The organism is Collinsella sp. HCP3S3_E5 (genome assembly GCF_052067635.1).
Taxonomy (GTDB): domain Bacteria; phylum Actinomycetota; class Coriobacteriia; order Coriobacteriales; family Coriobacteriaceae; genus Collinsella.
In genome coordinates, this window is sequence record NZ_JBQHQF010000009.1 from 1 (window position 1) to 57,671 (window position 57,671).

Here is a 57,671-nt window from a genome sequence, read left to right on the forward strand (position 1 = left end):
TCAACTGGGAAAATGGCGCCCCCGGGGCCCGAGAGGGGCCGCGGGGGCGTTCGGTTAACTGCGGGAGCGAGCCATCAGCTCAATGTGTTCGGCTGAGATCGGAAATCAACCCCTTGTTTAAACCGATATACTTAATTCTTTTCCGCATCTCGGAAGCAAGGAGCTGAATGAAAGGGACGGCCGAGCGGTTGTCCTATTAAACGCAAAAAGCCACGTCCGAAGACGTGGCTTTAATTGCGTTGGCGGGAAGTACGGGGCTCGAACCCGCGACCTCCGACGTGACAGGCCGGCGCTCTAACCAAACTGAGCTAACTCCCCAGGCAGTCGTTCGCGTTTGTTTCCGCTCGCGTGCGCTGCGGGGATTAGTATACACAGAAGTCTGTTCGCCGCGCAACAACTTTTTTGAAAATATTTTTTGGGTCCCTCCGGGAGGGCCTCCGGGGCCGGCTGGCGCGGGTTAAGTTTGCTGCTCTACAGTCCTGCGCAAGACGGAAAGCACATTAAGTGCTTTCCTTTGCGTGCGGAACTCGCGACAAACGTAACCCGCGCCAGCCGGCCCCGGAGACCCTCCCTGCCGTCACTATGTTCAACCAGTTTTGCGGGCGTGCGCCGCTGCGCGGCTAGCCCGCGTGCTCCTCGGCGGGGTTGGTCTGATTGTTCTTGTTGAAGCTCGGCCTTTGGCTCAAATGGAAACGGGGGATGCATTGTGCATCCCCCGTTTTTGTTGCGGTTAGTCTAAGTCAATAAACTTGACGCTTAAGACCTTGCCGTCTTTGACGAGCATTCTGGCCATGGTGGGGCCCCGGGTGCCCCTGGGGTAGCTGGCGCTGCCTGGGTTGAGGACCAAGCAGCGGCCCACCTGGGCCTCTTTGGTTACGTGAGTGTGACCGTTGATGGCTACGTCCACGGATCCCACCGGGAGGTCTTCGCGGTAGTGGGCTACGGCAAACTTAAGGCCCTCGTAGCTAAAGAGCGCCAGACGGTCCACTTCGGGGCCGTAATCACGGTAGTAGTCGTTATTGCCCAGAACCGCTCGCACGGGGGCGATGGTTCGCAGATGTTCGTAGTCCATCTCCGACGTAAGATCGCCGGCATGGATAATCAGGTCCGCGCCGCTCAACTCATCTAAAAGCGCGGGCGACAGATAACCGTGGGTGTCCGAGATGATGTCGATACGCTTGGCGCTTGCACTGTTCATGGGATCCCTTCCGCAAAACGATTTGGTGCATTCATACAAAAAGCCCCGCGGCTCCGCAGACGATTTTGGTCTACAGGGCTGCGGGGCCGGTGTGCTAGAGGCTCAGGGCCTTCTTGAGCGGTACGACGCGACGGCGCGAAACCGGTACGCGTTCGTCGACGCCCGTAATGCCCAGCTGGATAGCGCCCGAGGGAACCGTCTCGACGTCGGTAACACACGCCAGGTTAACGATATAGCGGCGGTGAACGCGGAAAAAGCCAAAATCACAGAGCTTGGCCTCGAACTGTGCCAGCGAGGTCGTCGACAAAAAACGGTCGTCGACGGTATAGATACAGGAGTAATCGTCCTTGGCCATAATGAAGCGAATGTCGTCCACGGGGATGAGCACCTTGCGGCCGCCCTTCTCCACCGGGATGCGCTCGATGGTCACCTTGCTGTCCGCAACGGGCTTCGTGCGCTGCATGACCTTCTCGATTGCACGATCCAGGCGGGCTTCCTCTACCGGCTTCATCAGATAGTCGACGGCATCCACATCAAACGCCTCAACCGCATGATCGCTGTACGCGGTCACAAACACGATCGCCGGCGGATTCTTAAGCTTATGCAGCGCCTCGGCAAGTTGCAGACCCGAAGCGCCAGGCATCGAAATATCGAGGAACACGACATCAACGCGACTCTCCATAAGCATCTCGATGGCGGAGCGAACGCTCGACGCTTCTGTGATCGTGCCGATCTTGCCCGTCTGCTCGAGCAAGAAGCGAAGTTCCGAACGGGCCGGGGCCTCATCATCCACAATCATCGCACGCAGCATGGGGATAAAACCTTTCGTCAACTAACTACGTCGGGCATACGCCAACCGGCGTTAAGCCCGTGACCAATTATTCTACTCTTGAATGTCGAAGATGCTCTCCGACAAATCGAGATGTAGGAGCACTTTAGCGCCCTTACCCGGCGCCGATTCGACGCGCGTATAGGAGTGCGGCCCATAAAAGCGATGAATGCGCTCCGAAATATTGTGCATGGCAACGCCGGCGCCGCCACCCTGCGGGGAGCTGGCGTCGGGGCGGGCAGAGCGCTCGTCAAACAGTCTGGCAGCGATGCCCTCGTCCATGCCCACACCGTCATCGGCCACCGAAATCAAAATCGCATCGTCACCATCCCTGCGCACCGTCACGTCAATCTTCAGCGCACTGGCATCACCCATGCCGTGACGCACGGCGTTCTCGACAATCGGTTGGATCACAAATGCCGGAACCAGCGTGTCCTCGACGTCCTCGGACACGTCAAAGGTCGCCAGCACGCGATCCTCGCCAAAGCGCGCCTTCTCAAACGTCAGGTAGCGCTTGGTCTGTGCGACCTCGCGCGACACGGGAATGAGCGAGCCCGAATTGTCGAGCGTTGCGCGATAGAACGAGGAGAACTCGCGCAGCAGCTCGCGGGCGCGCAGCGGGTCGGTACGCGTAAACGATGCGATGGTGTTGAGCGTGTTGAACAGGAAGTGCGGGTTAATCTGCGCCTGCAGGGCACGCACCTCGGCACGGGCCGTGAGCTCCTTTTGCACCTCGAGCTCGTGAATGGCGAGCTGCGTGGACAGGATTTCGGCAAAACCCGAGGCGAGCGCATACTGGGTACGGTCAACGGCACGCGGGGTCTTGTAATAGAACTTGAGCGTGCCGACGGTGCGGTCGCCCACCTTGATGGGTGCGATGATGCCAGCGGGGACCTGGTTGTGTGAGCCATCCGAACCCACCACGTCCACCACACGGTTGAACGACTGGACGATACCGTGTTCGATGACGTAGCGCGTGACGAGCGTACGAATGGGAGAATTGGGCAGCAGCTTTTCCTCAAACTCGCCCGCGCAGGCCAGTACGTTGCTCTCGTCGGTAACGGCAACTGTCATGGCGCGTGTCTCGGGCAAAATGCGCTGGCACACCAGACGTGCTGACTCCTGCGTCAGACCGCCTTTAATGTCCTCGAGCATGGCCGAGGCCACCGAGAGCGTCTCCTCGGTGTACTGCGAGCGAACCGAATCGGGATTGAGCGTCAAAAAGAAAAAGATACACAGGAAGATGCATAGCAGCGTACAGGCGACCACGGTCGCGATTGGATCGATTCCAGTCGCCAGGGCAAAAACAAAGTACACCAGCACACAAATGGCGCAGGATACGGCAATGATACGAAAGATTGACATTGAACTATCGCGCTGGGCGCGGCGGTCGATCATTCAGTCCCCTCCAGGATGCTGGTCAGCTGGGCGTCACGCCAGAGCCCATCCATAATCTTGGGCCAGAAGCTCTGGAAACGCAGGTAGCTTGCGGCGTTTTGGCGTGCGTAGGTCCTGGCCTCGTCAATACCGTGGCGCCAAATGCGTAGGTATCCCTCGTGCTCGCGGGTAAAAATGCTGCGGACCATGGCAGTCTTACGCACGCGATCGTCAAGCTCGCGCGAAATCCACGGACCCGGATAGGGCATGAGAGACGCGGCTGTAACGGGAATGAGCTCTTTCTGATGCGCGGCAAACGTTAGCTTGGCACGTTCGTAGTACCAACGGTACACGTCCTGCATAAAGCGCGGCGAGCGTTTCTCGGACTCGGGCGGTAGATGGCGTACGGTCCACTCGTTATCAAACCATACGTCGTAGCCAAATATGCGCATATTAAAGAGGTAGTCCAGGTCCTCGCCACGAGTGATAAACGGGTCAAATGCCACGCGGGTAAAGGCGCGGGCATGGAGGGCCATAAGGCCGCCGCACACATAGTTTGAACGCGAAATACGGGTGCCCGAGAGCGCCTTTTTCATCCAGCGATTGAACTCAATACGCTTGGTCCACCAACGGTGGCAGATGCCCACCTTGTCCGTGGGGGCCAGCGGCGATCCGTCTCGATCGTAAAAGTAGCCGCTCTTAACCAAGATTGGCAGACCCTGACGCGTCTGCTGCCCCAACGCGTAAGTCGCGCGTTTCATAAAGTCGGCATCGATGACAGTCTCGTCGTCATCCAAAAAGATGACGGCATCGTGACCCAGTACGGCGGCACAGGCAAGTCCCATATTGCGGATGGCGCCATAGCCGCGCAGGCTCACGCATTCTCCCGAACCCTTGGGCGCAATCTGCGCTACGCGGTCGGCGATACGCGATGCCTGGGTATTGGTGACTACGGTAACTTTGAGCGTAGGGTGCGCGTCGACGATTTCGCGTACGCGCTTCGACACATCCGCCGTGGCCGAGATGGGACAGACCACCAAAAGGATGATTCGCGGAATATCGCGTACCTGCTCGAGCGAAGCAAGACAGCGATCGAGCTCGGGATTGGTGGCGTTGAGCTTCGTCGAGTGGTCATAGACACCGGGAGCGTTTGCATGGGCATCATCGCCCGCCCAATATGTTGGAATCACAACCGTGGCGTTCATGCCTTCCCTCCCTGCAACACAAAAACGAGGCGTCGCCAAACACAGGCGACGCCCCGCGACCTAGCTGATTCCATCATACCCACTTGGGCAAATCATTGCTCGCAAGTCGCAATGTTTATTGCGGATAACCCCAAAAGAGTACCGCGGACAGGCACAATAGCCGCCCGCTCCTATGCGGCATGCTCTGCCGCTCGAGTCATGCGAGACAGGCGGGCCAGCAGCATAAAGCCAGCGACCAGCAGCACAGCAATGGAAAGAACGCCCAGCGACGGGTTGCCGGTCAGCGAGGTGACGACCGACACCAGAAAGGTGCCCATAACGCTTGCATAGCGCCCAAAGATGTCAAAGAAGCCGTAGTACTCGTTGGACTTTTCCTTGGGGATGATGCGGCCAAAGTAGCTACGGCTGAGTGCCTGCACGCCACCCTGGAACAGGCCGACCATAATGGCAAGCACCCAGAATTCAAAGGCGGTCTTGAGGAAAAACGCGGCGAACAGCACAATGCCCATGTAGGCGGCGACCGCCACCAGGATCATGTTGAGCGTGCCCACGCGTCCGGCGAGCTTGCCGTAGATGATAGCGGACGGAAAGGCCACGAACTGTGTAACGAGCAGGGCCAGTACCAGCTGGGTCGAGTCGATGCCCAGAGCCGAACCGTAGCTGGTTGCCATGGAAATGACCGTGTGCACACCGTCGATGTAGAAGAAGAACGCGATCATGTAGACCAGCACGGTCTTGTTGTGGGCGATCTCGCGCATGGTGTGTACGACCTCGGAGAACACGCCGCCCACGATGTGGCCGATGGTGTCCTCGGGACCGCGCTCGCGACCGTACTTTTGCTTATAGGTGCGAATGAGCGGCAGGGTAAAGATGAGCCACCAGGCACCAGTGATGACAAACGACAGACGCGTTGCCAGCATGGTGGGGACGCCAAGAGCGGGACCACCCATGATAAGCGCCAGGCAGATGATAAACGGCACAGTGGAACCGATGTAGCCCCAGGCATAGCCCGAGCTGGACACGGCGTCCATGCGCTCGTCAGTGGTAATGTCGGGCAGCATGGCGTCATAGAACGTCATAGAAGAGTTAAGGCCGATGGTGCACAGCACGTACACGGCCAAAAATGCCATGGCGGACATTGGGATAGCCTGCGCCAGGCAAAGCACCAAGCCCGTGAGGAAGAAGCCCAAGAAAAACTTGATCTTGTTGCCGGCGTAATCGGCAAGCGCGCCCAGAATGGGCATGAGCATGGCAATGACCAGCGAGGCAATCGTCTGCGCGCTACCCCAAGCGACCACCAGGTCGGCCGAGGAAGCACCGGTATTGATGGCGTTAAAGTAGATGGGCACCACCGAGGTGTTGAGCAACACGAGGGCCGAATTGCCCACATCGTACATAACCCAGTTACGCTCGAGCTTGGTGTATTTCATGGACAGGGACCCTTCGTGTTCGCCCGATATGCAGCTAGTTCATCGTACCCCAATTGCACAGAGGCACCGGTAAGGATTCGGCAAAGGGACACGCACGGGCCCTATTCCTCGCGGTCGAACTCTTCGTCAGCGCCGAGCACGCGACCGCTGTAATTGACGTGGTTGGTCACGGCCTCCATATCGCCGGTCTCGATAAAGCGGGTGACCGTGCACTCGTAATCGACCAGCGCGCGGTCAAAGACCTCGGGGAAGCTCTCGTTCGAGACCTCATCGGTAAAGGGATTCTTCCACGTCAGATGGCCCAGATTGCCGGTGCGCTCGGGCGGCTCGGTCGTCACGCGGTGAGCAAGGCCATCGAGCAGGGAGTAGTCGTGCACCAAGCCCTCAACCAGCGAGATCGCGCGCGTCTTTGCGGAGCCGGCCGGCTCAATCGCGCGGTAAAGTCGCTGCATGTCGGCAACGGCGGCACCGTACTCCCCCGCTGGGATATCGATACCGTACACACGCCCGGCAACATAGCTCATCAGCACGCCGGCCACACGATTGATGCGGTCGGTGGTGACGATCTCGCCCGCCGGCGGATAGTCCTCGACCGTGGCCCCGTCGCGCTTGAGCTGCAGCATCAACACGTCCAGGTCACTTTCGAGCACCGCATGGACCTGGCTGCCCGAATCCCCCAGCTCGGGATCGGACTCGACAATGCCAAACTGCTGCTCGTAGACAAAGGGGTGGGCATTACGGTCGAGCACGTAGTGCGACAGCAGGCCCAGCGCAAAGGCGCGGCCCAAGTTGGCATCGCGCGGGAGCAGATGGGACACGCCGTCGCGCAGGCACGAGAACTGGCGCGACATGCGCGAGCGATGCATGGCCTGCGCCAGCAGCGTGCAGTCGGAAACGCGCGGCGTCAGGATGTGGAAGAAAAACGGGTCGGGACCCTGGTTGCCCAGGATAAAAGCAATGCGTTCCTCGTCGGACGTAATGACGCCCTGCGGCAGACGATCGATGCTTTCCTCGCCAAACAGATGATGCGTAATAAGCGCAGGCATAATGATCCTTTCGATTTCATTCGATGTCACCCATTATGCCCACCGCGCGGCCATGCCAAACCCGCGTCGGCAAACGATGGCATGCGGACCGTCTACACAAGCCCCAGGCGCGCCTTAACCTCGGCAGCGCGACGACGGGACACGGGCACCGTCGAGGTTACGCGATCGAGCCTGAGTTCCATAAGACCCGTAGAACCGATCTCGACATTGTGCACGTCTTCCAAATTGACCAGATAGCTGCGGTGGACACGGATAAAGCCCTCGGAGGCCAGGCGCCGCTCGAGCGATGAAATCGACTCATTGATCAGATATGTTCCCTCGGCGCAGACGGCGTTGCAAAAATCGGCGCGCGCCTCAAAGTAGCAGACATCCGCCACGGGAATGAACACCTTTTTACCCCCACGATCCACCGTCAGGCGCAAAGGCTGGCGCGGAGCATGGACGACACGGCGAGCGCCCAGGGCGGTCTCGATCTTATCGAGCGCCTTTGACAGGCGAGCATCCTCGACCGGCTTTACGATGTAATCGACGGCATCGAGGTTATAGGCATCGGCCGCATACTCGGCAAATGCCGTCACAAACACCACGACCGGCGGTATCTTTAGGTTCTGAAGCGTCTCGGCAAGCTCAATTCCCGAGCGACCAGGCATAGTAATGTCTAAAAACAGCACGTCGGGCTTGTTCGACAGAATCGATTCCACGGCTTCGGTGACATTGCCCGCCTCGGCAATCTGGCCCACACGCGCATCCTTTTCCAACAGATAGCGTAGCTCAGCCCTAATTGGGGGCTCGTCATCAACCACCAAGATATTCCAGCCTTCGGACATATGCGTTTCCCCTCTTTTTTTCTCTCAATCCAACCGCGTGCTACACCGTTAGCGGCGCCGGCTCATGCGGCTCGCCGTTCAACTCAACGATGACCTGCGTTCCCACGCCCTCCTGGGACTTCACGCGCATGCCAGAATCTTCTCCGTAAAAGAAATGGATGCGCTGAAGCACGTTGAAGAGCGCCAGGCCGCAGCCTCGCTTGACGGAGCCGTCGGCGGTAATGCTTTCGGGCTCCTCTCGGCGATGCTGCTCAAACAGATGCGCGCAGACTTCTTCGCTCATACCGATGCCGTCATCTTCGACGATGATCTCCAAGCCGTCATCGGTCTCAAAAGCCCTAACACGAATGGAAAGCGGCTCGGTCTCGCGCTGCGCATGCTTGATGCAGTTTTCGAGCAGCGGCTGCAAGATAAACGGCGGCACCAGGCTGTCGCGCACCTCAAAGTCGATGTCGACCGAAACGCGCAGACGGCCGTCGCCATACCGGGCCTGCATAAGATTGATATAACGGGTGCCCTGTTCCACCTCGTGCTCGAGCGTGGTGAGCGTATCGGAGTCAGAAAGCGTCTGACGATAGTAGTTGGAAAAGTCGATCAGCAGCGATCGCGCCTTGTCGGGCTCGGTTCGAACGAGCGAAACGATCGTGCTAATGGTATTGAATAGAAAATGCGGATCGACCTGCGACTGCAGAGCGCGGAGCTCAACGCGGGCCGTGAGCTCATCCTGGCGCTCGAGCTCAAAGCTGGCGAGCTGCGTGGAAATGAGATCGGCGAAACCCGAGGCAAGCGCCGTCTGGCGCATATCGATGCTGCTCAGGCGGGGGTAATACAGCTCGAGTGTGCCCACGCAATGACCGCGCACGCTAAGCGGCGCGACAATACCGGCACGCAGACGGGGAAAATAGCCGCCCGTCTCATTGGAGGCATCACGCGAAAACACGCTCTGCTCGCCCGTCTCAATCACGTTGAGCGTGGTCTTGAGCACTACCGGGGTTCCGGCAGGGCACTTTGCCGAGTCCTCGCCCCAGCTTGCCAGCACCTGCCTGCCGTCAGTAAAGCAGATGGCAGAAGCGATGGTCTCGGACAGGATGATTTTAGAGGCACCCAGGGCCGCTTCGGGCGTAAGGCCGCGCGACGTGTAGGCAAATATTTTTGATGCGATGGCGAGCGTGCGGTCGGTTGCGCTCGATGTGAGGTCATCAGGGACCACAAAGACATATGAGAAGAAGAAGCACAGCATGACCAGGCCGGCAATAACGACAACGCCTGGAACGGGATTGGGATTATCGGTTAAATCCCAGATAAGCAGCAAGATAAGCGCCGGAACGACAACACCGAGTAGGATGGCCTGAACCACATGCTGGGCCGTACGAAAGACCTTGGTAGAGTTGTAACTCTTGCCCAGATTCAGCCTGTTTAAATCCACCGTCATCCCCTCTTGTCCGTAGTACCGATAGCAATAAAGAGGGCCGCAAGCGACCCTCTCCATTGCATTATGCAATCAAAAACTGTGTTTTACATCCAGCCATCGACAAACGGTAGCTTAGGCGCTGTACTTGTTTGGCTCGCCGAAGGTGCCGGCCTCGACAATCCAGCCGTCCTTCATGATGACGTCCATGTTGTCGGTGTTGAGCACGTGGATGTCGGCGGCGACGTCACCGTTGACGACCAGCAGGTCGGCGCACTTGCCGGCCTCGATGGAACCGGTCTCGTCCTCGATGTGGCACATCTTGGCACCGTTGAGGGTGGCGCAGGTGATGGTCTCGACCGGGGTGAAGCCGATCTTGTCGACGAACTCGTACATCTCCTCGATGGAGCAGGTGCCGTACGGGGTGACGAAGGAGAAGGAGTCGGAGCCGATCGTCATGACGACGCCGCGCTTCTTGGCCTCGCGCAGGCAGTCATAGTTGCGCTGCAGCTCCTTCTCGACCAGGGTACCCTCGTACTTGTCGTGCAGCTCGGGGACATAGACGGGAGGATAGGTGGCGTACCAGGTGGGCAGGAAGGCGATCGTCGGGGTGAAGAAGGTGCCCTGCTCGGCCATGAGGTCCATGGTGCGCTCATCGATATCGAAGCCGTGAATCAGCTGCTCGCAGCCAAAGCGAACGGAATCGTAGGCGGCGGCGTGGTTGTTGTAGCAGTGGCTCCACACGGGGATACCGACCATCTTGGCCTCTTCGACCACGGCCTGGATCTCCTCGGAGCAATAGTGCTGGTCGCGACCGGAGTCCCAGCGCCAGATGCCGCCACCGGTAGCCCAGATCTTGATGGCATCGGGGTTCTCGCGCAGGCGACGACGGACGGCCTTGCGCAGATCCCAAGGACCGTCGACCTGGTCGCCCCAGGGATGGGATTCCTTGTTGAGCTCCTGGGTGCAGTGGTGGGAGTCACCGTGACCGGCAACACGGCAGAAGCCGAGGCCGGTGGCCAGAACGCGCGGACCCTTAAAGACGCCCTTGTCGATGCAGTCGCGAATCTGGATACCAAAGCGGCCGATCTCGCAGACGGTGGTGAGGCCGTGGGTGAGGCAGTCGTAGGCCTGCTTGACGGCGACGGCCTGCTTCTCGAGGAGCGGCTGCATGACCCAATCGGTGTCATCGTCGGTCAGGTTGCCCGAGAAGTGCAGGTGGGTGTCGATCAGGCCGGGAAGGACAGTCTTGCCGGCGGCGTCGATAACCTCAACGCCCTCGGGAAGGTCCTGCATAACACCGGCGTACTCGATCTTGCCGTTATCGTCGACGAGAACGAGGGAGTTCTCGACCGGCTCGGCACCGGTACCGTCGATGAGCTTGCCGCCAACGATTGCATACTTAGTGGACATGGTTCCTCCTTATGGATCCATATAGTGGGTGAGGCCGTGTTGGGTTAAGGCCTCACAAAGCTACCCAAGTGATGCCGGGTTCGGTACGCGGGAGAGAGGGCACCGCGCACCCAATCCGCCCCGGCTCGGCGTTACTTTTTACGGGAATTGGTGAAAGCCATGAGAGCCAGGCCAATAGCCAACCAGCCGATCACGATGCTCCACTCCACCATGTTGAGGGAGGCGGGAGAGAACGGAATCACGAGCAGGCCGATGATGATGGCGCAGGCAGCGATGGCGAGGCTGATGCCAAACTTGCCGCCGGGCACCTCGTAGGGACGAGGTAGGTCGGGCTCGGTGAAGCGCATGCGCAGGCAGGCAAGAGCGACCATGCCGCAAGAGAAGATGAAGGCGAGAGCCGACACATTGGTCAGAGGGATGAGCATGTTCTTGCCCAGGAACGGACCGACGACGGTGATGATGGCCAGAACGACGCAGGCGAGCTTGGGAGCGCCGGAATTGGGATCGACCTCGGCAAACTTCTCGGGCAGCTGGCCCTTGCGGCCCATGGCGAGCATAATGCGGCTCGTGGCGCCGTAGAAGGAGTTCATCGGGCCCATGGGTCCAAGCGTGGCGATGACGAGCATGGCCAGGTACAGGAGCATGTTGATGCCCTTAAGACAGGCAAGCGCGGGAACGGGGCTCTTAACAAACTCATGCCAGTCAAGGATAGTGCCGAACGAGTAAATGCAGACCATGTAGAAGCCGCCGGCGGCCAGCAGGGCCAGGGAGATGATCTTGCCGAACTTGTTCCAGTTAAGGCCCTCGGCTGCTTCCTCAGCCTGCTGAGGAATGGTGTCGAAACCGGCGTAGAAGAACGGGGTCAGAACCAGGACCGACACGATACCGGCGAACAGGCTGGTGCCCTCGGTGGCGGCCTTACCGCCGCCAGCACCGGCGACCTGGGAGAACACAGGCATGGCGTTGTTCGGCGAGCCGGTGAACAGCGAGACGCCCATGGCGAGTAGCATGCCGCAGAGCAGGGCCTTGGTCAGGAAGGCTTGGAGCTTGGCGGCCGAGCTGGCACCGCGGAAATTGAGGAAGATGACGTAGACTGCAAAGCCGAGCGCGATCAGCGTCGGGAACAGGTAAACGTCGGCGCCCAGGATGGTGTAGAGCTTGACGGCGCGCAGCCACTCAAGACCGGGCAGGCTACCGAACATCTCGGACACGAGAGTCGAAATGGCAATGGCCTCCCACGGGCACAGGATGCCGTTGCCCAGGGCCAGGAGCCAACCGGTAATGTAGCTCATTGTACGGCCAAAGCTACGATCGACATACTCGACGATGCCACCCGAGATGGGGATAGCAGCCGTAAGCTCACCGAAAACAGCTCCGACGGGCACGAGGAAGATTGCACCCAAGAGGAATGCGATCATAGCGGGAACGGGACCGCCGCCCACGACCATCCAGTCGCCGACCTGCAGAACCCAACCGGTACCGATGATGGCACCGAAACCGATGGTGAAGAAGTTCCAGAGCGAAAGCGTTTTCTTCATGCCGCCGGTATCCTCGACTGCAACTTCTGCGTTCTTGTCCGCCATTGTTCCCCTCCTTTCCTTTCTGACGCCCCTTGGCGTCACCCCTTGCACGGCCTGTTTTGCCGCGCACTTTTTATTTCATGGCTTTAAGATACGGCCTTGGCACAGCAACGCCACTCGTAGCTCGACCGAAGGCAGAACTGCAAAACGAGCGGCGCCGTTTTTGGGACGAACGGCGAGGGGCGCCACTCGGTGCGGGCGTCCGTTTTGATGACGCGACTCAATCGCTCGCGGAGGGCGTCGCTTTATGACGCCAGGCTCGCTCCCGTCCATGCCGCTTACCGAGGTTTTGGTGTATGTCCTCATTTGCTGCACGTCTTTTTTGTAGGATGGACGGGTTATACATGAGACGAGGCGGTGCAAATGGCATACGAATACAACGGCGGCGAACGACAGCGAAACGTTCGCCTTGCCGGGCGTACCACGCCAGCATCCAGGAGTGTTTCTGACAACGACGGGCCGCAGCGTCCGCAGGATCGCCCCTCGTCGTCTATGCCGCAGAATACCAGCACGCGTCAGGCGGGTCGCCCATGCTCGGGCACCCGTCAACGCCGGGCCGAAGTGCCTCGGCGGCAGAAAATCGATCGGCGAAAGTCTGACAACCACATCAGCCGTTTCTTTTCGAAGCCCCGCGGCGGACGCGGCGCAAAGCAGCCACGGCCGCTGGGACGCGGCCGGGCCGCCAATCCGCAGATTCATCGTCTCTGTCTTGCCCTGTGCTCCATCATGGCATGTCTGGCATTTGTGTATCTGGGGTCGTGTGCCTCGCATGGCTCTGCCGGCCTAGAGCCCACCGCCGAGGAAAAGCTCCTCAAAGCCCCAGTCGCACCCGGCTACTCGTTTGCTTTTTCGACCCCACGTTCGCAGTGGAGTGCCGGCACCATGCCGCATATCTACCAGATCGACCCCGCATGGTCGGAGCTGCCCTACGCCGGCGGAACTATCCGCCAAAACGGCTGCGGACCCACCTGCCTCACCATGATCTACATCTTTACAACGGGGCGCACCGATATGACGCCGGTCGATATGTGCGCCCTTTCCGAGGCGGGCAACTATGCCCCCACCGGTGCCACCGAGTGGTCGTTTATGACGAGCGGCGCCGCGCAGCTGGGGCTTAACGGGACGCAGCTCTACAACAACCGAGACTCGATGGCCCAGGCCTTGCGCTCGGGTGCTCCCGTAATCGCCGTCGTGCGTCCCGGCACGTTTACCAACGTGGGTCATTACATCGTGCTCTACGGCATTGACGACGCCGACCAAATCGGTGTCTACGATCCCAATTCGCCCAGCCGTAGCGCTCGCCGTTGGGGCATCGTAGAAGTCCTCAACGAAATCGAAGCCATGTGGGCCTACTACTAGTCATTGGGGACAGACTTAAATGGCCAGCCATTAAATGACTAGCCACTGGGGACGTCTTTGCAGACGACCGCTCGCGCTGCCGAAAAGGACTGTCCCAAGATGCCGGCAGAAAAGGAACGTCCCCAAGTGCCGGGTTTCCGCGGTCTTCAGCGCTTCTCATGAACAGTCACCTCAATAGCAAAAGCCCCGCAGTCGGAGCGGACTGCGGGGCTCATGAAGAGAGGCTAGTTTGTGGGCGCTTTGCCTGGCGCCCACAAGAGAGGCAACAGAGTAGAGGCTACTCGTGGATGCGGGTACCGGAGAGGCCGGCCATGGTCTCGGCGGCCTTGTCCAGGGCGCCGATGATGCAGGTGCGGCCCTTGCGGGAACGGGCGAACTTGATGGCAGCACGGACCTTGGGCTCCATGGAACCCTTACCGAACTGGCCCTCGTCGGCCAGGCGCTCGGCCTCGTCGGCGGTGAGGTCCTCGAGCTCCTCCTGGTTGGGCTTGCCAAAGTTGATGGCGACATGCTCAACGGCGGTCAGCAGGAACAGAACGTCGGCGTCGCAGTCCTCGGCCAGCAGCTCGCCGCCCAGGTCCTTGTCGATGACGGCGGGAACGCCCTTGTAGCAACCCTTGTTCTCGTAGTCGCGGACGACGGGAATGCCGCCGCCACCGCAGGCGATGACGATGAACTCGTTGTCGAGCAGGTTGAGGATGGAGTCGGCCTCGACGATCTTCTTGGGATCGGGGGAGGCGACGACGCGGCGCCAGCCGCGGCCGGAATCCTCGACGAAGACCTTGGAGGGATCCTCGGCCATGAACTCCTTGGCCTGCTCCTCGGTGTAGAAGGGGCCGATCGGCTTGGTCGGGTTCTTGAACGCGGGATCGTCGGGATCGCACTCGATCTGGGTGACGACGGTGGCGGCGTGCCAACGCTTATAGCGCTTGTGCATCTCGCGGCCGATGCCCTGCTGCAGGTGATAACCAATGTAGCCCTGGGACATGGCGCCGCACTCGGGCAGCGGCATCTCGGGGGTGCCGATGGCGTCGTGGGCGGCGGCGAAGGCATTCTGGATCATGCCGACCTGCGGGCCGTTGCCGTGGGTGATGATGATCTCGTTACCCTGCTCGATGAGACCAAGGAGTGCGTGGGCGGTGTTGCTCACGGCCTCGATCTGCTCGACGGGGTTGTTGCCGAGGGCGTTGCCGCCAAGGGCGACGACAATACGATCGGGCTTGCCAAGAGGCTTAGACATTGCTGGAATCCTTTCTGTAAAAGGCCTACATCCCATTAATAACCCACGTCCGTGCAATACGCGAGTTTATTAAGGTTTATATTCTCTTTATCGCTCATTTTATTCATTTTGAAAACAGTTGAACGGTGAACGGTCGTTTTTACCCGTTCAGCGTAAAGATGCCCAGCTCAAGCATATCTAAGCTATTTACGTGCGATTTTATTTTGATATAGCAGGGATTAGACCAGATTATGCAAACTATATCTTTGCTAAACACAAAACAGACAGCGCAATATCTTACTCGCACTATACGAGATTCTATACATTTTTAAGACGAGTATGCAGCCCTGCAATAACATGGCGTTTTTCATCCAACTTAGGGAATAGACGAGCACCTTTACCGCGCGTCGGCCGGCAGCCGGCGAGCCGTCTCGTCGATTGCCGCTTCCAGAAATTCAAAAACTGATATTGCGCGCGCAATTACGGCATGGTACTTTAGCGAAGAACAGCGCGGGCTGGGGCGACAGAGATCTGTCGTGAAGTTTGGGTTCGGCGACCCCGCTGCTGTCTTCTCCTTATCCGCCAGCGAACCCCTTGAGCGACGGATTGAGGAGGTCCTTACTATGACAAAAATGCTCAAGATCACGCTGAATGGCGAGACGTTTCTCGCCGACATGCTCTGGGACAAGGCTCCCGAGGCGTGCAAGCTGTTCGAATCGTCCTGTCCGGTCGAGTCACGTATCTTTTCGGCCAAGATCTGCGATGCCGAGGTAACCTATCCCGTATCGGGCCCCATCGCCAATTACGAGCACATCGAGAACCCCGTCTTTCACGAGCCGGCGGGCGCCGTGAGCTGGTATGGCGGCTGGTCGTCAATTTGCATCTTCTTTGACGTGTGCGAGCCCTTTGGCACCTGCAACATGTTCGCCCGCATCTGCGAAGCCGACCGCGAGCGCTTTGCCGCCGCCTGCCGCAATGTCTGGGACAACCAGGGCATGTACGTTAAAAACGAAATCGTCGAGATCGAAACGGAGGCCTAAAGATGATGGATATCAACACCCTGCTCGCACTCGACCTTGCCGAGTACACCACTGCACTTGAGGCCCTCGCTGACCAAATGATGCTCGAAGAACCCCGTGACATCGACTACATGCGCCGCCGCAAGCTCGACACCGGCCGCGAATTCGCCGTCTGGAACTTCACCGTCGGCTACTGTATGAACGCCGCCGACGCTCTCTCCCTCCTGCGAGCCCAGGCCAACGAAAACGCCAACGACGGCACCGCCGACCTCGCAACGATCAACAACAGCGCCGCGCGCCTGTGCGACTGGTTCTCGGGCGCCTTTGACGTCACCGGCAAAATGGATGACACTACGGCAATCCTCGCCCACAGCCGCGACCTCTACGCCCAGGTAGAGACTCACGAACAGTTCGCGGCCCTCACCCGTGCCACTGAGCGCTATCTGGTCCAGCTCCAATTTTGGGTCGACCGCCAGATTCCCTGGCCGGCTATTAGCGACCTCGTCCACGGCTACCGCCTACGCACAGAAAGCGGCGAGACAAGGTAAAAACAGCCAGGTAGCACCAACATAGTCCCACCACGGGACCCAAAGTAAGAATCAGAGGGCTGGAGACGCACGCAACAGCGTCCCCAGCCCCTTCGCAAAGTAGAGCGCTGTTTCAGTGGCTTTGAGACCTTATCGGACCTTTGCTATCTTCCAATTTTTGTATATTTACGACGTTATTATCTGCCAATTTTTGTATGATTTTAGGCGATTCTATCTGTCAATTTTTGTCATTTGGGGGTTTAATGCTACGCCGTAAGGTCACTGATAGGCTTTTGAGCTGGAAGAATAACTCCAATAAGGCATTACTTGTTACTGGTGCGCGTCAGATCGGCAAGAGCTATGCGATTCGCGCGTTTGGAAAAAGCAACTACGCTTCGTATTTTGAGGTCAATTTACTACTCGATATCGAAGCAAGGAATGCACTTGTTGGCGCAAAGAACTCCGTTGACTTTATCAACCGCGTAGCCCTTCTTGCGGATGCGCCGCTTGTTGAGGGCGATACGCTTGTCTTTGTCGATGAGATTCAGGAGTATCCGCAGATCGTTACACTCATGAAGGCGTTGGTCGAGGATGGGCGCTTTAGCTATGTCTTCTCGGGGTCTATGCTTGGGACTGAGTTTAAGGGGATCTCTTCTTTTCCGGTGGGGTATGTAGAGCACATTGTTATGCGCCCGATGGATTTTGAAGAGTTTTGTTGGGCAAACAGCGTTAGCGAGAATGTGCTTGCAGGCATTCGCAGCTGCCTTGTCGAGAAACATCCTGTCGAAAACTATATTCATGAGGCGATGCTCAAGAACTATAGAGCTTATATCGTTTGCGGCGGCATGCCGGAGGTCGTTCAGAATTATATTGATTCGGGTTATTCGCTCGTGAGCACACGTGAGCTTCAAACTCAGTTGGTCGATCAGTACAAAAGCGATATCTCAAAATATGCATCGACTCGAGCGTTTAACGTTCGGTCGATTTTTGAGCAAATTCCCGTTCAGCTTGAGGCGGAGTCTCATCGCTTTGTTGTTTCGTCTCTGGGTGAGGGAGCTCGCCTTAAAAAATATGAGCAGGATTTCCTGTGGCTTGTTAACGCAGGTGTTGGATTGATGGTCGCCAGGGTGACGGAACCACGGAGTCCTCTCAAGAGGACGGAGAAAACGACAGCCTTCAAACTATACGAGTCTGATACAGGCATGCTCGCATCGCGATACCCCGGTAGCACTGCACGCGCTGTCTATCTTGATATGAAAACTCCCAACCTTGGTGGTCTCTATGAGAACGTGGTCGCGCAGGAACTCGTTGCCCTCGGGGCGGATGCATGGTACTACCAAACGCGTGAGGTCGGTGAAGTTGACTTTGTAATCGAAGGCGCCCACGGGCATGTTGTCCCAATCGAGGTCAAATCGGGTAAGAAGGTTCGAGCGCACGCGGCCCTCGATCGTCTGATGAGTGTGGGCGAGTACAAAATTCCCGAGGCCGTTGTACTGAGCCACGAGAACCTCAGCAAAGAGGGCAAGGTTCTGTATGTTCCAATCTACATGACGTTTTGTCTTGATGAGTTTATGGAAAAGGATGACCCCAATAATGATTTCTCGTTCGCGCCCATATCTCTCTAGCCATTTGAATCTGCAATCCAGCCACGCCCCCATCCATCCCCAAAGTAGCGCGAGGTTTCGCGGCAAAGCCGCGAAACAGCGAAAGGGGCAAAAGGCCCCCTCAGCCACGTCCTTCATTCAGCCCCACAATCCGAGGACGTAGTCGTAGCAGGATTTGAGGGCTAACCTTCGCGGACATTCCGCAGGACGAAAGAACCCCCGCCGCACGTAGTGCGCAGCAGGGGTTCTTTCATGTCCGAGGACGTCCGCGAAGGTTAGCCCTCAGATCCTGCGGTGGGAGACCTAGGCCTCGTTGTACACCGTCTTGAGCTTCAGCAGGTGAGCGTAGCGGTCCATAGCGGCCTGCTCGTTCTCCTTGAAGAGCTCCTCGGCGCGCTCGGGGAAGGAACGCGTCAGCGAAGCGTAACGGGCCTCGTTCATCAGGAACTCCTGATAGCCGCCCGCGGGCTCCTTGGAATCGAGCGAGAACTTCTTGCCGGCAGCAGCCTCGGGGTTGAAGCGGAAGAGGTTCCAGTAACCGCACTCGACAGCCTTCTTCATCTCGGCCTGGCAGTTCTGCATGCCGCCCTTCTTGATGGAGTGCATCTCGCAGGGGCTGTAGCCGATGATGAGGGACGGGCCGTCATAGGCCTCGGCCTCGTGGATGGCCTTGAGAGTCTGAGCCGGGTTGGCGCCCATGGCGACCTGCGCCACGTAGACGTAACCATAGCTCATAGCGATCTCGGCCAGAGACTTCTTCTTGGTCACCTTGCCGGCAGCGGCGAACTGAGCAACCTGGCCCAGGTTCGAAGCCTTGGAGGCCTGTCCGCCGGTGTTGGAGTAGACCTCGGTGTCGAAGACGAAGACGTTGACGTTGTGGCCAGAAGCCAGGACGTGGTCCAGACCACCGAAGCCGATGTCGTAGGCCCAACCGTCGCCACCGAAGATCCAGAAGGACTTCTTGGTGAGGTAAGCCTTGTCGGCGAGGATCGCCTTGGAAGCGTCGCAGCCGCACTTCTCGAGCTCGGCAACGTAGGCGGCAGCAGCAGTCTTGGAGGCCTCGGCGTCGTTGACGGAGTCGATCCAAGCCTGACCGGCGGCCTTGAGCTCGTCGGACGGACCATCGGCAGCGATGAGCTCCTGGGTGGCGGCGATCAGCTTATTCTGGACGGCCTCGTAACCGATGGCCATGCCCAGACCGTGCTCAGCATTGTCCTCGAACAGGGAGTTGTTCCACGCCGGGCCGTGACCGTCCTTGTCCTTGCAGTAAGGAGCGGTGGCAGCGGGGTTGCCCCAAATGGAGGAGCAGCCGGTGGCGTTGGAGATGAACATGCGGTCGCCGGCGACCTGGGTCACCAGACGTGCATAAGCGGTCTCGGCGCAGCCGGCGCAGGAGCCGGAGAACTCCAGGTAGGGCTGCTTAAACTGGCTGCCCTTGACGTTGGCCGCGATGAGCTCCTTCTTCTCGGAGACGTTCTTGACCATGTAGTCCCAAACGGGCTGCTGATCCATCTCCTGCTCGGCGGGAGCCATCTCGAGGGCGCCCTTGGGGCAGACCTTGACGCAGTTGGTGCAGCCCATGCAGTCGAGCGGGGACACGGCCATGGTGAACTTCATGCCCTTGGCCTTGGGACCCATGGCGTCGAGCGTACGGGTAGCCTCGGGCGCGGCGGCAGCCTCGTCCTCGGTCATCGCGAACGGACGGATGGTGGCATGCGGGCACACATAGGCGCACTGGTTGCACTGGATGCACTTGGTCTCGTCCCAGTGAGGAACGACCACGGCGACGCCGCGCTTCTCGTATGCGGAGGCGCCCAGCTCAAACTGACCGTCGGCACAATCGACAAAGGCAGAAACGGGCAGGCTGTCGCCATCCATGCGATCGATGGGCTCGAGCAGGTTCTTGACCTGCTGGGCGATAGCGGACTTGGTCTCCTCGGAAAGCTCGACAGGAGCGGCGTCCTCGGCGGTAGCCCAGTCGGCCGGAACCTCGAACTTACGGAAGGCGGTAGCGCCGGCATCGATGGCCTTGTGGTTGGCGTCGACGATGGCCTGGCCCTTCTTCATGTAGGACTTGGTAGCCGCGTCCTTCATGTACTGCAGGGCGTCCTCGGCGGGCAGGACCTTGGCCAGCGCGAAGAAGGCGGACTGGAGCACCGTGTTGGTGCGCTTGCCCATGCCAACCTTGGCGGCCAGGTCGATAGCGTCGATCAGGTAGACGTTGACGTTGTTGTTCGCGATGTAGCGCTTGGCCACGGCGGACATGTGCTCGGCGAATTCCTCGTCGCTCCACTGGCAGTTGACCAGGAAGGTGCCGCCAGGCTTGACGTCGCGGACCATCTTGAAGCCCTTGACGATGTAGCTGGGGTTGTGGCAAGCGACAAAGTCGGCCTTGGTCACGTAGTACGGCGAGCGGATCGGGGAATCGCCAAAGCGCAGGTGCGAGACGGTAACGCCGCCGGTCTTCTTGGAGTCGTACTGGAAGTAGGCCTGAACGTACTTGTCGGTGTGGTCGCCGATGATCTTAATCGAGTTCTTGTTGGCGCCGACGGTACCGTCGCCACCCAGACCCCAGAACTTGCACTCAATGGTGCCGGGAGCTGCGGTGTTGGGCGCATCCTCGGCCTCGGGCAGGCTCAGGTTGGTCACGTCATCGACAATGCCGATGGTGAACTCGCGCTTGGGCTCGTCCTTCTTGAGCTCCTCGAAGACGGCAAACGCGGACGCGGGAGGCGTGTCCTTGCTGCCCAGGCCGTAACGGCCGCCGACAACCTTGATACCCGTCTTGCCGGCCTCGTAGAGAGCGGAGACGACATCCTGGTAGAGCGGCTCGCCGATGGAACCCGGCTCCTTGGTGCGGTCCATGACGGCGATCTTCTGGACGGTCTCGGGGAGAACGTCCACGAAGTGCTTGATGGAGAACGGACGGAACAGGCGAACCTTGACCAGGCCGACCTTCTCACCGTGAGCGTTGAGGTAGTCGATGACTTCCTCGAGCACGTCGCAGAAGGAGCCCATGCACACGACGACACGATCGGCATCGGGAGCACCGTAGTAGTTGAACAGGCCGTAATCGGTGCCGAGCTTCTCGTTGATCTTCTTCATGTAGCCCTCGACGACGGCAGGGAGCTCGTCGTAGACCTTATTGCAGGCCTCGCGGTTCTGGAAGAAGATGTCGCCGTTCTCATGGCTGCCGCGGGTGTGCGGGTGCTCAGGGTTGAGCGCGTGGTCGCGGAAAGCCTGGACGGCGTCCATGTCGCACATCTCGGCAAGATCCTTGTAGTCCCACATGGCGACCTTCTGGATCTCGTGGCTGGTGCGGAAGCCGTCGAAGAAGTTGAGAAACGGGGTCTTACCCTCGATGGCGGCAAGGTGAGCCACCGGCGAGAGGTCCATGACCTCCTGGACGTTGCCCTCGACGAGCATGGCGAAACCGGTCTGGCGGCAGGCCATGACGTCGGAGTGATCGCCAAAGATGTTCAGGGCGTGGGAAGCGACGCAACGCGCGGAGACGTGGAAGACGCCCGGGAGCTGCTCGCCCGCGATCTTGTACATGTTCGGGATCATCAGGAGCAGGCCCTGAGAAGCCGTGTAGGTGGTGGTCAGAGCACCGGCGCCCAGCGAACCGTGAACGGTACCGGCTGCACCCGCCTCGGACTCCATCTCGACGACCTTGACCGGGGTGCCAAAGATGTTCTTGCGACCCTGGGCCGCCCACTGGTCGACATGGTCGGCCATCGGGCTGGACGGCGTAATGGGATAAATTCCCGCTACCTCGGTGTACGCATACGAAACATATGCGGCCGCCTCGTTGCCGTCCATAGACTTAAACTTACGCGCCATATACCCCTCTCCTCTCATATAGGTATACAGGCCCCGGCGATTACCGGGATGTTGGCGTGATGGGATTTTCGCTGTTGCTTCCAGTCATCTGACAGGCGGACTCAGCAGCAGGTACATGGCGTGGAGAGAAGGCATGCCGAGGCGAGGAGGGCTGCACGCGCCCCACAGGCCCAGCTACCCGTCTTGCACATGATCGAGCGCCGCAAAGGCCGCATGCCGGATGCTCCCGGGCACGCCCCGGTGATGGGAAGCGCCCGCAACGGAAATCCGCATGCGGGTTTATTGTACCCCGCCGTCAAGTGTAATTTCGACAAATATAGGCGGGCGGTAAAGGTTTACCCCGAGCGACCATCAAGGGCAAAAATTATCCTTCCGTCACCGAGGGACCAAATGGCAGTTGCGGTGAAATAGGGACTGTTTTTGCCGGCCGCAGTCTTAAACAGTCCCTATTTCACCGCAACTTATTTAGGAGATGAGTCAGAGGGCGCCGAGGAGGATGGCGTAGGTTGTGGATTCTCCGAGCCTGAGCTCGTCACCGGGGTTGAGCTGAGCGGAGCGGCCGGGCTCGACCTGGGTGCAGACGTTCGTCGCGCCGTTTACCACCACAGTTCCGTTGGTGGACGACAGGTCCTCGACGTACCAGACATTTTGGTCATCGCACCACACGTGGGCATGGCGAGCCGAAACGTCATCGCCCACATCGGTGATATCGCCCTCCCCCGTCGCCAGCGCGCCGATCTCGACGCCCTCCTCACTCGGCTGAATCCAGCGCGGGGCGCTCACCACGTAGCCGTTTTGCACGCGCAGCAGTCCCAACGGGTGCGCAGGCGCCGCCTCGTGCTCGCCCGTGACCGTCGAGGTGCTCAGCGAGCGCGGCGTCGACGTGGCGCCGCCACAGGTCGCATGAGCGTAGTCGAGGGCATAGGTCACCGACGAGCGGACATCTGCCGAGCAGCCCACGGCGACAAACAGCACCAGGATGGCCTCGGCGCGCTCGGCGGGCATGAGCTCAGCCGCCTGCGACAGGCGCTCGAGCGCATTGCGATAGAGATTCGTGTCCTGATGGCATTCCTCGAGTGCCCGCACCATGGGCTCGCCAGCGGGGCCGCACACCATGTTGGTCACGGCCGTGGCGTCCATGGGATTGCGGCGGCGCAGGGCCAGCTGCGACATAATGCGCGCGGCCGAGGTGCCGTAATCGGCAAAATAACGTTCCTGCAGCGTGCCGACCGGCGCGCGCACGATAAAGCGCGAAACCCAAGAGCGATCGGCAGCACGGCTCTGCGGACTACGGCCGTCGACGAGCGGGCGGCTCGAGAGCACCAGGCCGCACAGTTCGATATGGCTCAGGTGCGCTGCGCGCTTAAAGATGTCAAACATTGCCCCGCACGGGGTGAGCTCAGCTTGAGAAGCCATGGCTTAGCCCTCCTTGGTCGCAGAGATAGTGTCGGATACTTCGGCCGGCCCGCCAAAGGCGCGAGCAGCCGCGGCTCCGCCGGCAAGCGGCGTCGCCATGGAAATTTTCGCACGTCGCGCTGACACGACGGGAAGCTCAAAGGCAAACCCCATCGCCAGCAAAAACCACGTGAGCGCATAGGTTGCAATTAAGGCGGCAACGAAGCCGCTCGCTACGGCGCGCTGGGAAAACACGGTGCATGCAACCGCGATCAGCACCGGAACCTCGCAGGCAGAAAGCGCCAGTACGCCTTGCAGGAACCCCGTGCGACGATCGTGTGCCATGGCGCCGGCAGCGATGCCCACCATGCCCGGCGGTGCCAACGCCAGTGCGGCGATAATGGCCGGCAGCTTCCCGGACCACATAAGCGGTCCTACGACGAGTGTCACATGGGCGCCCGACGCCAACAGCGCAGCTGATACCACGACCACAGCCCAAAGCACGCCGCATACCGCCGTCGCACCAACCATCGCCGCACGCCGGGCCGTGTGCCCCGATACCTCCATCGGGCACGGCATGAGCGGCTCGGCGCGAAGCGAGCGGGCGACATTTTGCGCATAGTGGTCGCAAAATGCCGAGAGCGCCGCCTCCACCGCAGCCGGCTCGGGACGATCTTCCTGATGGCAGGACAGGCAGGCCATGACCACGTCGAACAACTGGGCATCGACAAACGCCAGCGCATCGCGCAGATCCTCGGAATTTGGATCGAGCCCCAGCTGCTGAGCCTGTTCGGCCGCGGCAAGTGCCACATCGGGCTCGCGTCGCAGCAGTTGCGTCAAGTCGCAGCCGGGCGCGTGGGCGCCAACGGGATAATCGGGCAGCGTATCCATCTTGAGGCGATAAGGGCTGGCGATATCGCACGTCTTTTTGCGCGAGCCCGAAGTACCCGACGCACCCGGCGCTACTTCGTACGGCGCGACACCGGCGATGAGCTCGTAGACCGTACTCGCCGCTGCATAGACATCGATTGCCGGCGACATGCGAAGCATGCGCAGGTCGGGGATATCGTCGGTGAGCATCTCGGGCGGGGCGTAGGCCACCGTCGCGCGGCGCAACGTGGCATAGCGCTCGGTAAACGACGCCTTGCCGCCGGTGCCGGCCACCACAGAGGCGGGCTCGAGCGCCAGCGAAGAGCCAAAGTCGATCAAGCACAGGTCGAAGGTGCCTTCGGCAAGCTGTCGGTCGAGCGGCAGGCGCGCCGTGCGCACCATAATATTAGCGGGCGAGATATCGCGATGGACGAACCCCTCGCCTACCAAGCTCATGCGGCAGAGCAGATCGAACAGGTCGCGACCCAGGCGCGCCGCCACGAGCGGCGACAGACGCCCGGCATCGTCCACGGCAAGGCGTGAGCGCAGGCGAGCGAGCGTCTCGCCCTCGACCCACTCCATGACAATCGCGGGCACGCCGTCAACCTCGCCCCATCCATACAGGCGGGGAAAGCCTCTAAGGCCCGAAAGGGCGCGATGGCATTCATATTCCTCGCGAAACGCCGCCTTGAACTTGGTGACCAGCGCCTCGTGGGCGACATCGTCATCAAATTCGTCGCGCGTTGGCAAGATGAGCTGCTTGAGTGCCACGGCCTCGCCCTGCGCGTTGACGGCACGCGTCACACGGCCGATACCGCCGCGGCGCATGGTGGCGTCATCGGCAAACAGCATCGTAAAACGGCGCAGGTAGGCGGGAAGCTCGTCCGGGCCCAGCGCAATGGCGGGCTCAAACCCTCCAACGCGCGCCAGGCGCAGGCCCACCATAGGGTCACGGCTGAGCGACTGGGTTGCCACAGAAGCAAGGCTATTCGTCATAGGGCGATCGCCGCCACTTTGGTATTGAAGTTGTTGAGCGCGACGTCGTCATCGCCATAATGCCCCACCCATTGGCACAGATTGGTGTAGCAACCCCATAGGTTGGCGTATTGCTGATACCACTTTGACTTGGGAGAAAACGTTTGCCGGCCAAACTCGGCACGGATGACAAACATATCGTTGGTCAGGCTATCGCACGGTCCGGTATCGCCTGTTGCGTTATAGGTCGAAACCACGCTGTTGGCGCGGGCGACATAGCCATCGAGCATGTTGTATTTGGTCACGAGCCAGCTGTGAATACTCTCCTCCTCGGCAGCCGAGAGACCACCCGAGCCCGTGTCGCCGCCGGCACCGCCGTCCGTCGAGCCATCACTCGAAGATCCACCGCCAGAGGCGGAGCCCGAACCGGAACCGCCGCCCGACGAATCGGAGCTGGAGCCAGACGAACCCGAACCGCCGGGCTGGCCTGTCTGTTGGGCGTCCTGCCCCTTCTGCTGCTCGGCCTTATTGACGACAGAAGCCACACTGTTGTTGGAAAGCTTCGTAATGACCTTGTTGTTGGTGAGCACGATAGTCTTGCCGTTTGCCAGCGTGATCTCGTTGGACGCCCGCTCGCCCTCGTCCGCGGGATCGACGCCAAACACGGTGCGCCCGAACACGCTCGCCCACGCATATCCGGTTGTCGTTCCCAAGTCGCTTTTGGCCTTGCGCCCAATATGCAGCTCGCGCTCAGCATGCGCCTGTACCATGGACGGCACCGTCATGCCATAAGCCGAAACACCGGCTATGACCAGCACGAGCGAGCAAGACAGCAGCACGTACGCCCGAGGCGCCAGGCCCAGCCGGCGTCGAATGCGCACCGCGGCGCCATGCTTTGTCTGAGTGCTAGCGGGCCGCATGCGTTCTCCTCCAACAAAAACACGCCGCTTAAAAGCGGCGCATTCTTTCATATCCACATTTGAGTGTATCAGCGAACCCAAAAGGTTGTGCAACGAATGGGCAAATACGAGGTGCGAGTGGACCCATCCACGCGATAAGCGGATGAAAAGCAGGTTTGTTGTACAACAAATGCATGAACGCGTGCCCAATTATGAGCGCCCCGTGCGGCAGGCCGACGGGACATGCCGCGGAGCTGACGCCGCCTAGATCGCACGACGGGCCTCGATAGCACGGCCGAGCGTAAGCTCGTCAGCATACTCCAGGTCGCCTCCCACGGGCAGGCCGCTCGCCAGACGCGACACCTCGACGCCCAGAGGCTTGATGGTGCGGGCAAGGTAGCTCGCCGTGGTCTCGCCCTCAATGTTGGGGTTGGTGGCGATAATGACCTCGTGGATGTCCTCGTGGCCCAAGCGCGCCAGCAACTCGCGGATGTGCAGCTGCTCGGGGCCGATCTTGTCCATGGGGCTGATCACGCCGCCCAGCACGTGGTAGAGGCCGTGGTAGCTGCCCGTGCGCTCAATCGCCTGGACATCGCGCGGCTCACCCACCACGCAGATGCGGGTGGTGTCGCGCATCGAGTCTTGGCAGATGGAGCACTCGTCAGCGGTGGCGTAATTAAAGCAGCGGCTGCAAAAATGCACTTCCTGCTTAACCTCTAGAATGGCCTCGGCCAGGCGGCGCGCCTCCTCGGCGTCGGCCTCGAGCAGGTAGTAGGCGATGCGCTGGGCCGATTTGGGGCCAATGCCCGGCAGACGGCCCAGCTCATCGAGCAGTTTTTGCAGACTATGGTTGGCACTCATATATGTGCGCGTCTTAGAACGGCATGCCCGGGATGTTGAGGCCGCCGGCGATGGCGCCCATCTGCTTGTTGGCGAGCTCGTTGACGCCGCGGACGGCCTCGTTGACGGCAGCCATAATCATGTCCTGCAGCATATCGACGTCCTCGGGATCGAGCGCATCGGGGTCGATGGTGAGGTTGACGAGCTCCATCTCGCCGTTGACAGTCACCTTGACCATGCCGCCGCCGGCAGAAGCGTCGACGGTCTGGGACTTGAGGTTCTCCTGCGCGGCGGCAAGCTGCTCCTGCATCTTGCGGGCCTGCTTCATCATCTGCTGCATGTTCATACCGGCCATGATGGCTCCTTTACGTGTGGTCGCGCGACAAGCTGCAAGGGCAGCCGGGCACGGCGGGACTTTCAAACTCAAAAATCGTACCACGGCGCGGGGCATACGAGCGGGGCGGTCGCGCTAACTCAGTCGATGTACATGTCCTCTAGCGTGACGCGCCGCCCAAGACTATGCAAGGTCGAATTATGCAAGGTCTCACAAATCGGCGTATATACCCGCCCGCATAGTTACTCCACCGGCTTGAAGATGGTGGACTGGCCAAAGACACTACGTATGAGGGCTTTGGCCTCGTCCTCGGTCTGCGGGATGCCCGGGGCTGCGCCCTGGTGGCCGAAGGGACTGCCGGCGCCGGGATTGGACTCCCAAGGGGCAGCGAGGGCGTCGTCACTTGCAGGAGCGGACGTCGCAGCCGCGGGAGCTGCGGCCGAAGCGGCAGGGCTGGGCGCAGGCGCCGCGGCAGGCATGTCGAACGGAGCAAGATCTTCCCCGCTCGCATCGCCGGCGAAGCCGCCGACCATGGCGTCGTCGTAGGGTACCTGCTCGGATTCCCATGGCGCAGCCTGCACAGACGGCTGAATCTTGGGAGCAGACGCGCACTCGGGCGCTCGGGGCGCGGGCTCGGTCGGGAGCTTGCCCGTGGCAGGAGCGCCGGCAGGGTTGTCGGAGCGCAGCCAGGGGGCCTTGGCCAGGTCGGATGACTTTGGTGCAGGCGCGGCAGCGGGCTTGGACGCGGGGATCGGAGCAGCCGGTTTGGGCGCCGCGAGCTTAGGCGCCGACAGGGTCGATGCCGCTACCGGTGCCGCTTGCTGCTGCGTCGCGCTGGCGCTCAAGGATGCAGGGGCCGCCGAGGACACGGGTTGCGGGTCCGCAGATGCCGCAGCCCGTGCAGATGGAGAATGCTCCTCATGTTGAGGAGCCGGCGTGCCACCTCCATCCAGGACGTAGTCGACGGTGCGACGACCGAAGACCGCGCAGACCGTCGGCAAAAACACCGCCTGTGTATCAGCACGCCCGAGCATCTTGATAGCAAATGCCGTAGGGAACGAGACCGTGAGCTTAGAACCATCGTCTGCCGTAGCGCGAGCGTTCAACAGGAGAGCCGCATAAGAAGGTTGTTGGGCCTTGACGCGCTCGACGACCTCGACCCATTTGCGCTGGAGCTCGCCGGCATCCTCTACCGCAGGGGTCTCGGCGGCGCCGGCGGCAGCAACCTGAGCGGCAGTGTTGGGCTGGGGCTTAGGCGCCGGCGCAGCGGCAGGTACGGGAGCCGAAGCGGCGGTGGGCTGGGGCGTCGGAGCTGGCGCAGGCCGAGGCGCAGGCGCCGCAGGCTTGGAAGCTGACACGGACGCAGGCTGCGTCGCCGGAGTGGCGGCGCCGCGATCCCAAGGCATGCCGCCCTGGCGCGCGGGCGTAGCAGTGGGAGCGGCGGATGCCACAGGGGCAGCAGCTCGGGCACCCGAAATCAGCGTCGGTTGTTGTGTCGCCACAGGTGCAGCCGCGACAGCCGCAGGCGCAGCACCAGCAGCAGCCACGCTCGCCGGCACCGCGGCGTTGGCGACCATGGCCTCCAAGCGTGCCACGCGCTCGGCCAGGGCCTCAATGGTCAGATCGGCCTCGGGACGTGCCAGGCGCGTGCAGGCGATCTCGAGCACCAGGCGCACGTCGCTCGCACCCCTCATCTCCAACGCGGCATCGTCGAGCACTGTCAGCACGCGGGCCAGACGGTCGGCCGGATGCCCGCCAAAGGCAGCGGCCTCGGCAGCAAGCGCCTCGGCCTGCTCGGCCCCGCCCTCAAACAGCTCGCCACGGGTACCGGCAACGCAGGCCACATACACGTCGCGCACGTGCGCCACCAGGTCGCGCGTCAGCTCAAGCAAGTCATTGCCCTCCTCGACCTGTGCGCGAATGAGCCCATAGAGTTCAGCAACATCACGCTCGGCGATGGCGCGGGCAAACTCGCCCAGGATCTGGTCCGAAACCTCGCCCAAAAGCGAGCGGGCATCGTCCGCATGCACGGCGCCGTTGCCAAAAACGCTCAGCTGCTCCAGCGTGGAAAGCGCGTCGCGCATGCCGCCCTTGGCATGGCGCGCCACGATGGCCAGCGCCTCGTCGTCGTAATCGAAGCCCTCCTGCTCGCACACGTAGGACAGGCGATGCTCGATATCCTCGTTGCCGATGCGGTGGAAATCGAAGCGCTGGCAGCGCGAGAGGATGGTCTCCAGAATCTTTTGCGGATCGGTGGTGCACAACACAAAGATCACGTGCGCCGGCGGCTCCTCGAGCGTCTTGAGCAGCGCGTTGAACGCCGCCGTCGTGAGCATATGGACCTCGTCGATGATATAGATCTTGTACTTGCCACGCACCGGGGCAAAGTTAACGGAGTTGATGATCTCCTCGCGCACATTGTCCACGCCCGTACGGCTTGCGGCATCGAGCTCGTAGACATCGGGGTGGTTGCCCTCGGCGATGAGCTCGCACTCTTCGCAAGTGCCGTCGGGCATGCAGCCGCTTGCGCCCTCGGCGCGCGCCGCCTCGGCATTGCGGCATAGCAGCGCCTTGGCCAGAATGCGCGCCATGGTGGTCTTGCCCGTGCCGCGCGGTCCGCAGAACAGGTACGCGTGGGACAGGCGTCCCTCGGTGATGGCGTGCTCGAGCGTCGAGACGATATGCTGCTGGCCCACCACGGAGTCGAAGGTGAGCGGGCGATACTTTCGGTACAACGATTCCATGGGTGCTCCCCCGGGTATACTGAGTTTTGTTGCCGCGACGGCCATGCGGTCGCACGGCATACTGCACTCATAATAACCCGTACGGCGAGCCCGCCGCGATAGGAGTCCAAAGAGCATGGCAGACGCAGAGAGCAACCTCGTTCCCTCCGAAGCAGCCGACCAGGTCGAGGTCGCGCTCGAGAAACAGGCAGCAGCCGACGACGGCATCCTGTACCTCAACGAGTATCAGTACGAAAACGACCTCGTCACCGACTTCGCCCGCTTGGTCGCCTCGCCCAGGCGTCGCGGCTCGCTGTATGTCGCCGCGGCAACTGCCGCGCTGCTCGGCATCGGCATGTTGGTGGCCGGCGGCAACTGGATCAAGTTTGGCGTCGTCCTGATCGTGTTCGGTGCCTTTTTGGCCTGGTGGAGCAAAAACCTGCACCACACGCTCGCCCGCGACTTTATCGACGCCGTCGAGGCCGACAAGTCCATGGGTGGCCGCTATCGCCGCGTCGCCGCCAACGAGGACGGCTTGATGGTATGGGGCAAGAGCGGCAAGTCGCAGTTCTTCCCGTTTGAGAAGCTCGACCACGTACTCGACGGCGAGCGCATCTTTGTTGCCATGTTCGCAGACCAGGGCGTGACGATCCCCAAGGACACCTTTGTTCGCGGCGACGCCGAGCAGTTTGGCTCCTTCCTTAAGGCGCGCATCAACAAAAAGCTCCGCATCGAGACCAAGAAGAAGAAAATGAAGGCCGAGAAGGCTGCAGCCGAGGCCAAGCAGGGAGACAAGGCAGACAAGCCCCAGGACAACAAGGGCAAGCAGTGCAAGCAGAAGAAGGGCAAGAAGAAGCGCTAAGACCAAGTCAGACAGGCAGCCTCGCATCCCGCTATCCTCCCCATGCACCAGAGCGTGCTACACTAGCAGCATCTATGCCACCGCGAATGGCTCGGCCCCGCGCCCGCCGCTCGCAAACGAACTTTAAACGCACGAGGGTTGGCCATGCCGCTTTTCTCGCAACATACCGCCCGGTTCTCGCCGGACGTCCCTTTGGAGGGCACCAGCTCTCGCGAGCTGCTCAAGCGGTACCAGCCGCTCGAGACGCTTGCGACCGGCGGTTTTGGCTCCATCGAGATTTGCCGCGACACGCACCTGCGTCGTCGCGTGGCCATTAAGCGCATCCCTCTTATCAACGGCTCCGGCATGCCCGCCAGCGACATCATGGATGTACTGCGCGAGGCACATACCGCCGCCATGCTTCAACATCCCAATATCGTGCAGGTTATCGACTTTACGCATGACACCGCCTATGCCTACCTGGTCATGGAGTATGTCGACGGCATGTCGCTGGCCGAGTTTTTGCATCGCGTGGACGGCCACTCGCTCACCTTTGACGAGGCAGCGACCATTGCCGACGCGTTGGGTCAGGCGCTCACCTTTGCCCATGCAAACGGCGTGCTTCATCTGGACATAAAGCCCGCCAATGTGCTCATTGACCACTCGGGCAATGTAAAGCTCACCGACTTTGGCATGGCGCGGCTGTCATCTGCCGGCGGCTTTGGCGGATCGCGCGGCGGCACCATCGGCTACATGCCGCCCGAACAGCTCGATATCGAGACCGGCACGGTCGAAGAGCGCGCCGATGTCTTTGCCCTTGCCTGCGTGATCTACGAGGGCCTGTGCGGCAGCGCCCCCTTTATGGCGGCAACGCCTGCCGACTCGCTCGACCGCATCATCGGCGGCGCCACCTACCCCAGCGAGCTGATCCCGCACTTTCCCCCGGGGGCCGAGGCAGCGCTCATGAGCGCCCTCTCCCCTATGCCGCAAGACCGCCCCGATAGCATCGAGGCATTCTGCGACCAACTCCTTGCCGGCTTGGGGAGCGTGCGCGAAGGCCGTCGCAGCTTGGAGCAGATGGTAAGCGAGCTTTCGGACGACGAGCACGCAGCAGACGATATGGAGTCGCTGCCTTACGAGGATAACGCCATCGAGGTCGACCCCGCGCTTGGTTGGGCGGGCACGCGCTGGAGCTGCGCGCGCGATTACACCATGCGCGGTATCTCGGCACTAACGTGTGCAACCTTCAGCTTTTTGCTTATGCAGACAGCGGGCGTCGCGGCGCTTCCCGGGCTGGTCGCCGCGGCCATCGCTATTGGCGCGGCGGCAGGCTTGGCACCGCAGATCGGCTCGGCTATCTCGGCCGTGGGCTTTTTGGTGCTCATGGCCAACGCCACCATGCAGGCGCAGGGCATCCTGTCGATGCTGCCGGTCGCGGTCATTTTTGCCGCCGCCATGTCCGGATGGTGGATTGCCTGGGGACGCACCGAAGCGGCCGCGAGCGCGGCACTCACCTGCGCGCTTGCGCTAGGTTGTCTAACCGGCGACGCCATCCTTGCCGCCGGGGCCGCCGCGGGCTTCGCGGCGTTTTGGCTCGGCCCGGCAAGCGCCGCTGCCGCCACGGGTATAGGCGCGCTTTTTGCCCGCCTGGCCGCAGCTGCCCTCCCTACGGGAGGCGTGCTGGGGCTTGGCAATGTCGCCGCAGCGCTGGGCGACGCGTTCCTCTGGGCCGCCTTCGCACTGATCGCAGCAGCAGCCGCGGCAACGTCGCTGCTGCTCAATGCCCATGCCAAGCACGCCGAGCAGGGGTCAAACCTCGCCGCCATCGTCGCAATTGCCGTCGCCGGTATCGGCTCGGCCGTATCGTTTTGTCTTGCACACCATATGGAAATTGCCAGCCTTGCGGGCACGGTCGTCGCCAAGGCGGCGGTTGCGGGAATCCTATCCTCTATAATCGTTGGGATATGCCTGTATTTGCTCGGATACCAAAGAACCTATACGGAGAGTGATCTTTCGTGAACTTCCTGAACATCTTCGAGGACCACGTGGCCGGCATCTTCGGTGCCACCCGTGCCCCGTTCTCCTTTAAGAAGCTTGCCAAGCAGGCTGCTCGCGACATGGAGGATCAAACTCTGGTGATCAACGGCGTCAACACCGCGCCGGCGCTCTATACCATCCTGATCGCCACCGATGACGATCCCATGCTTGCCCCGTTCTATCCCGAGCTTTCGCGCGAGGTGCGCGAGTTTGTGAAGGCGCAGGCCGAAAAACGCCGCTACGTCTTTGTCGGCGAGCCCCTTGTTCGCTTTATGATCGACCCTCAGCTGCGCGCCGGCAAGTTCTCGGTCTTTGCCGAGAACGTCGACGCTCCCACGCTCGGCCGTCTGTACGAGGAAGAGCGCGCCTATCAAAATGGCCTGGGACAGAACAGCTCGGCCACAAGCCGTGCCGCAAGCGCCCCCCGCGCCGGTCAGCAGCAGTTTGCATCGCCGCAGCAACACCCGGCCGCCATGCCCCAGCAGCAGCCGACACCCCGCGCTGCCACTCCCGACCCGCTCGCTGTGGCCGACCCCTTTGCACCCAATGTCCCCGATCCCGCAGCCCCCATCCCTGTGCCGCAAACCGTCTCTCGCGACGCACTTGCCGGTATGGGCGGAGCGGCTGCCACTGGCGCCGCCGTGGGCCTTGGCGCTGCGACCAGCATCGCCTCCAACATGGCAAGCCCCCGCGCCCCGCAGCGTCCGCTCGCCCAACTCGTCGACGTCGTGAGCGGCGAGAGCCACAACATCACCTCCGCGCAGGTGACCATCGGTCGTGAGCGCTCGGTATCCGACATCGCCCTGCGCGACCCCAACGTGTCGCGCCGTCATGCCCAGCTCACCTTTACCGGCTCTGACTGGTCGATCGAGGACCTCAACTCCACCAACGGCACGCTCGTCAACAACCGCCGCATCACGCGCTGCCCGCTGCGCAACGGCGATCTGCTAACGTTTGGCCTGAGCACCTTTGAATTTAGGGGTTAATCGCTTATGAACATCGATATCGTCCTTTTTGCAGGCCGCATCGTACTGGTCGTCCTGCTTTATATCTTCTTGTTCGCCGTCATGAAGACCGGCGTGGGGCTCGTGCGCGGCCAGCGCCGCGACTCTGCCATCTGGACGATCGATGTGGACAAGGGCCCGCGCGGCATCCGCGGTATTCACGTGGATATGCTTGGCCCCGTCATCGTCGGTCGTTCGCCGTCATCTGACATCTGCATCAACGAGCCGTTTGTCTCTGCCTCGCATGCGCGTTTTTCGCTGCAGGGCCCGGCACTTATTATCGAGGACCTCAACTCGCTCAACGGCACCCTTGTTAACGGCCGCCAGCTGGTGGAGCCCGCAACGCTGCGCGAGGGCGACGAAGTCCAGATTGGCGACGTGGTCATGAAGGTGAACCGTCGATGATCGACGAGGAGAACAAGTCCGCAACCATGTCCGAGGCACTGGCTGCCCCCGCGGCCGTGCCGGCCCATGCCGCCCCGGCGGGCCCTGCGCCCGTTGAGCCCGAGGACACCGTGTTCTCCCTGCCTCTTTCGCATGTAACGCAAGACCATCCGATGCCCATCGATGGCCAGGATGAAGATACTTCCACCGATGCCCCCATCGGCGCGCACGCCGTTGCCGATCAACCTTCGGCACCGGAAACTACACCTGCGCCGGCCCACTTTGCCGAGTCTGTCGCCGCGGCAATCGATGAGAGCGCCGCGGTGTTTTTGGCCCCCGAGCCCACGGCACCGGTGTTTCCCGTAGTTCCAGCACCCACCGCAGCGCCCGAGCCCGCATCTACACCGGCACCCGCGGCGGCATCCTCCCCCGCGGCCGCATCGGCGCCCGAGGCTGTGCAGCCTACGGCCGAAGAGATGCCCGTCGCAGCGACGGAGGACGCCTCTCAGCCCCACAGCACGCCCGCGCCCGCGCACTTCGCGGCACCCGAGCCCGCAGCCGTCGCCCCGCAAGACGAAGAGCCTGCCGACAACACAACCGAAGTGCCCGCCACGTCTAAAGTCGACGATCCGAGCAACGAGGCCAACGCCGTCTCGCCCGGCGACACGGCCGAGATTGATGTCGCCGCCGTGGAGGCCAAGCTCAAGGACCCTGGTTCGACCATGAGTTTTGAGCCGCTGACCGACGAGCGCATCGAGACCGATTCGACCTACGATGCCGGCACCACCACGCAACTCATGTGGGGCGCCCGCTCCGATGTTGGCTGCGTGCGTCCGCACAACGAGGACTCCTACCTGGTACAGTCGCCGCTCTTTTGCGTGTGCGACGGCATGGGTGGTCACGCCGCCGGCGAGGTAGCCTCCTCCATCGCGGTCGAGACCATCGCCAAGACGGCGCCACAGGCTGCCGACGCCGCGCGCCTAGCCGCAGCCGTCGAAGCTGCCAACGCCGCCGTCATCGAGGCCGCACTCAACGGCCTGGGCAAGCCCGGTATGGGCTGCACGGCGACCTGCGCCTATATCGAAAACGACATGCTCGCCATCGCCCACGTGGGCGACTCGCGCGCCTATCTGCTCCACGAGGGCACGCTCATCCGCGTGACCCGCGACCACTCCTATGTGGAGGAGCTCGTGGACGCTGGCGAAATTACGGCCGATGAGGCGCGCGTCCATCCCAACCGCTCGGTTATCACGCGTGCGCTGGGTTCGGACCCCGCCATGTATGCCGACCACTTTACCCTGCACATCGAAGAGGGCGATCGCCTGATCCTGTGCTCGGACGGCCTTTCGAGCATGATTCCCGATAGCGAAATCGAAAACATCGCCACGCAATCGTCTACGGCGCAGATTTGCGTCGACAACCTGGTGGACGCCGCGCTCGCTGCCGGCGGCCACGACAACGTGACGGTAGTCGTTGTGGACCTGGTCGACGACGGCGTCATGCGCGAGGCGAAGCGTGTTCGCCGCCGCAACGTCACCATTGCCGCCATCCTGGGCATCGCTTTTGTGCTGGCGGCAGCCATCTGGGCCTACGCGGGCGTCACCGGCTCGTATTACCTGGGCACCTACAAGGACACCGTCGCGGTCTACCGGGGCATTCCCGGCAAGCCGCTCGGCCTTAAGCTGCACTGGCTCGAGAGCACGACCGCCATCAAGCTATCCGACCTACCCGAAGACACGCAGAATCGTCTGAAAGCAGGCATTCCGCAAACGAGTGTTGACGACGCGCAGGACACTATCTCCAAGTACCGTCATCAAATCGATGAGGAACAGACCCGCCAGGTGATCGACGCGCAAACGATTCGCGACAACACCGACCAGGAATCGACTTCCAAATCGAATTCCGAAAAAACCGCCGAACAGTCCGCCGAGGCCGAAGCCTCCGATAAGAATTAGAAAGGGAGTGCCGCTTATGAGTCGCCGCAACACCGAAATGCTCTTGCTCATCGCCTCGGCGTTCCCCGTCATCCTGCTGTATGCGATGTACGTGCTCACCGCAGGCGCTTCCATCTCGTTTGAAACGCTCGCCGTGCCGATCGGTCTTTTTGCCGCCTTCGCCGCGGCGCATATCGCCGTGCGCATCCTGGCGCCCGGTGCCGATCCGGCCATCCTGCCCATCGTCTTTGTGCTTTCGGGTATCGGCATCACGTTCGTAACGCGTCTGGCACCCGCCCTCGCCATCTCGCAGCTCGTCATTCTGTTTGTCTCGGTGGCACTGATGGTGGGCACGCTCGCGATGATCAAGAATCTCGATGTGGTCATGCGCTACAAGTACACCTTTGGCATCATCGGCATCATCTTGCTGATGCTGCCCATCTTTATCGGCACCACCATCTCGGGCTCCAAGCTGTGGATTCGCATCGCCGGCTCCACCATCCAGCCCGGCGAGTTCGCCAAGATTTTTATCGTATTGTTCTTGGCCGGATACCTAGCCGAAAACCGCGAGCTACTCTCCATCTCCAATCGTAAGATCTTGGGCCTCAAGGTCCCGCGCCTGCGCCTGCTGCTACCGCTGTTCGCTGTGTGGGGTGTATGCCTTCTGGTCGTTGTCTTCGAGCGCGACTTGGGCTCCGCCGTGCTGTTCTACACCATCTTCTTGCTGATGCTCTACGTCGCCACGGGACGTTTCTCGTATGTCGTCATCGGCCTTGCGCTTTTGGCAGTGGGTGCCGTGGGCGCCTACAAGTTCCTGTCGCATGTCCAGGTACGTTTCCAGATCTGGGCCGACCCCTTTAAGGATGCCCAGGGCCAGGGCTACCAGATTGTGCAATCCCTTTTCTCGTTGGCTGACGGCGGTCTTATCGGCGTTGGCATCGGTAATGGCATGGCCAATAACATCCCCGTCGTCGAGTCCGACTTCATTTTCTCGGCCATCGGCGAGGAAATGGGCCTTTTGGGCGGCGGCGCCGTACTCGTCCTGTTTATGCTCTTTGCCGTGCGAGGCCTGACCACGGCCGCCCGCGCTAAGTCCGACCTTGCCGCATTTAGCGCCACGGGCCTTACGGCCGCCATTAGCTTCCAGGCCTTCTTGATCGTTGGCGGCGTTACCCGCCTGATTCCGCTGACCGGCGTCACCCTGCCCTTTATGAGCCAGGGCGGCTCCTCGCTGCTGGCGAGCTTTATCATTGTCGCGCTTTTGCTGCGCGCCGGTGACGAGGCAACCGGTCGCGAGGCCGAGCTCACCGGCACCGGCACCATGGCCGCCATCACTGACGACCAGGTCGCTTCTGCCGCGGCGCATGCCGGCACGCGCTTCGCTTCTTCGTCTTCCTACGGCCGTGGCAGCCACTCCACCGGCTCGCGCATGCGTCGTCGCCTGCTCGATACGCCCGAATCTGGCGTGCTCGGCCGCGTGGCGCTCGCCAACCGCCTAACCCGCGCGGTGTTTGCCTTTACGGCCCTGTTCGCCATCCTCATCGGCAACCTCACCTATGTCCAGGTCATCAAGGCCAAGGATTACCAGGATATGCCGACCAACAATCACACCATCGCCCGTTCCAAGTACATCCAGCGCGGCTCCATCATCACGTCCGACGGCGTGACGCTGGCCGAATCGCTGCAACAGGAGGACGGCACCTACGTACGCTCCTACCCTAACGGCAACCTGGCCGCCCATGTGGTTGGCTATGTGAGCCAGCAGTACGGTACCGCCGGCATCGAGAGCGTGATGAACGACACGCTCACCGGTTCCAAGGATTACTCCAGCTGGAACAACGCCATCGCGTCGCTCGCGGGCCAAAACCAGCCGGGCAACACCGCCAAACTCACCATCGACTCCCGCATCCAGACGGCCGCCGAACAGGCTCTCAAGGGCTTTAAGGGCGCCGTTGTGGTCATGGACCCGCGCACTGGCGCGGTGCTCGCATGCGCCAGCTCGCCCACCTACGACAACACCAACATCGACGCCCTGCTGCAATCGGGCGGCGGTGAGGACAGTTCTATGTACGACCGCGCCATGGACGCCCTCTATACTCCGGGCTCCACGTTTAAGGTCGTCACGCTTTCGGCGGCACTCGAGACCGGCACCGCAAGCCTTTCGAGCACTTACCAGGCGCCCGGTTCCATGGATATCGGCAATGCACCGGTCACCAACTCCGCCAATGAGAGCTACGGCACGATTAGCCTGCAGCAGGCCTTTGCCGTGTCGTCCAACGTCGTCTTTGGTCAGGTGGCAAACGAGGTCGGCGCCAGCTCGCTCGTACAGTTCGCCAACGCCTTTGGCTATGGCCAAAAGCTCGGTCAGGACCTAACCGCCGTGGCGTCCATCATGGCCGACCCCTCGCTCATGACCGAGTGGGAAATCGCCTGGGCCGGCGCCGGCCAGCCCGTCGGCATGGACCACACGCCGGGTCCGCAGACCACCGTCATGCAGAACGCCGTTATCGCGGCGGCCATCGCCAACAGCGGCGTCGTCATGGACCCGTTCTTCGTTGCCCAGGTGCTCGCCCCAGACGGAACCGTGGTCAAGACCACGCAGTCCCGCTCACTGGGCCAGGCCGTCAGCGCCACCACGGCCGAACAGGTCAAACAGGCCATGCTCGACGTCGTTCAATCCGGCACCGGCACCGATGCCCAGATTCCGGGCGTCAAGGTTGCCGGCAAGACCGGCTCTGCCGAGACCGTCGGTACCAACGTCAACTCGATGTTCGTCGGTTTTGCGCCTTACGATTCACCCACGGTCGCCATCTCGGTAGCCTTGGAGGATTACGACAAGCACGACGTCGAGGCGGCAAAGATCGCCGGCATCGTCCTGACCGCGGCACTTGCCGCCCAGGGAGCGTGATGCCCGTGATTGATGCGCAAGCATGGGGCGTGCCGCGGCCGATAACACTAGCGGCAATGCGCCACACGGCCCCAGCGGCCTCAAATTTGGTACTACACACATCGTTGAGCGAATAGTCATGTTAGGAGCAGGAATGGAACAGAGGGTCCTCGGGGGAAGATACCTCCTCAAGGATAAGGTAGGAACGGGCGGCATGGCGACCGTCTACCGTGCACAGGACCAGGTCCTCGACCGCACGGTAGCTATCAAAATCATGCTGCCGCAATATGCCGGCGACGCCACCTTTGCCGCACGCTTTAAGCAGGAGGCCCAGGCAGCGGCCGGTCTCTCCTCCCCCTATATCGTGGGCGTCTACGATTGGGGCAAGGACGGCGACACCTATTACATCGTCATGGAGTACCTGCGCGGCACCGACCTTAAGAGCGGCATCAAGAGCCACGGCGCCCTTGACCCCAAAAAGGTCGCTCAGATCGGCTCGCAGATCAGCTCCGCACTTTCGGTCGCCCACAAGCACGAGATCATCCACCGCGATATTAAGCCGCAGAACATCATGGTGCTGCCCGACGGCAACATCAAGGTCATGGACTTTGGCATCGCGCGCGCCAAGAACAGCCACCTTACGCAGGACAACAACGTTTTGGGCACCGCCCACTACGTAAGCCCCGAGCAGACCCGCGGGCAGGATCTAGGCCCCACCTCGGACATTTACTCGCTGGGCGTCGTGATGTACGAGTGCGCCACCGGCCGCGTGCCTTTCGACGGCGACGATGCCATCTCGGTCGCACTCAAGCAGGTCAACGAGCTGCCCGTGCCGCCGAGCCAGATCAACTCCGGTGTCGATGCCGATCTTGAGCGCATCATCCTCAAGTGCATGGAAAAAGATCCGGCTAACCGTTTCCAGACGGCCGACGAGCTGCGTCAGGTGCTCAACAGCTACCTGTCTGGTCGCGCCGTCAACGTGCCGGAGCCTACGCGCGTTATCGGCGCCGTTGGCGACCTGGGTGCCACCAAGACCCGAGAGCTATCCGACCAGACGCGCGCCATGGTACGCCCCGTCTCGGGCGTGAGCGGACAAAATAACGCTCGCAGCTCCGTCTCGGGTTCAACCGGCTCTTACGCCACCGAGCAGCCCAAATCCAACAAGAACAAGATCATCGCCGCCGTAGTTGCTGCGGTAGCCGTAATCGGCGTCATCGTGGCCTTTGCCACCGGACTCTTTGGCGGCGAGCAGGTCCCGGTTCCCGATGTGTTGGGTAAGGACCAGCAGACCGCCGTCGAACTGATTAAGGATGCCGGCCTTGACGTCGGAACCATTGACCAGAGCTACAACGACGACGCCGACGAGGGGAAGGTTGTCGAGCAGACTCCTAACGGTCACACCAAGAAGCCCAAGGGCACCAAGGTGAATCTGGTAATCTCCAAGGGTCCCAAGCCCTCCGAGAAGGTTGATGTCCCGCAGCTCGTTGGTCTGACCAAGGACCAGGCAGAGGCGGCGCTGGCAAGCGTCGGCCTTAAGGGCAATGCCACCGAGGAAGCCAACGAGGCCGAAAAGGGCGAAGTCTTTGAACAGGGCACCGATGCGGGCAAGGAAGTCGAGAAGGGCACGACCATTTCGTACAAAGTCTCGAGTGGACCCGACACCACCTCCGTTCCCGATCTGACCGACATGACCGAGGCTCAGGCACGCAACGCCCTCGATATGGCCGGCTTCGGCGTCGATGTGACCTACCAGGAGAACGATTCCGTCACCGAGGGCACCGTCATTAGCTGGAACCCCAGCGGTAAGCAAAAGCCCGGCGCCACGATTACCGTCGTCATCGCCAAGAAGTCCGGCAAGGCAAACGTTCCGGGCAACCTATACGGCAAGAGTATCTCCTCCGCCGTCACCGCGCTCAACAACGCCGGATTCTACAACATCGCATTCTGCGATCAGAACGGCAACCCCGTGAGTGGTAACGAAAACGCCACCGTGACGGGCGTCTCCCCCACTGGCAAGCAGTCCACCGACAGCACGATCACGCTGACGGTTTCGATTTCTGGCTCTGGCACCGATTCAGGCGACGATTCCGGCACGACCAACTAGTCATCGAGACATTGCCCACAGCGGCTGATGCCGCAAACATATTCGCTCACAGGCGCCCGCTTGCTCCCCCAGCAAGCGGGCGCTTTCTTTATCCGAAGCAGCGAAAACTACGGCATGCCTTTAAACCAGAAGAGCCCGGTACCGCAGCGGTACCGGGCTCGATATTGCTCTGGTGCCCCCGGGCGGATTCGAAAACTCCCCCCGCGGGGAAATCGGTGACGCGGGTGTCGACGGCCCGAATCCGCCGGCGGCCCCCCACAAACCAGAAACGGCGCCGCTCCCGCGACGCCGTCATATTCCCTGGTGCCCCCGGGCGGATTCGAACCGTCGACACCCGCTTTAGGAGAGCGGTGCTCTATCCCCTGAGCTACGGAGGCATGTTGTACTAGTGTAGCAGATTTGCGCCACTGCCATGCAGCGCATAGCCACTCTTCGAAGTTACGGTGGAGCAGCCCTCCGGAAAGCGTGTCCCACTATCCAGACGAATTCTGGGACGGGCTTTCCGGATGGGGCCTCTCTAGGAAACTACGACCCGAAATTTGAGCTCGAAACGGGATATGGTTTCCCAAATGAGCCTGTTCCGGAAACTGCATCCCAGAATAGGCGCTCAAACTGGGATGATATTTCCCCAGCGAATCCCGCGAAGAGCTACAGGTAGTCATTGGGGACGTTCTTTAATGACTAGTCGTATAAGAACGTCGCAGGCGACTAGTTGCCTTTGTGGAAAAGGCCTTTGATAACGGAGGGGATGCTCTTGGCGCCCTTGGCCGTCACATCGATAAAGTCAGGCGAACGCACAAGCTTATCCTCGTCGACGTACTTGCGAACTGCACGAAGCGTCTCTTTGTCGTCGCGCGTCGAAAACGTAAAGTGGCCGTTATCCTTGGTAAAGATAGCAAAACGCGTGATCTTCTTAGTGCCGCGCAAAACCTCGGCGGCAATATAGTCGACCTCGTCCCACGGAATTTGAATAAAATCCTCGGGATTGCGCTCGTTGTAATACTCGAACGCCTTATTGCCCACCATCACGTTACCGTGGCTGGTAAGCCCCATCAGGCAGGTTGCCGGTGTTGCCAGATCGACCGTGCTGTTCTGAGATTGCGCCATGCGCGCCTCGCCCTCCAAATAAAACAATCGGACCGCATCCAGTGTACCCACCGGGTGCGGTCCGTTTCAATGGCTCAAAAGCCCTTGCCTAGCAACTCTCGGTCTTAAGCCGAAGCGTGCTTACATGAAGCCGCAAACGCGACCGATGATACCGACGGCGAAGAGAGCCAGGATGATGACGATCGGGCTGACCTTCTTCTTGAGCAGCTTGCAGACGAACAGCGTCAGGCACACGGCAGCAAGGCCGGGGATGAGCTGATCGAGGTTAGCCTGAAGCGTGGTGACCTTCACCTGATCAAGGGCGGTAGCACCGACGGAGTTGTACATCGTCAGCGCTTCCTTGATGCCCTCGGCACCGGAAGGCAGGTTAGCCCAGTCAATGAAGGCGCCGGCAGACTGCGTGACCTTGGAGACGACCGGGGTGAAGGAGATGGACACCCAGCGCTCGACCAGGGCGCCGATGATGAACATGCCCAGGATGGAAGCACCCTCGGTGACCTTGCCCATCAGACCGCCGGAGAGGTCCTTGGCGATGGAGGAGCCGACCTTATAGCCAAACTCCTGCGTGTACCACAGGAAGGCGTAACGGATGATGTTCCACGCGAAGAAGAACAGCAGCGGACCGGCGATGCTGCCGGACAGGGCCAGGGAAGCGCCCAGAGCGCCCAGGATCGGGCGAAGGGTGAACCAGAAGGCGGGGTCGCCGACGCCGGCGAGCGGGCCCATCATACCGACCTTGACGCCCTGAATGGCGACGTCATCGATCGGTGCACCGTTGGCGCGCTCCTCCTCGAGAGCGAGGGTAACGCCAATGACGGGGGCGGAAACATAGGGATGGGTGTTATAGAACTCCAGGTGGCGCTTAAGCGCGGAAATCTGGTCGTCCTTGCTGGTGTAGAGCTTCTTGATCGCAGGGATCATTGCGAAGCACCAGCCGCCATTCTGCATACGCTCGTAGTTCCACGAGCCCTGAAGGAACTGATGACGGAAGCAAACCTTCTTGCGGTCAGCCTTGGTGAGCTGAATCTTGTTCTCTGCCATATGTATCACTCCCCTCCTACTCGTAATCGTTCAGAATGTCGCCGAGCGGGTCACCGGAGCCACCGCCCATGCCGCCACCCTGCTTGGCCAGATCCTTGAGGCCAAGGTAGATGAGGGCAAGGGAGATGCCGATGAGGCCAAGAGCAATCAGCGTGAGCTGAGGGATGGCAGCAAGGACAAAGCCGAGGATGAAGAACGGCCAGGTCTCCTTGGTGGCCATCATGTTGATGACCATGGCGTAACCGACGGAAGCGACCATGCCGCCGCCGACAGCCATGCCGCCGGACAGCCAGTCGGGCATAGCGTTAAGCGCGTTGGTAACTGCCTCGGCCGGGATGATGCACAGAAGTACTGCCGGGATGGCGATACGAAGGCCCTGCATGAGGATGGCGGCGTACTGCCAGCGCTCGATGCCGGAGAAGTCGCCCTTCTCGGCGCAACCGTCCATGGCGTGAGCGATAGCGGTAGCCAGGGTACGGCAGATCATGGTCAGGAACAGGCCAGCGACCGACAGCGGGACTGCGACGGCGATGGCGGCGGTAACGGCCTTGGCCGAATCGGTGGCGCCACCGTTGAGGGCGAGCACCATGATAATCGAAGAAGCGACCGAGGCCAGAGCGGCGTCAGGCGCGACGGCGGCGCCGACGTTAGCCCAGCCAAGGGCCATCATCTGGAGCGAACCGCCCAGGAGGATGCCCTCCTGAAGGTGACCGGTTACGAGACCGATAAGCGTGCATGCCACGAGCGGCTGATGGAACTGGAACTCATCCAGAATGCCTTCCATACCGGCAAGCAACGCGACAATCGCAACAAGCAGAATAGTGATTGCAGACATGTATCGGACCCTCCTTTACTATGCTTGAGCGGCCAGTTCGGCCTTAGCTTTCTTCAACATGGCGTCGAGATCCTCGGAGGAATCCGAAGGAACCTTGCGGACCTCGAACTTGACGCCCTTGGCCTTGAGGGCCTCGAGAGTCTTAACGTCGTCATCGCCCATAGCGACGGCGTTGGTGACGACGACCTTGCCCTTGGAGTGAGCCATGGAACCGATGTTGACTTCCTTGATGTCGACGCCGGCCTCGATAGCCTTGAGCAGATCCTGCGGGTTCTCAAAGAGCAGCATGGCCTTGGTGTCACCAAAGCGCGTGTCCTTGACAACCTCGGCCATCTTCTTGATGGGCACGACGTTGGCATGGACTCCCGGAGGGGCAGCCTGCTCGATCATGGTCTTGCGGAGCTCGTCGTGAGCAACGCCGTCGGAAACCACGATGATGCGGTTGGGGTTGATCTGCTTGGTCCACGTGGTGGCCACCTGACCATGCAGCAGACGGGTGTCGATACGGACGTGGGCGATCTTGATGTGCCCATCGCCGATGACCGTTCCCGGAGGGATGGCGCCTGCAGGAGCAGCGGCGGCCGTGGCCGGCTTCTTCTCCTCGGGCTCCAGAGACTCGGGCTTGACGCGCACGCCAGCCTTAGCCTCAGTCACGAGATGTTTTGCGATCGCATGTGCAGTGTTCTTTGCGTCAAAGCGCTGCGAATATGCCTCGATGAGCATAGGCAGGTTGACACCGGTGACGATAGCCCAGGAATCGTGGCCCTCGATGAGACCGCTGATCTGGTTGAACGGCGTGCCGCCCCACAGATCAACGAGGAAGAGCACCTGCTCCTGGTCCTCGAAGGAAGCGATTGCTTCCTCGACCTTGGCACGGAAGTCGTCGGGGCCCATGCTCGGCTCGAGCGAGACCACGGCCACAGACGGCTGATCGCCAAAGACCATCGAGCCCGTCTGCTTGATTCCGGCTGCCAAGTCCCCGTGGCTAGCAAGAACAATACTTACCATCACATAACCTCCTCTTTGTCTACGTATTTCCTACACGACATGAAAGGAGTATACCTGTTCGTCCTGTAAAATTATAGAGAAAAATGCGAATGATTGGATAATTTGTTTAAACGTCTAGGTTTGTTACAAGTTGATTACGTTACTGCTTTTTGACGGATTACACGCCAAGGCGTCACTTATCAAGCCATTCATTTTACAGATACAAGCAGGCTGGTCATTAATATCGATTTTAGGCAAGCGCGAATGCGCTTGTACTGCAGTTATTTTGTTTAAACAGACATAACTTGACTATTAGCGTGACTTATGCACTAACGTAAGTAGTCATTGGGGACGTTCTTAAACGACTAGTCGAACAAGAACGTCCCCAACGACTAGGGGCTAGACGATGTGGAGGGGGTTGGCAGCGTCGACGGCATCGGGGGCGTCGGAGAGGCCGTCGGGAGCAGCATCTGGCGGGTCCTCGTCGGGGGTCTCAATCTGCTTGATCATGACCTCCTGGCCCTGCAGCAGGTATGTCTCGCCGCTACCGCAATGGGGACAGATTTTGCCGTGCTCGACCGTCGCATAGTCGCGGCCGCACGCCTCGCAATGCGTCACGGCCTCGACAGGATCCACGATAAGCTCCGTGCCCTCGGTGATAGGCTTTTTATCTGCCGCCCAGCGCCAAGCGTCGAGCAGCAAGTCGGGAACGACGCCCGAGACCTCGCCCAGCAGCAGCGTGACGCTCGAAACGCGACTCACGCCATTGGCGCGCGCCACGTTCTCGACATCGCGAATAATGTGATAGACGATTCCCAATTCATGCAAGGCGAAAACCCTTCTGCAGCGGTTGATACGATGTCAACCCATATATCAGCGAGCGGCGATCCAGGTGCCCCAGGTTGCCCCGAAACAAGGCGTCCGCTGGGCTTTTGCCCGCGGCGCCGCAGTTGAGGGGCAAGATGGGGTATCTGGGCGCCGCGCATCGTCGGCAGTGCCGCCGTTCGTTAGAACGGCGGAACCTCATTACTTCTTCCCGAATTTGATCTTGATGGCACGCTTGAGCGCATACTTGCCCAAGCTGGGGAGCTTTTGCTCGTATTTGACCATCGTGGAGCACTCGGGGCGGTCGCGATCCAGGTGGATGGCATCGAACGCGCACTTGGTGGTGCACAGACCGCAGCCGATGCACTTGTTGGGGTCGACGATCGAGGCGCCGCAGCCCAGACAACGGGCGGTCTCGGCGCGTACCTGCTCCTCGGTAAAGGTCTCGACGTACTCGCTAAAGGGCGCGGCCTTCTCGCGCTCGCGGTCGACATGTGCCACCTCGCGGCTCGCGTTGTCGTAGCTCTCGATAACGACATCGTCGCGGTCGAGCGCGATGTAGCGGCGCTGGTTGCGGCCGATGGTGAGCGTGGAGCCCGGTTGCACAAAGCGGTGGATGGACACGGCGGCCTCGTGACCGGCAGCGATGGCGTCGATGGCAAAGCTCGGACCGGTGTAGACGTCGCCGCCCACAAAGATGTCGGGCTCAGCGGTCTGGTAGGTCTGAGGATCGGCAAGGGCACCCTGGCCGCGGCCAAGCTCCACCTTGGAGCCAGCCAGCAGGTCGCCCCACACGATGGACTGACCGATCGACATGACCACGCGGTCGGCGTCGACACGACGCAGGTCGTTCTCGTCGTACTCGGGCGCAAAACGGCCCTCGTCGTCAAAGACACGCGTGCAGCGCTTGAAGGTGATACCGCACACACGACCGGCCTCGTCCAGATGGACCTCCTTGGGGCCCCAGCCGCAGCTGATGTGGGCGCCGTCCTCAACGGCCTCGCGACGCTCCTCCTCGCTGGCGGGCATCTGGGCCTCGCTCTCCAGGCAGAACATCTCAACGTGCTCGGAACCCAAACGGCAGGCGTTGCGCGCGACGTCGACAGCCACGTTGCCGCCGCCCACCACGATGGTGCGGCCGGGCAGCGTGTCGATCTTGCCACTGTTAACCTCGCGCAAAAAGTCGACGGCCACGGTCACGTCCTCGGCATCCTCGCCCGGAATACCGGCGAGGCGGCCGCCCTGGCAGCCAATGGCAACATAAAAGGCCTTAAAGCCCTGCTCGCGCAGCTCGTCGAGCGTCACATCGCGACCGACCTCCACGCCATAGCGGAACTCGGCGCCCATCAGGCGAATGACCTCGACCTCGGCCTCGATCACATCCTTCTGCAGCTTAAAGCTGGGAATGCCATAGGTGAGCATGCCGCCCGGACGCTCATTCTTCTCGAACACGACGGGCTTGTAGCCCTTCTCGGCCAGGTAGAAAGCGCAGGACAGGCCGGCCGGACCGGCACCGATGATGGCGATCTTCTGGTCGAAGCCGCCGGCACGCGTCGGGGTCACCACAGGTGGGACATAGCGGGTCGCGGCATCCAGATCGCGCTGGGCGATAAACTTCTTGACCTCGTCGATGGCCACGGCCTCGTCCACGCGACCGCGGGTGCAGGCATCCTCGCAGCGGCGATTGCACACACGGCCGCAGATAGCGGGCAGCGGGTTCTCGCGCTTAATGAGCGCTAGCGCCTCGTCATAGCGGCCCTGCGCCGCGAGCTTCAGATAGCCCTGAACGGCAATGTGCGCGGGGCAGGCCGTCTTGCAGGGCGCGGTGCCGGAATCGTGTGTCTCGATGCGGTTGTCGTTGCGGTAATTGGGCGACCACTTGGTGTGGTCCCACTTGGTGGCATCGGGCAGCTCCTGGCGCGGATACTCGGGCACCTGTCCGCCGGCCTTTTTGCTGCAGAGCTTCTGGCCGAGCTTGGCGGCACCAGCCGGGCACACCTCAACGCAGCGACCGCAGGCTACGCACTTGTCCTTCTCGACCTTGGCGACATAGGCCGAGCGCGACAGGTTAGGCGTGTTGAACAGCTGCGAGGTGCGCAGGGCGTAGCACACGTTGACGTTGCAGTTGCAGATGGCGAAGATCTTGTTCTCGCCGTCGATATTGGTGATCTGGTGCACAAAGCCGTTGTCCTCGGCCTGGCGCAAGATGTCATATACCTCCTCACGCGTCACATAATGGCCGCGGTCGGTCTCAACCACATAGTCGGCCATATCGCCCACGGCAATGCACCAGTCGGCGGGGTCGTCGGCGCAGCCCTCGCCCATCACACGACGACTCGCGCGGCAGCTGCAGATGCTGGCGGCATATTTGCCATCGTATTTGTCGAGCCAATGCTCGATATGCTCGATCGGCACCGAGGTGCTCGAAGCATCGATAGCCTTCTCGACCGGAATGACGTGCATGCCGATGCCGGCGCCTCCGGGCGGCACCATCGGCGTGGCTTTGGACAGCGGCCCCTTGGACGCCTGCTCAAAGAACTTGGCATAGACCGGATGCTCCTCGAGCTGGCTCACGCGCATGTTGAGGAACTCGGCGGAACCCGGCACCAGCATGGGCAGCACCCACTGCTTGGCGCGCTCGGGATTTTCCCAGTTGTACTCGAGCAGACCCGTGTAGCTCATGTCGTCGAGCATCTTCTCGATCTGGGCCTCGGGCATGCCGGTGAGCTTGACCATCTCGGGCAGCGTATAGGGACGGCGCATCTTCATCTTGCAGAGCACTTCGGCCTGCTCGTCGGTTGCGGCCTCGGCAAACGACCAGTACTCGTAGCCCAGCAGCTCGTCGCGGTGCAGCAGACGGTTGGTGCAATGCTCGCACAGCTTGACAATGGCCTCGCGCGGATGCTCCGGCAGCGGCGGCACGAACTCCGAACCGATGTCGGGCTCGGTGTAGCTAATTCCCGGTCCGTTGAGAATCATGGTTGTCCCTTCTCTTGCCGCAGCCCGACGAGGCCGCAGCGCCCCTCTTTTTTGCAGGCCGGGCATGCCCCCATGCCGTTCACCCGCCATTGTTGACATAATGTCAAAAATAGTATTGACGAACCGTCAACAATATTCAAGACTATTAGGCGAACGGTCGGGCCCAAACGGATGAAAGGCGGCAAGCGCATGAGCGATAACGCAGCGAGCACCCCTGTGGCCGACGCCGTCCCCACGCCCGACAGCGCGGCAAAGCGCCTGACAGGTGACGAGCGCCGTCGCGAGATTCTCGCCGCCGTGCGCGCCGTGAGCTCCGAGCTGGGCGTGTCCCATCTATCCGTCTCGGCCGTGACCAAGCGAGCCGGCTGCACGCGCTCGCTGTTCTACCACTACTTCGTCGACATGGACGCCGCCGTCACCGCCGTCATGGACGAGGCAATCGACGGTTTTATCTCCGAGCTCGAGCAGTGGAATGCCAGCCGCATCGTCGGTGATATCGAGGGCGCACTCGACACCGTCGCCCCGCTCTTTAAGCGCCTGGTTGTGAGCGGCCACGAGCTGCCGAGCACGCTCACCTCGAGCAGCGGCGCGCTCTACGGCGGCTTTCTGCACAACGTGGTCCAGCGCGTGGCGCAATACATCTGCGACACCACCGTGGTGGACTTTGTCGCCCATCATGACCTGCGCATCGACCATGTCTACGAGACGTTTTACACCCTCATCATGGGACTGTTGATGTACATCCGCACGCACCCCGATGTGCCCGACGAGACGGTTAAGGAGATTATCGCCTCGACACTCCACATCGAGGGCTACACCGCCAAGTATCCCGAGCGCAAGCCCAGGAACTGATGACATTTGGCCAAACTGCCCGCGACGGAAGAGGGGCCGCGGGCGTATGAAAGGAAAGCAGCATGCTGTTCGATGTTTGGGGTAGCGATACCCTTATCCACTGGGCCGGCTGGGCGATGGTCTTTATCGGCTTGATCGTACTCAACGAGGTCGGCCGCCGTACCAAGCTCGGCGCGGCCATCATCTTTGGCGTGGCTCCGCTGGCCATGACCATCTACTGCATCGCCATCGCCGTCGGCGTTTCGCAGGGTGCCGAGTGGGCGCTCACCAACCCCACCCATGTATACCAGAACAGCTGGTTCCATTACGCCAAGGTATACGCGGCGCTGGCCGGCTGCTGGGGCTTCATTGCCATTAAGTACCAGTGGGGCAAGATCGGCAAGGCGCATTGGTTCCGCGCATGGCCGTTTGTGATCGTCGCCATTAACATCTTGATCGCCGTCGTGTCCGACTTTGAGAGCGCCTATCACTTCTTTGTCCTGGGCGAGTCCACCTGGGTCACCTCCGAAGGTGCTACGCAGCTGGCCGGCTGGAACAACGTGTTCAACGGCATCGCGGGCATCATCAACATCTTCTGCATGACCGGTTGGTGGAGCGTCTACGCCTCCGAGGACAAGACCGACATGCTGTGGCCCGACATGACCTGGGTCTACATCATCGCCTACGACATCTGGAACTTCTGCTACACCTACAACTGCCTGCCCACCCACTCCTGGTTCTGCGGCTTTGCGCTGCTGCTGGCGCCCACCGTCGCCGCCTTTATCTGGAACAAGGGCGGCTGGATCCAGAACCGCGCCTTTACGCTGGCCATTTGGTGCATGTTTGCCCAGGTGTTCCCCTACTTCCAGGAGGAGTCCATCTTTGTGACGCACTCCACGCTCGACCCCAGCGCCGCCACCGCGGTCTCGATCGTCGCACTGGTCGCCAACATCGCCGCGATCATCTACGTCGCCTACCGTGCCAAGAAGCTCGGCCGCAACCCCTACAAGCAGGATGTCTTTGAGGGCACCAGCGATTGGGAGAAGGCCACTGCCCGTCGCGCCAAGGTTGATTACGCGCACGCCGAGTAACGCGCCTGACGCAAACATCGCTTGAGCACGAAGCGGCATAGCCGGCTCCGCGCAACTCAACGCACTGCAGAGCCCCCGAAACGTGATTCGTTCGCGTTCCGGGGGCCTTTTGCTGCCGCGAGGATACGGCCGAACGATACGCTCGGGTTAAATCGGATCTTATATTTCGCATGCGCTTTATATGGCTCCATTTTTGGGTACAGTGTTGAGCCGATATTGCATTGGGGGATATATGAGCGATGAGACACGTGGCCGCGAGGATGCGGCCCAGGATGCGGAAGCATGTGCCGAGGCCCTGGAGAGCCTTGACCGGATTGCGCTAGACGAGCTCTCGTTGAGCGATTTGGCCGTCGACGCGCAGGACGAGGTGTGCGAAGGCACTGAGGACGAAGGCAGCGACGCCAAAGACGCTTCTGACGAGGCCGAAGCCGAAGCCGAAGCCGAAGCCGAAGCCGAAGAGGACGATAGCAGGGACGACGTCCAGTCGGAATCCGCCTCGGGAGAAGAGACCGCCCTGCTTGGCAGCTTGCCTGCCGATGACTCGCTCACCCGCGAGCTTCCTGGCCTGGGTTCTGCGCCGGCCGTCGACGAGACCATCGCCATGGGCGATATTCCCCTGCCGTCCGTTCCCTCGGCACGCGAAGCCGAGGCTCGCCATCACAAGATGTCGCCCAAGCGACGCAATTTGATGGTTGCCGGCGTCGTTGCCGCCGCGCTCGTTGCCGGCGGCGCGGGCTATGCCGCTTGGAACGGATACCAACAAGAACAGGCCGCCGTCGCTGCCGTCAACGCCCACACCATGATGTCGGTGCAGATTGGCGTACATGCCGCAGGGCTCGACTGTTCCACCGGCTCCAAGATTCCCGTGCAGGTGAGCGGGCAAGACTCTGACGGCTCCTCCGTGAGCGAGACGCTCTATGTTGATGAGCACGGTCGCGGTATTAAGCTGCTGCCTGGCGACTATACGCTCTCCATCGCTGGGTCCCCCATCGCAGCTGACGGTACCATTTACACCGTGCCAACCACCAAGGCGCAGGTTAGCGTAAAGAGCGACGGGCAGGACCTGAGCGCTCAGGCATCCTTTAAGCTTAAGGTACCTTCGGCAGACACGGTGACCGACGACCAGATCGATGCCGCGGCCAAGTACGCCGAGGAGGGTGGCGCGAGCTCTGCCGCGGTCGCAAAGGTGCTCCAGCAGGCGGCAACCGCGCGCCGTGACGCCGCCGTCAATGCCATGAGTTCCCGCGAGGCGCAGGCGGCCCGCGACGCCGATGCTCGGCATAAGGCAACGAACCTGTATCAGCTCGATATTCCCGTTGAGTGGTACGGCAAAGTCGCGACTTGGCAAAACGGCAATACGCTGTGCATCTATCTTGCCAGCGACAGCAATACGCCGATCGCGACGCTTGTCGCAGTGCGCGACGGCGAGAGCTTTACGCCCGATAAGGGCGATACGGTTTTAGGTGCGGCAAGCCTTGGCAACGGCTACACGGTCTACGCCAGCGGCCCCGTCTATCCGTATGTGGTGCCCCAGACCATCAACGGGCGCACGCAAGACCCCGTGTCGACCTACCCCATGGACACGGCCATCGAGCTTGTCGAGCTTACAACCGGCAACCGCTATACCTATAGCCAGATCAAGAACGTACTGGTCGACAAAGACGGCAAGGCAGACGCCGCGACCAAACTCGAGACCGACTACCTCGCCCAGATTCTGATGCCAAGCATCAAGGCCCAAGACTAGCCGGCCGCAGCGAGGGTAGCTAATTTGGGACGGGGCTTTTTTAGCTGCCCCGACCGTTAATCGACTAAACCGGCACATTACCAGCCGGGGCAGCTAAAAAAGCCCCGTCCCAAATTAGCTACCCTGCAGGAGTTAGCGCCACGGATCGGCTTCGAACATCGGCTCGCGCTCGGGGCGGCGATCGCTGTAGGGATCGTAGCCGTCGTCGTCCTCGTTCTCGGCACGGATGTAGGGGTCGCGCGGCTTGGGTGCCGGCTTAGGCGCAGGCTTGGGTGCGGCGGGCGCTGACTCAGGCGCCGGTGCGTTCGTCTCGTTCTCGTCTTTCATCTGCATAGCTCCTTGCCATGTACTCATGTTCAACACCATCGATTGTCGCACGAAAAAGGGCGGCGGACCCAATTGGATCCGCCGCCCTTGGCGTTTGGCACAAAAGGTAGATTTTAAGGCATGGCCCAACAATCTACTCGGCGTCGGGCACCTCATAGGTGGCAGACGGCGTGTTATCGCACACGACGGTAAAGGCACCGTCCTTGTCGACGTCAACCGTCACCTGATCACCCTCGCGCACCGTACCGTCGATGATAGCGGCGGCGATGGCGTCCACGACCTCGCGCTGCACCAGACGCTTGAGCGGACGGGCACCAAAGACCGGGTCCAGACCGCCCACGGCGAGCATCTGCTTGGCCGCCGGGGTGATGGCAAGCGTCATGCGCTCCTTGGCCAGACGTGCGCGGACGTCGGCGAGCTGAATATCGACGATCTTTTCGATCTGCGCCATGCCGAGCGGATGGAACACCACGGTATCGTCGATACGGTTGAGGAACTCGGGACGGAAAGTCTGAGCCATGGCCGCGTCAACCTGATGGCGCATCTCCTCCTCGTCCTTGCCCGAAAGATCGGCGATGGCCTTGGAGCCCACGTTGGACGTCATGATGATGATCGTGTTCTTGAAGGACACCTGACGACCCTGACCATCGGTCAGACGACCGTCGTCGAGCACCTGCAGCAGCACGTTGAAGACATCCGGGTGAGCCTTCTCCATCTCGTCGAGCAAGATCACGGAGTACGGGCGACGGCGCACGGCCTCGGTGAGCTGTCCACCCTCGTCGTAGCCCACGTATCCCGGGGGCGCACCGATCAGACGCTGAACGCTGAACTTCTCCATGTACTCGGACATGTCGATACGCACGAGCGCGCGCTCGTCATCGAACAGGCACTCGGCCAGCGCCTTGGCGAGTTCGGTCTTGCCCACACCGGTGGGGCCCAGGAAGAAGAAGCTGCCGATGGGCTTGTCCGGATCGGAGAGGCCCGCACGGCTACGGCGCACAGCCGCGGCGACGGCGGAGACGGCCTCATCCTGGCCGATGACGCGCTTATGCAGCTCGCCTTCCAAGCCCTTCAGCTTGTCGAGCTCACCCTGCATCATCTTGGAGACGGGCACACCGGTCCAGGCGCTCACGACCTCGGCGATCTCGTCGGAGGTCACCTGCTCGTTGAGGCCTTCACCGTCCTGCTGCTTTTGTGCCTCGAGCGCGGCCTCGGAATCCTGAATCTGCTGCTGCAGACCCGGAATCACGGAGTAACGCAGCTCGGACGCACGGCCCAAGTCTCCGTTGCGCGTCGCACGTTCCTCTTCGCTCTTGGCCTCATCGAGCTGGCCCTTGAGCTCCTGCACATGGTCGATGGCGTTCTTTTGGTTGAGCCAACCGGCCTTTTGCACGTTGAGCTTTTCCTGGACCTCGGCGATTTCCTGGCGCAGGGTCTCCAGACGCTCCTTGGAGGCGTCGTCGGTCTCCTTCATGAGCGCCTGTTCCTCAATCTGCAGCTGGGTGAGCTGACGCGTGGTGGCGTCAATCTCGACCGGCATGCTGTCGAGCTCCATGCGCAGGCGGCTTGCGGCCTCATCGACCAGGTCGATGGCCTTGTCGGGCAGGAAGCGGTCGGCGATATAACGATCGGAGAGGTCGGCGGCGGCCACGAGCGCGCTATCGGTAATGTGCACGCCGTGGAAGATCTCGTACTTCTCCTTGAGGCCACGCAGAATCGAGATGGTGTCCTCGACGGTAGGCTCGCTCACCATAACGGTCTGGAAACGACGGGCGAGCGCCGCGTCCTTCTCGATGTACTTGCGGTATTCGTCGAGCGTGGTCGCACCGATCGCGTGCAGGTCGCCGCGGGCGAGCGCCGGTTTGAGGATGTTGCCGGCGTCCATGGAGCCCTCGGTGGCACCCGCGCCCACAATGGTGTGGAGCTCATCGATGAACAGGATGACCTTGCCTTCGGACTTTTGCACTTCCTTGAGCACGGCCTTCAAGCGGTCCTCGAACTCGCCGCGGTACTTGGCACCGGCGACCAGCGCGCTCATGTCGAGCTCGATGAGGTCGCGGTCGCGCAGCGTGCTCGGCACGTCGCCGGCCACGATACGCTGGGCGATGCCCTCGACGATGGCCGTTTTACCGACACCCGGCTCACCGATGAGCACAGGGTTGTTCTTGGTGCGACGGGACAGGACCTGGATAGTACGACGGATCTCGTCGGTACGGCCGATAACCGGATCGAGCTTGCCGGCACGGGCCAGGTCGCAGATGTTGCGGCCGTACTGCTCCAGTGCCTCAAACTGGGTCTTGTCCTCGGCGGACGTCACGCGATCATCGCCACGCAACTCCTCGTAGACCTGCTCGATACGCTCCTTGGTAACGCCGGCGTCGCGCAGCACGCGGCCCGCCTCACCTTTGTCCTCGGCAAGCGCCATCAGCAGATGCTCGGTCACTACAAAGCTGTCGCCCATCTTGGTGGCCTTTTTCTCGGCCTTCTCGATGACGCGGACGAGCTCGTTGGACAGGCCCATCTGCTGGCCCTCGCCCGAAACCTTGGGTGCGCGGTCGATGGCATCTTGCGTGGAGTGTGCAAGCTGGGCTGGGTCGGCGCCGATGCGCTCGATAATCACGGAGATATTGCGCTCGCCGACACCGAGCAGGGCGGACAGCAGGTGAATCGGCTCCACCGCGCCGGCCTGTGCGTCGGCAGCTGTGCTCATGGCGGTCTGCAACGCCTCGCGCGACGTCATTGCTAGCTTATCGATTCTCATGGAATCACCTCTCTTGGGGCGGCCGCCCTACGGGGCGGCTTCACGTTGTCCGAGAAGTATTGTTGCCAGCTTTGTACGATCTTATACACAAATCTAAGTCTCTATATATAAGATTTTCTGAGTGATTGATGGATAGGGAGCAGGCACGCTCACCCGCTGCGGCCTCGTCCCCTTACTATCTCAATCTGTAACATCTAGCGGCTGTTTATGGCTCCAGATGTTACAAATCAAGATGAAATGGCCAGCGGCAACCGTTTGTCTCAATCTGTAACATCTACTCGGCAAATAGATCTCTATCTGTTACAAATCGAGACGAACAGAAGACACCCGAATCGAAAATCTAAATCTGTAACACCAGACCCACTTTTAGCGGCCAAGATGTTACAGGTCGAGACAAACCGAGAACCGCCAAAAAGGTGCCTGCCCCCTTTGTGGCGGTTCTCGACAAAAAAGAAGCCGCCCCATTAACAGAGGCGGCATCAAGCAAGTCTATTTATTAGCGTCCCTCAAGACCCAACGAGAACGCAGAAATGTAGCCCGGGGCTTATCCTTTCCCGAACGCGACCCTCGCGAAGCGCGTGAGCGGGCGGGAAAGGATAAGCCCCGGGCGGACAATTAAGTGCGTTACTCGGCAGCGGCCTTGAACTTGTTGTAGTTGATCAGGCAGCCGGCCTTGACGATGGCACGCTCCTCAGCCGTCATATCGGCAATGTAGAGCTCAATCTGCTCGACCGCACCATCGGCGCGCACCACGTAGGCGGCGATGTTCTGCAGATCGCCGTCGAGCGCGGCACGGATACCCGGCACGAAGACGTAGTCGCCCACCTCAAAGTTGGGCTCGGCCTCCATCTGGAAGGGCACCATGCCCCAGTTCATCACATTGGAGCGATAGCGCTTGGTGGCGTACTCGTGGACGATGTTGGCCAGACCGCCAATCACGCGCTGGCAGCTCGCGGCCTGCTCGCGGGCAGAACCGTCACCGGGCTTCTTGGCATAGAGCATGGAGCCGTACTCGGTCGCCTTGGCATCTGCCGCGACGCCGGCGCCGGCCAGCGCCTCAAACACGCCGGCAAGCTCGGCATCGAGTGCCGCCAGATCGCCCGCCGCCTCGCCGGCAACGCGGCGCTTCTCCACGGCGTCGACCTCCTTGGAACGACCCACGTAGGCCGGATCGCGGCGGCTGAGCGTAAACTCTGCCAGGCCCAGCGGGTTGGAGCGGAAGGAGCTCGTCTCGCCCGAGGGAATGAGCTCGTCGGTCGTGGTGACCGGGTCCATGATCTTGGAGCACACCTTGAGCAGGATATCGTCGCCGAGAGGCTCCATCGCGGGCCACGGCTTGATGTTGGGGCCTTCGACCAGCTCGTCGGCAGGCTCTGCCTTGCCAAAGCCCCAGTACACGCGCTTTTTGTACGGCGCGTCATCAAAGGTGTACTCGCAGGCCTCGTCCCAAGTCTCCTCGGGCAGGTCGGTCGCCGGCGTCAGGACGCCGCCGTTGGCAGCCGTCGCCGCAATGGAGCGAGCGTCCATTAGGGCCACGGCGCTCAGCTGACCATTGCCCGGCTTGGAACCCTCGCGGTTGGGGAAGTTGCGCGTGGTGTGGCGGATGGACAGGCCGTTGTTGGCAGGCGTGTCGCCGGCACCAAAGCACGGACCGCAGAACGCCGTGCGCACGATCGCGCCGGCCTCCATAAGGTCGTAGATATAGCCACGGCGCGTAAGTTCGAGTGCCACGGGCTGGCTCGTGGGATAGACCGATAGCGAGAACTCGCCGCAGCCGGTGTTGGCGCCCTTGAGCACGCGGGCAGCCTGGACCACGGAGTCGTAGTTGCCGCCCGAGCAGCCGGCGATAACGCCCTGTTGCACGTGAAGCTTGCCGTCGACGATCTTGTCGAGCAGGCTAAAGTGCGTCTTGCCCTCGCCGATCTTGGCGGCCTCGAGCTCCACCTCATGCAGGATGTCCTCGAGGTTCTCGTTGAGCTCCTCGATCTCAAAGCCGTTGGAAGGATGGAATGGCAGCGCGATCATTGGCTCG

General features: G+C 61.1%; 41 protein-coding genes and 2 tRNA genes (1 of these 43 running past the window's edge). 14 read left to right on the top strand and 29 right to left on the bottom strand.

All coding sequences use genetic code 11. From position 1 onward, the window contains the following. Positions 1-240: 240 nt before the first annotated feature. The 11 genes from ACTM82_RS04040 to ACTM82_RS04090 all read right to left on the bottom strand — a co-directional run bounded on the left by ACTM82_RS04040 (position 241) and on the right by ACTM82_RS04090 (position 12,316). Positions 241-318, bottom strand: a tRNA-Asp gene (locus ACTM82_RS04040). Positions 319-730: 412 nt separating this feature from the next. Beyond that, complete coding sequence (locus ACTM82_RS04045; protein ID WP_154518649.1) at positions 731-1,198, bottom strand: YfcE family phosphodiesterase; 468 nt, start codon at positions 1,196-1,198, stop codon at positions 731-733. Positions 1,199-1,292: 94 nt separating this feature from the next. Continuing rightward, positions 1,293-2,009: a LytR/AlgR family response regulator transcription factor gene (locus ACTM82_RS04050; protein WP_154518646.1), complete on the bottom strand. Its 717-nt coding sequence runs from the start codon at positions 2,007-2,009 to the stop codon at positions 1,293-1,295. A gap of 72 nt (positions 2,010-2,081) precedes the next feature. Further along, entirely contained in the window at positions 2,082-3,392 is a 1,311-nt protein-coding gene (locus ACTM82_RS04055) for a histidine kinase (protein WP_441054629.1), read from the bottom strand. Positions 3,393-3,421: 29 nt separating this feature from the next. Then, positions 3,422-4,609, bottom strand: a complete 1,188-nt coding sequence (locus tag ACTM82_RS04060; RefSeq protein ID WP_427728901.1) for a glycosyltransferase — start codon at positions 4,607-4,609, stop codon at positions 3,422-3,424. A gap of 170 nt (positions 4,610-4,779) precedes the next feature. Then, the gene (locus ACTM82_RS04065) at positions 4,780-6,039 is read right to left on the bottom strand and encodes an MFS transporter (RefSeq protein WP_441054627.1); all 1,260 of its coding nucleotides are present in this window, start codon (positions 6,037-6,039) and stop codon (positions 4,780-4,782) included. 101 nt (positions 6,040-6,140) lie between these two features. Next, a complete protein-coding gene (locus tag ACTM82_RS04070) occupies positions 6,141-7,085 on the bottom strand; it encodes a zinc dependent phospholipase C family protein (RefSeq protein ID WP_441054625.1) in 945 nt (314 codons plus the stop codon). Between the two features lie 92 nt (positions 7,086-7,177). Further along, entirely contained in the window at positions 7,178-7,912 is a 735-nt protein-coding gene (locus tag ACTM82_RS04075; protein WP_441054623.1) for a LytR/AlgR family response regulator transcription factor, read from the bottom strand. 40 nt (positions 7,913-7,952) lie between these two features. Next, entirely contained in the window at positions 7,953-9,338 is a 1,386-nt protein-coding gene (locus ACTM82_RS04080) for a sensor histidine kinase (RefSeq protein WP_441041729.1), read from the bottom strand. A gap of 117 nt (positions 9,339-9,455) precedes the next feature. Then, a complete protein-coding gene (locus ACTM82_RS04085) occupies positions 9,456-10,733 on the bottom strand; it encodes a metal-dependent hydrolase family protein (protein WP_154518625.1) in 1,278 nt (425 codons plus the stop codon). A 131-nt stretch (positions 10,734-10,864) separates the two neighbouring features. Next, complete coding sequence (locus ACTM82_RS04090; RefSeq protein WP_441049028.1) at positions 10,865-12,316, bottom strand: APC family permease; 1,452 nt, start codon at positions 12,314-12,316, stop codon at positions 10,865-10,867. Between the two features lie 723 nt (positions 12,317-13,039). Here ACTM82_RS04090 and ACTM82_RS04095 point away from each other — a divergent pair. Then, the gene (locus ACTM82_RS04095) at positions 13,040-13,672 is read left to right on the top strand and encodes a C39 family peptidase (RefSeq protein WP_427747821.1); all 633 of its coding nucleotides are present in this window, start codon (positions 13,040-13,042) and stop codon (positions 13,670-13,672) included. A gap of 277 nt (positions 13,673-13,949) precedes the next feature. Here ACTM82_RS04095 and arcC read toward each other — a convergent pair whose 3' ends face one another. Further along, the gene (gene arcC, locus ACTM82_RS04100; RefSeq protein WP_006235166.1) at positions 13,950-14,912 is read right to left on the bottom strand and encodes a carbamate kinase; all 963 of its coding nucleotides are present in this window, start codon (positions 14,910-14,912) and stop codon (positions 13,950-13,952) included. Between the two features lie 602 nt (positions 14,913-15,514). Between arcC and ACTM82_RS04105 the strand changes: the two genes are divergently transcribed. The 3 genes from ACTM82_RS04105 (at position 15,515) to ACTM82_RS04115 (ending at position 18,062) form a co-directional block, all read left to right on the top strand. After that, positions 15,515-15,931, top strand: a complete 417-nt coding sequence (locus ACTM82_RS04105) for a DUF3830 family protein (protein ID WP_441054621.1) — start codon at positions 15,515-15,517, stop codon at positions 15,929-15,931. A 5-nt stretch (positions 15,932-15,936) separates the two neighbouring features. Then, entirely contained in the window at positions 15,937-16,458 is a 522-nt protein-coding gene (locus ACTM82_RS04110; protein WP_271758658.1) for a hypothetical protein, read from the top strand. A 194-nt stretch (positions 16,459-16,652) separates the two neighbouring features. After that, a complete protein-coding gene (locus ACTM82_RS04115; protein WP_441088513.1) occupies positions 16,653-18,062 on the top strand; it encodes an ATP-binding protein in 1,410 nt (469 codons plus the stop codon). Positions 18,063-18,344: 282 nt separating this feature from the next. Here the strand turns inward: ACTM82_RS04115 and nifJ are convergent, their stop codons facing one another. From nifJ to dnaX, 7 genes are all read right to left on the bottom strand, one after another. Continuing rightward, on the bottom strand, positions 18,345-21,884 hold the full coding sequence (gene nifJ / locus ACTM82_RS04120) for a pyruvate:ferredoxin (flavodoxin) oxidoreductase (RefSeq protein WP_441054619.1): 3,540 nt from the start codon (positions 21,882-21,884) through the stop codon (positions 18,345-18,347). Between the two features lie 477 nt (positions 21,885-22,361). Next, the gene (locus ACTM82_RS04125) at positions 22,362-23,300 is read right to left on the bottom strand and encodes an FHA domain-containing protein (protein WP_154518466.1); all 939 of its coding nucleotides are present in this window, start codon (positions 23,298-23,300) and stop codon (positions 22,362-22,364) included. Between the two features lie 3 nt (positions 23,301-23,303). Beyond that, a complete protein-coding gene (locus ACTM82_RS04130; RefSeq protein WP_441054616.1) occupies positions 23,304-25,145 on the bottom strand; it encodes a serine/threonine protein kinase in 1,842 nt (613 codons plus the stop codon). Continuing rightward, positions 25,142-26,044 (bottom strand): hypothetical protein, encoded by a 903-nt coding sequence (locus ACTM82_RS04135; RefSeq protein ID WP_441054614.1) that lies wholly within the window; start codon positions 26,042-26,044, stop codon positions 25,142-25,144. Before ACTM82_RS04135 ends, ACTM82_RS04130 begins: the two co-directional genes overlap by 4 nt. 243 nt (positions 26,045-26,287) lie before the next feature. Beyond that, positions 26,288-26,884, bottom strand: coding sequence for a recombination mediator RecR (recR, locus tag ACTM82_RS04140; RefSeq protein ID WP_099432550.1), 597 nt, complete (start codon positions 26,882-26,884; stop codon positions 26,288-26,290). Positions 26,885-26,897: 13 nt separating this feature from the next. Continuing rightward, positions 26,898-27,218 carry a YbaB/EbfC family nucleoid-associated protein gene (locus ACTM82_RS04145; protein ID WP_427719331.1) on the bottom strand — a complete coding sequence of 107 codons (321 nt, stop codon included), beginning with the start codon at positions 27,216-27,218 and terminating at the stop codon, positions 26,898-26,900. Between the two features lie 221 nt (positions 27,219-27,439). Next, positions 27,440-29,941: a DNA polymerase III subunit gamma/tau gene (dnaX, locus tag ACTM82_RS04150; protein ID WP_441054612.1), complete on the bottom strand. Its 2,502-nt coding sequence runs from the start codon at positions 29,939-29,941 to the stop codon at positions 27,440-27,442. Between the two features lie 115 nt (positions 29,942-30,056). On the opposite strand from dnaX, the gene ACTM82_RS04155 reads away from it, so the two are divergent. The 7 genes from ACTM82_RS04155 to pknB all read left to right on the top strand — a co-directional run bounded on the left by ACTM82_RS04155 (position 30,057) and on the right by pknB (position 41,111). Next, complete coding sequence (locus ACTM82_RS04155) at positions 30,057-30,782, top strand: hypothetical protein (protein WP_441054610.1); 726 nt, start codon at positions 30,057-30,059, stop codon at positions 30,780-30,782. A 144-nt stretch (positions 30,783-30,926) separates the two neighbouring features. Next, positions 30,927-32,780: a serine/threonine-protein kinase gene (locus ACTM82_RS04160; RefSeq protein ID WP_441054608.1), complete on the top strand. Its 1,854-nt coding sequence runs from the start codon at positions 30,927-30,929 to the stop codon at positions 32,778-32,780. Then, entirely contained in the window at positions 32,777-33,784 is a 1,008-nt protein-coding gene (locus ACTM82_RS04165; protein WP_427719325.1) for an FhaA domain-containing protein, read from the top strand. Before ACTM82_RS04160 ends, ACTM82_RS04165 begins: the two co-directional genes overlap by 4 nt. Positions 33,785-33,790: 6 nt before the next feature. After that, positions 33,791-34,207, top strand: a complete 417-nt coding sequence (locus ACTM82_RS04170; protein ID WP_055250779.1) for an FHA domain-containing protein — start codon at positions 33,791-33,793, stop codon at positions 34,205-34,207. Beyond that, positions 34,204-36,141 carry a Stp1/IreP family PP2C-type Ser/Thr phosphatase gene (locus ACTM82_RS04175; protein ID WP_441054606.1) on the top strand — a complete coding sequence of 646 codons (1,938 nt, stop codon included), beginning with the start codon at positions 34,204-34,206 and terminating at the stop codon, positions 36,139-36,141. Before ACTM82_RS04170 ends, ACTM82_RS04175 begins: the two co-directional genes overlap by 4 nt. A gap of 16 nt (positions 36,142-36,157) precedes the next feature. Then, the gene (locus ACTM82_RS04180) at positions 36,158-39,028 is read left to right on the top strand and encodes an FtsW/RodA/SpoVE family cell cycle protein (RefSeq protein WP_441054604.1); all 2,871 of its coding nucleotides are present in this window, start codon (positions 36,158-36,160) and stop codon (positions 39,026-39,028) included. Positions 39,029-39,161: 133 nt separating this feature from the next. Further along, positions 39,162-41,111: a Stk1 family PASTA domain-containing Ser/Thr kinase gene (pknB, locus tag ACTM82_RS04185; RefSeq protein WP_441054602.1), complete on the top strand. Its 1,950-nt coding sequence runs from the start codon at positions 39,162-39,164 to the stop codon at positions 41,109-41,111. 301 nt (positions 41,112-41,412) lie between these two features. Here pknB and ACTM82_RS04190 read toward each other — a convergent pair. The 7 genes from ACTM82_RS04190 to ACTM82_RS04220 all read right to left on the bottom strand — a co-directional run bounded on the left by ACTM82_RS04190 (position 41,413) and on the right by ACTM82_RS04220 (position 48,885). Beyond that, positions 41,413-41,488: transfer RNA gene (locus tag ACTM82_RS04190), tRNA-Arg, on the bottom strand. 331 nt (positions 41,489-41,819) lie between these two features. Then, positions 41,820-42,218, bottom strand: a complete 399-nt coding sequence (locus ACTM82_RS04195; RefSeq protein ID WP_427719318.1) for a DUF956 family protein — start codon at positions 42,216-42,218, stop codon at positions 41,820-41,822. A gap of 120 nt (positions 42,219-42,338) precedes the next feature. Continuing rightward, positions 42,339-43,259, bottom strand: a complete 921-nt coding sequence (locus ACTM82_RS04200) for a PTS system mannose/fructose/sorbose family transporter subunit IID (RefSeq protein ID WP_154518429.1) — start codon at positions 43,257-43,259, stop codon at positions 42,339-42,341. Between the two features lie 16 nt (positions 43,260-43,275). Further along, positions 43,276-44,094: a PTS mannose/fructose/sorbose transporter subunit IIC gene (locus ACTM82_RS04205; RefSeq protein ID WP_055285302.1), complete on the bottom strand. Its 819-nt coding sequence runs from the start codon at positions 44,092-44,094 to the stop codon at positions 43,276-43,278. 18 nt (positions 44,095-44,112) lie between these two features. Beyond that, complete coding sequence (locus tag ACTM82_RS04210; protein ID WP_154518426.1) at positions 44,113-45,102, bottom strand: PTS sugar transporter subunit IIB; 990 nt, start codon at positions 45,100-45,102, stop codon at positions 44,113-44,115. Positions 45,103-45,480: 378 nt separating this feature from the next. Next, positions 45,481-45,909: a hydrogenase maturation nickel metallochaperone HypA/HybF gene (locus tag ACTM82_RS04215; protein ID WP_441054600.1), complete on the bottom strand. Its 429-nt coding sequence runs from the start codon at positions 45,907-45,909 to the stop codon at positions 45,481-45,483. 198 nt (positions 45,910-46,107) lie between these two features. Then, on the bottom strand, positions 46,108-48,885 hold the full coding sequence (locus tag ACTM82_RS04220; RefSeq protein ID WP_441054598.1) for an FAD-dependent oxidoreductase: 2,778 nt from the start codon (positions 48,883-48,885) through the stop codon (positions 46,108-46,110). Between the two features lie 189 nt (positions 48,886-49,074). On the opposite strand from ACTM82_RS04220, the gene ACTM82_RS04225 reads away from it, so the two are divergent. The 3 genes from ACTM82_RS04225 to ACTM82_RS04235 all read left to right on the top strand — a co-directional run bounded on the left by ACTM82_RS04225 (position 49,075) and on the right by ACTM82_RS04235 (position 52,551). Beyond that, positions 49,075-49,737, top strand: coding sequence for a TetR/AcrR family transcriptional regulator (locus ACTM82_RS04225; RefSeq protein ID WP_441054596.1), 663 nt, complete (start codon positions 49,075-49,077; stop codon positions 49,735-49,737). 62 nt (positions 49,738-49,799) lie between these two features. Beyond that, entirely contained in the window at positions 49,800-50,807 is a 1,008-nt protein-coding gene (locus ACTM82_RS04230; protein WP_441054594.1) for a DUF5692 family protein, read from the top strand. A 232-nt stretch (positions 50,808-51,039) separates the two neighbouring features. Beyond that, positions 51,040-52,551, top strand: a complete 1,512-nt coding sequence (locus ACTM82_RS04235) for a hypothetical protein (protein ID WP_441054592.1) — start codon at positions 51,040-51,042, stop codon at positions 52,549-52,551. A 132-nt stretch (positions 52,552-52,683) separates the two neighbouring features. Here ACTM82_RS04235 and ACTM82_RS04240 read toward each other — a convergent pair whose 3' ends face one another. The 3 genes from ACTM82_RS04240 to ACTM82_RS04250 form a co-directional block, all read right to left on the bottom strand. Further along, positions 52,684-52,878 carry a hypothetical protein gene (locus ACTM82_RS04240; RefSeq protein ID WP_229770727.1) on the bottom strand — a complete coding sequence of 65 codons (195 nt, stop codon included), beginning with the start codon at positions 52,876-52,878 and terminating at the stop codon, positions 52,684-52,686. Positions 52,879-53,011: 133 nt separating this feature from the next. After that, positions 53,012-55,639: an ATP-dependent chaperone ClpB gene (gene clpB / locus ACTM82_RS04245; RefSeq protein ID WP_441054590.1), complete on the bottom strand. Its 2,628-nt coding sequence runs from the start codon at positions 55,637-55,639 to the stop codon at positions 53,012-53,014. Positions 55,640-56,263: 624 nt separating this feature from the next. Then, positions 56,264-57,671: the 3' portion of a hydratase gene (locus tag ACTM82_RS04250; protein WP_441054588.1), read on the bottom strand. It continues 893 nt past the right edge of the window; only the last 1,408 of its 2,301 coding nucleotides appear in the window; the start codon falls outside the window, past its right edge; it ends in the stop codon at positions 56,264-56,266.

Bases quoted from the DNA above. Each gene is read 5' to 3' on its own strand.
- clpB (WP_441054590.1), bottom strand. From the start codon at position 55,639: ATGAGAATCGATAAGCTAGCAATGACGTCGCGCGAGGCGTTGCAGACC.
- pknB (WP_441054602.1), top strand. From the start codon at position 39,162: ATGGAACAGAGGGTCCTCGGGGGAAGATACCTCCTCAAGGATAAGGTA.
- ACTM82_RS04070 (WP_441054625.1), bottom strand. From the start codon at position 7,085: ATGCCTGCGCTTATTACGCATCATCTGTTTGGCGAGGAAAGCATCGAT.
- ACTM82_RS04110 (WP_271758658.1), top strand. From the start codon at position 15,937: ATGGATATCAACACCCTGCTCGCACTCGACCTTGCCGAGTACACCACT.
- arcC (WP_006235166.1), bottom strand. From the start codon at position 14,912: ATGTCTAAGCCTCTTGGCAAGCCCGATCGTATTGTCGTCGCCCTTGGC.
- ACTM82_RS04230 (WP_441054594.1), top strand. From the start codon at position 49,800: ATGCTGTTCGATGTTTGGGGTAGCGATACCCTTATCCACTGGGCCGGC.
- ACTM82_RS04050 (WP_154518646.1), bottom strand. From the start codon at position 2,009: ATGCTGCGTGCGATGATTGTGGATGATGAGGCCCCGGCCCGTTCGGAA.
- ACTM82_RS04135 (WP_441054614.1), bottom strand. From the start codon at position 26,044: ATGCGGCCCGCTAGCACTCAGACAAAGCATGGCGCCGCGGTGCGCATT.
- ACTM82_RS04240 (WP_229770727.1), bottom strand. From the start codon at position 52,878: ATGAAAGACGAGAACGAGACGAACGCACCGGCGCCTGAGTCAGCGCCC.
- ACTM82_RS04045 (WP_154518649.1), bottom strand. From the start codon at position 1,198: ATGAACAGTGCAAGCGCCAAGCGTATCGACATCATCTCGGACACCCAC.
- ACTM82_RS04180 (WP_441054604.1), top strand. From the start codon at position 36,158: ATGAGTCGCCGCAACACCGAAATGCTCTTGCTCATCGCCTCGGCGTTC.
- ACTM82_RS04090 (WP_441049028.1), bottom strand. From the start codon at position 12,316: ATGGCGGACAAGAACGCAGAAGTTGCAGTCGAGGATACCGGCGGCATG.
- ACTM82_RS04210 (WP_154518426.1), bottom strand. From the start codon at position 45,102: ATGGTAAGTATTGTTCTTGCTAGCCACGGGGACTTGGCAGCCGGAATC.
- ACTM82_RS04175 (WP_441054606.1), top strand. From the start codon at position 34,204: ATGATCGACGAGGAGAACAAGTCCGCAACCATGTCCGAGGCACTGGCT.
- dnaX (WP_441054612.1), bottom strand. From the start codon at position 29,941: ATGGAATCGTTGTACCGAAAGTATCGCCCGCTCACCTTCGACTCCGTG.
- ACTM82_RS04125 (WP_154518466.1), bottom strand. From the start codon at position 23,300: ATGGCTTCTCAAGCTGAGCTCACCCCGTGCGGGGCAATGTTTGACATC.
- ACTM82_RS04160 (WP_441054608.1), top strand. From the start codon at position 30,927: ATGCCGCTTTTCTCGCAACATACCGCCCGGTTCTCGCCGGACGTCCCT.
- ACTM82_RS04115 (WP_441088513.1), top strand. From the start codon at position 16,653: ATGATTTTAGGCGATTCTATCTGTCAATTTTTGTCATTTGGGGGTTTA.
- ACTM82_RS04205 (WP_055285302.1), bottom strand. From the start codon at position 44,094: ATGTCTGCAATCACTATTCTGCTTGTTGCGATTGTCGCGTTGCTTGCC.
- ACTM82_RS04055 (WP_441054629.1), bottom strand. From the start codon at position 3,392: ATGTCAATCTTTCGTATCATTGCCGTATCCTGCGCCATTTGTGTGCTG.
- ACTM82_RS04225 (WP_441054596.1), top strand. From the start codon at position 49,075: ATGAGCGATAACGCAGCGAGCACCCCTGTGGCCGACGCCGTCCCCACG.
- recR (WP_099432550.1), bottom strand. From the start codon at position 26,884: ATGAGTGCCAACCATAGTCTGCAAAAACTGCTCGATGAGCTGGGCCGT.
- ACTM82_RS04065 (WP_441054627.1), bottom strand. From the start codon at position 6,039: ATGAAATACACCAAGCTCGAGCGTAACTGGGTTATGTACGATGTGGGC.
- ACTM82_RS04145 (WP_427719331.1), bottom strand. From the start codon at position 27,218: ATGGCCGGTATGAACATGCAGCAGATGATGAAGCAGGCCCGCAAGATG.
- ACTM82_RS04060 (WP_427728901.1), bottom strand. From the start codon at position 4,609: ATGAACGCCACGGTTGTGATTCCAACATATTGGGCGGGCGATGATGCC.
- ACTM82_RS04105 (WP_441054621.1), top strand. From the start codon at position 15,515: ATGACAAAAATGCTCAAGATCACGCTGAATGGCGAGACGTTTCTCGCC.
- ACTM82_RS04220 (WP_441054598.1), bottom strand. From the start codon at position 48,885: ATGATTCTCAACGGACCGGGAATTAGCTACACCGAGCCCGACATCGGT.
- ACTM82_RS04235 (WP_441054592.1), top strand. From the start codon at position 51,040: ATGAGCGATGAGACACGTGGCCGCGAGGATGCGGCCCAGGATGCGGAA.
- ACTM82_RS04130 (WP_441054616.1), bottom strand. From the start codon at position 25,145: ATGACGAATAGCCTTGCTTCTGTGGCAACCCAGTCGCTCAGCCGTGAC.
- ACTM82_RS04170 (WP_055250779.1), top strand. From the start codon at position 33,791: ATGAACATCGATATCGTCCTTTTTGCAGGCCGCATCGTACTGGTCGTC.
- nifJ (WP_441054619.1), bottom strand. From the start codon at position 21,884: ATGGCGCGTAAGTTTAAGTCTATGGACGGCAACGAGGCGGCCGCATAT.
- ACTM82_RS04195 (WP_427719318.1), bottom strand. From the start codon at position 42,218: ATGGCGCAATCTCAGAACAGCACGGTCGATCTGGCAACACCGGCAACC.
- ACTM82_RS04075 (WP_441054623.1), bottom strand. From the start codon at position 7,912: ATGTCCGAAGGCTGGAATATCTTGGTGGTTGATGACGAGCCCCCAATT.
- ACTM82_RS04155 (WP_441054610.1), top strand. From the start codon at position 30,057: ATGGCAGACGCAGAGAGCAACCTCGTTCCCTCCGAAGCAGCCGACCAG.
- ACTM82_RS04200 (WP_154518429.1), bottom strand. From the start codon at position 43,259: ATGGCAGAGAACAAGATTCAGCTCACCAAGGCTGACCGCAAGAAGGTT.
- ACTM82_RS04095 (WP_427747821.1), top strand. From the start codon at position 13,040: ATGGCATGTCTGGCATTTGTGTATCTGGGGTCGTGTGCCTCGCATGGC.
- ACTM82_RS04085 (WP_154518625.1), bottom strand. From the start codon at position 10,733: ATGTCCACTAAGTATGCAATCGTTGGCGGCAAGCTCATCGACGGTACC.